The organism is Acinetobacter sp., assembly GCF_039596015.1.
GTDB lineage: Bacteria > Pseudomonadota > Gammaproteobacteria > Pseudomonadales > Moraxellaceae > Acinetobacter.
Genome location: NZ_JBCNKN010000004.1, coordinates 1 through 57,413, shown reverse-complemented (window position 1 = coordinate 57,413; position 57,413 = coordinate 1). Strand labels below are relative to the sequence as shown.

The window sequence follows — 57,413 nt, the reverse complement described above, 5'->3', positions numbered from 1 at the left end:
GGCTGAACGTAAGCGTGTCGCAACACCATTTAGCAGATCATCCCCTGCTTTATGCCCCAACGAATCATTAACTTTTTTAAACCGATCCAGATCAATAAATAAAACAGCCAATGCCTCATCTTCATGAATTGCTGTTTCAATCACCTGATCTATTGTTGCCTGTAATAATGCCCGATTCGGCAATTTGGTCAGCGTGTCATAAAAAGCCAGTTGACGGATATGTTGTCTTGTTTTTTCTCTTTCTATCGCCAATGCACAAAGATAGGTACATGCATTCACAAAATACTGATAAAAAGAAATCATGTTTTTGTCTGGAACTTGCCTGAAATAAAATGCAAAAGTCCCAATGACTTCCTTTGCTTTATTAAAAAAAGGGGTTGACCAGCATCCTTTATACCCCAGACTTAAAACTTGATTTCTTGTAGCAGAATCCTGCTCCCATAAAGGATCTGTTGCAATATCCTTAACAAAGACAGACTCTTTACGCCATGCTGCCGTCCCGCATGAGCCTACTTTAGGGCCAATCTCGAGACCATCAAGTCTGTGCGAATATGTCATCGGAAAACTTGGACTAGCCAGAGGATGCAAATAGCCTTGTCGATCAACTTCTAAAATTGTTGCAGCAATATCCGGGACAATTCTTTCAACTTCAAGGCAAATCAAATCTAGCGTAGCTGATAATGGTTTTTCCTGAACCATCGATTCTAAGGCTTTATATTGTAATGATTCATGAATTTTTGAGCGTGTAATATCCGTAAATGTCAAAACCCTGTACTGTAATTCTTTTTTATGATTAAAAATAAAATTAATAAAAATTTTCATCCAATAAAATTGTTTATCTTTGCTTATACAGATTTTATCTAATTCAATAGATTTTTGTTCACCCACAGGCCGTGGTAATTGAAAATTAACAATATCAGATGTTTCTTCGTGTGGTTTTAATATCTCTATTGCTTTTTTGCCATAAATTTCTTCATATTCCCAACCAAATAATCGACTAAATCCCCCATTTGCATAAATAACACCTCCATCTTTATTTGTAATCAGCATCGCAGTATCAATTGAATCTATTGCCAACTTTAATCGGTCTAAGTATTTCCCTTTTTTTATATCAATATTCCCCGTAACATCCGATAATATTTGAATATATTTTATTTTTTCTTTATTCTCATTTTTTAATGGCATCATATTAATTTCAAAATAATGAAGCTCACCTTTTATTGTAAATTGTTGGAATATACCTAAAAAGTTTTTAACTTGTCGAAAACTGTCTTCTAAAGAAACAGGATTATCGCCTAAAAAATGATTTGGAATAAATTCATGATAAGACTGTCCAATTGAAATTAAAGGAGATATTTTTTGTAGCATGGTTATATAATTAGAATTTGCCTGATATAAATAACCATTGCAATCAAATACAGCAATCGCCATATTTTGATCAAACAATTGTATTAATTCTTCAGTATCTATATCATACCTAAACATACCCAACCTCAATTACTATTTTTTTATTCATCTAATGTTTTATATTTTCAGTCATCTGTATTTTTTTAATTCCCCCTTTTTTTCAGATTTCTTAATCAATTTTTTAAATTAAACTCATAATGTGACTTATTTATCAAAGTTAAATTATAGCAGCACCTCAAAAAAATCAAGCTTTTATTGCTCTGTTTAGCCCAGCAATGATCAGCACTTTACAAGTACCTACAACGTGATAGCGTGTACGGATGCAACAAACTACAAAAACATTTCACCCATAGGTGCAATGCACCTTATAATAGTAATTTCTATTTTTATAATCATATAGTTATGTCGCTTATTATTGGTATTGACCCTGGTTCCAGACTCACAGGTTACGGTATTATTGAAAAACAAGGCAATACTTTAACTTTTGTAGATGCCGGAACAATTCGTACCGAAACGCAAGGAATGCCTGAACGCTTAAAACGTATTTTTGCAGGTGTTGAACGCATTGTGAAATTTCATGGCCCGACAGAAGCTGCGGTTGAGCAAGTCTTTATGGCACAAAACCCAGACTCCGCATTAAAGCTTGGTCAGGCCCGAGGTGCAGCAATTGCCGCTTTAGTGAATTTGGACTTACAAGTGGCTGAATATACAGCCCGTCAAATTAAGCAGTCCGTTGTTGGCTATGGCGCGGCCGACAAAGAACAAGTCCAAATGATGGTCATGAAGTTACTCAAATTACAGATCTGCCCGCAAGCCGATGCTGCGGATGCTTTAGCTGCCGCCATCTGCCACGCTCACGCTTCGGGTAGCATGAGTAAAATGGCGGTATTAAATGCACTTGGTGGCATGGCTCGTGGACGTAGTCGTTACAGCACACGTCGTCGTTAATCTTTTATTCATCAAGGTTTATCAGCTGATAAATCGCCTGTGGCATGTGTTGAGCCTGAACGCCACGCATGCCTTTTTCAGCCAGAATATCACCTGCCTGTGCATGTAAAGTTACAACTTCTGCAAGTGTAATCTCATCGTTTAACTGGGCTTTTAGTCCAGCCAACATACCAGAAAGCACATCCCCCATCCCACCAGTCCCCATTCCAGCATTCCCTTGTGTGCAAATAGAGAGCTTATCCGCTTCTAGAATTAAGCTTCCTGCACCTTTAAGCACCCAATTTCCAGCATATTTTTGCTGTAATTGCCGAATGGCTGCAATACGGTCCTGTTCAATTTCGGATGAAGTGATTCCCAACAGTTTTGCAGCTTCCCCAGCATGTGGCGTTAGATAAATATGTGAAGGTAATATTTTTGGATTTTGTGCCAAAAACCACAGTGCATCTGCATCCAGTACAACAGCAGATAGCGGGCTTTGTAATATCTCATCAACCCATTTTTGATAGGTCTTTTGCGCCCATTGGTCACGTCCAAGCCCCATACCAAAACTCACCGCATCCACTTGTGCCAATAATGCTTTTTGCTCCTGATCTGAAATTTGATTAATATCTCTGAGCATAATATTCGGTGCACGTGCCAATATTGCAATATGATGTTTTGCGTCACAGACGATAGTCACCTTTCCTGCACCCGTTGCAAAAGCAGCCTCAGCCGCCATAATAACGGCTCCCCCCATATTAGCATGACCACCAATAATCAAAACATGCCCATAATCCCCTTTATGCCCAAAGGCCTTTCGTTGTGGTAAATGAACTTTTTGAGGTGTTAAGTAAGCCAGAGGCGATAAGTTTTCATGTAAAGGAATGAGCGAAATGAGCCGTACATCACCTACATATTCTTTACCTTGCCCTGTAAACAAACCAGCCTTATACCCTAAACCTGTCAATGTCAGGTCTGCTTTCACGGCATAAGGTTGTGGCTGCCCTGTATTTGCATCTAAACCACTCGGAATATCAATACTTATTTTTAAGCCCGACTGATGGTTAAAATGATGAATCACACCTTGCCATGTTTCGTCTAACAAACGGTTTAAGCCAATACCAAAAAGCGCATCGATGTGACAGTCATATTTTTTTTGAAGATTAAGATGCGGATAAATTGGAATATTTTTTGTCTGTGCATATAAATATGCTTGTTTAAGTGATGCAGAGTCGCCCCCCTGCATTGCATAAATCTCAACGTTATAACCAAGCTGCATTAAATATGCGGCAAGATAATAACCATCGCCAGCGTTATTCCCCTGACCACACCAGACTGCAATATTGTGTTGTTTTTTCTGCCCCAAATACACATCAATTTGCTGTGCCATCGACCATGCCATTTGCTGCATTAAACCTAAAGCAGAATTCCCTTGTGCAAACCAATGTTGTTCCCATGCTTGGATCTGTTGGCTATGGTACACTTGTTGCATCTCTATTCCCTCATGTTTTTTATGTCGGCAACACCTCACACCTGCAAAATACCACTTCAGCAAAACGATCCACAAGCCCTAAAAATGTGGATCAAGGAACAGGCACTCAATTTGGGTTTTGCCGATTGCGTCATCGCACATCCAAATACTCAAGATAAAGAAATGCCACGTTTTCTAGCTTATCTAGAAAAAGGCTATCATGGTGATATGCATTATCTGGCCGAGAATCTGGATAAACGGGCTAATCCTGCCCTTTTGGTTCCTGGAACAAAAAGTATTATTTGTGTCCGTATGAATTATTTGGTTGAAACACCCAAACCTCGCCATGTCCCCGATGCACCTAACAGTGCCATTATTGCACGTTATGCACGTGGTCGTGATTATCATAAAGTTATGCGTGGACGTTTAAAAACACTGGCTCAGCGTATTCAAGATCAAGTTGGCGAATTTGAATCTCGCCCTTTTGCCGACTCTGCACCCATCTTTGAAAAATCGATTCATGAAAGTGCAGGTATGGGATGGACAGGAAAACACACCTTACTCATCCATAAAAAGTCAGGCTCTTTTTTCGTATTGGGTGAACTTTTTACCTCTTTAGAACTACCCGCAGATCCACCTGCAACAGCCCACTGTGGAAGTTGTTCGGCATGTATCGATATTTGCCCAACACAAGCAATTGTTGAACCTTATATGTTAGATGCTCGACGCTGTATTGCTTATTTAACAATTGAATATAAAGGGATTATCCCAGAAGAATTAAGACAAGGTATTGGCAACCGCGTGTTTGGTTGTGATGATTGCCAACTCATTTGCCCATGGAACAGTTTTGCCAAAGTCACCCCCATTGAAGACTTTCACCCACGACACAATTTAGACCAACTGAGTCTATTAGAACTCTGGCAATGGAATGAAACGACTTTTTTAGCATCGACTGAAGGAAGCCCTATTCGTCGCACAGGTTTTCAGAGCTTCAAACGCAATATTGCCATTGGTTTAGGAAATGCACCTTACTCATCAGACATTGTACAATCATTAAAAGATGGTAAAAATTGCCATGATGAGATCGTCAATGTGCATATTGATTGGGCAATTGAACAACAACTTAAAAAAGCATCTTCATGACAAGATCTTACATGGATCACTATTTTTAGCTTCTATTTTGCAAACAAGTTGGTATAAAGTTTTCATGCTGTTTAAAATCTTTGCAACGAAAACCCACAACTTTGCAAGTAACTCAACAATTTTATATTTAAAAGCTGATTTTAACCTTTTTTAAACAATCGACAGTATTTTGTAAAGTTTTGCCCTTTTGTTTTAAAAAAAAGCGTTTAATATCGTGATCATTAACTTGATGTACCATAGGGCAATTATGCACGTTAGAAACGACTGGACTCGTGAAGAAATCCAAAAGCTATATGAGCAACCTTTTCTAGATTTGGTATTTGAGGCTCAACGTGTTCATCGTGAGTATTTTCCTGCGAATACCATTCAAGTCAGCACTTTACTTTCGATTAAAACAGGTAAATGCCCTGAAGATTGTAAATATTGCTCTCAGTCTGCGCACTACGACTCTAAATTAGAAGCTGAAAAACGCATCGCTGTAGAAAAAGTGATTTCTGAAGCAAAAGAAGCAAAAGAAGCGGGTTCTTCACGTTTTTGTATGGGTGCTGCATGGCGTAACCCGCATGAACGCGACATGCCTTATGTTTTAGAAATGGTTAAAGAAGTCAAAGCATTGGGCATGGAAACATGCATGACTTTAGGTATGTTAAATCAATCACAAGCAGAACGCTTAAAGGATGCAGGGTTAGATTATTATAATCACAACCTTGACACATCTCGTGAATATTACAATAACATCATCAGCACGCGTACTTTTGATGACCGTTTAGACACACTTGATCATGTTCGTAATGCAGGCTTAAAAGTATGTAGTGGCGGTATTGTCGGTCTAGGCGAACAAAAACAAGACCGTATTGGCTTGTTACATGAACTTGCAACACTCCCGATTCACCCTGAATCTGTACCAATCAACATGCTTGTTCCAATTGAAGGTACGCCACTTGCTGATGTCGAAAAACTAGATGTCACAGAGTGGATTCGCACTATTGCTGTTGCACGTATCATTATGCCGAAAAGCTATATTCGTCTTTCAGCAGGCCGTGAATCAATGAGCGATTCAGATCAAGCCTTGGCATTTATGGCAGGTGCAAACTCACTGTTCTCTGGTGAAAAATTATTGACCACACCAAATGCAGGTGAAGGTAAAGACAAAGTATTGTTCAATAAATTAGGTTTAACTGCGGAAAAACCAAAGTTAACTGCAGCACAACTTTCTGTTGATGCAATGTCGTTAACTGCATAATTTTTTAAAAATGAGCTGGTGAAGCGAATTCACCATCTCTAAAAATTAAACCTGTGATTGTAATATGCAAAAAACAATCACAGGTTTTTTATTGGCCTGATTTTAAGAAGTGACCAAAATTCCATATTTTGCAGTTAAATATTGACCTTGCCTAAGAATATCAACACCTGCTGCATGAGTAACAGTCAGTTCTTGTGTGTGGACATCAAAATGAAATTCATCATAACAATCTTGATGTTGTAACAGCCAAGTAATTGTATCTTGGATGTTTTCATCTACGGTGTATTGTTCGGATTGGAAGTTTTTAGTCAAAGGTTTTTCTCTCAACGTTGTCTAATATCTATCTAGCCCTAAAATTAAGGAATAAAAAAGCCCGCAAAAGCGAGCTATTTTACAATTGAATATTAGTAGATTGCCATATGATTGCGATGAAACATAAATCTATATAGTTGAAATACATAGATAAATATTTAATAAATTAATTCCCAACCTCCTGATTAACCTCTCAAGGTATGTCGGCTAGAATTTTTGCTCGGATTATTAAGCCTCAATCAAATAACTTCCACAAGCCGTATTAATCAACACTTTCTCGCTTGCATCGCCATCCTCAAGGTTGTAAATAACCTCATTTGCTGAGTCTTGAATAACTACTAACCGACCTGCGTTTTCATGTAGCTCAATTAGGTCTGCAACTTCATCGGTTGTTAAAAGTGTTACTTGCATGAGTTGTCCCGTAGGATTTTGAAGGGACTCTTAATATATGTCAGAAACTTGGATAAGCGCTGACTTACTTTGCGCAATTCATAAGCAATCAAATGATTAAATTTGATCGTTTGGTTCTTTTTCGCTCGAAATTATGTTTGCACACTGCATTATCGCCCTCACTCATCTAAAAATATGAATAAAATCAATCTTCATTAGTAAAATCTTACTTACAAATAACGGAGAAGAATATGACCGCCATTGAACGCACCAAAGAAATGGACGCCCTTTGTGAGAGGGCTATTTTCTTAGTGAACAAATCAAGGGAAAACGAAAAGAATGCACAAGGCTGTGTTCTTTATATCGCAATCTTTTTAGTGGTGGGATTTTTCTTCTTTCCTTGCCTGATTATCGCAGCGGTAGCATTTGGTCTACGCTGTTGGGGATTGAAGCAAGTCGAAATTGCACAAGAAGAATTAAGAACGCTTGATCAGGTGCCTGGCATTACAGAGTACCTCAAAGCGTTCTATTCAAACTAAACCTCTTGACAGGTCAAGGAACGGGCAAGGAAACTTGCCCGTTTTTTATTGTCTGTTGTTTGAGTTTGTTTCTAATCTTGTCCGTAACCCCCGCTAAATGCTCACCATTTGCGTTTTAAGCCCGATTAAAAGGTTTAATGACCATTTCAATAGGTTTAAGTTAAAACGCGCTGTAAACCGCGTTAATTTGACTTGTAGGGATTGTGAAGTTTTTGATCTATAAGAACGCTCAAATTTGCTGCCGATTGATGAATGGTATCCACACAGCACTTTCGTTTTTTTCTAAGACTTCGGCTTTTTTGATCGGTTCGCACGATTGAAATTTTGCGGAGCTGAGGCGGAGCAAAATTGAAACTGCGGTTCTGATCTTGTTGATTGGTTTATCTTTGCGGTTGGTCGCTGGTGGTCGCATTGAATGAAAATTGTCGGAGCTGAGGCGGAGACAATTTGAATTGCGGTTGCTGTTGGTTGTTTTTACGTTCGGACTCGCTAACGCTCATCCTCTCGATTTAATCTTTAACTAAACAAGGTGTATAGGTATTTACTACAGTTAGTATTACTACAGTTAATAAGAAACACTTTAAAGCTCAGATAATGCAGATGGTAGCCCAAGCCACACCATGTCAGGCTTTGAGGGCTAATTTCATCCAGTCTGATTAAACCAACATTTGAGGTGGAATTTACGAAACTAAAAATTGCGTATGAAGTTACCTACGGATTTAGCGACAACCTCGTTTAGCTTCGCATGCGACTTAATATGATCAAGGTGGTTCCGCTTATTTCGGCTCTTGCTAATGATGCTAACCTCTTCGCCAAACAGTTTCACAAGCTTTCGGTATTCGTCCGTTTGGTCTGTTGTGGCGTCATCAGTTAGGTGTGTAAATTTCAATAACTTAAAAGCTTTATTGGTAAGGTATCTTAAATTGTTCGCATCATCGCCCCATTCAACAAGCATTTGTCCTCTGAGGTTAATTTCAATCCGTGTTCTGTGTTGATTTGGTGGCAGTGGTTTGTTTCTGTCCTGCACTTTGTTGTAAATTCTCAGATACGAATCGCCCTGTGTCTTGTGACCGATACCGATGGTGTAGCATTTTTGGGTATATTTCATGGCGGTTTCAGACTTCGCAGGCATAAACTGCCAATCATCACTTGTATAAACACGCAGATCTTTATTGTTAAAGCAACCGCCAACACGGATTGATTTAGCTAATGCAAGCATGAATGACTTTGCATTGATGTTCCAAAAATCAAGAGCAACTTCAAGCACAATAATTTTGAGTGAACTCGGCTGGTATTCACGACGTAGCAAATTTAAAATATTTTCGTACTCACTCCCCGTCGAAACATCATGTAAATCAATTGTGAATGTCCGCTTATTTCGTGATGACTGAACTACATAAGGGTTGTCATTAATGCCTTTAGCCTTCAAAAAATCTTTAATATCATTGTATGGCTTTCTTGGTCGCTTGAAGTTATAACTCTCACCGACAACGATTTCCAATCTCAGCCAGTCGATTACCGCTGTAATTTTCGGCTTCTTGATTTTAAAGTGTTGGTTCAAATCGGAGTTGTCGAACTCAGGTTTTAGCTCAAAACAATTGATGTCCGTTGTTTTGGCCTCTATTTTATTGGCTTCACGCAAACCTGTTTGTATAGTTGGACTATTGGCATACATGTCTAACAGAGCATGAACTTCCGACGTTGGAGTTTTCGATGTAATTTCTTTTGGCACTGGCTGGCTATCGTCATCGTTAATTTCAATATCTTCCCAAGTGACCGCCAGTGGTTCATTTTCATTGGGGAACTCACCTGCAATGGCATCCATTTCAGCAAGAAGCCACTCACGGTCTGCCAGCTCACGGGCGTTAAGGTATTGTGTATCTTCACAGGGGAACTCTTTCGCTATTGCGTCTAACTCAGCAAGAAATTGTTTGTATTCCATGTCTTACTCAACTGATTTTTTTGGCAAAATATGCTAAGATGACATCCAATTCGTTGGTCATCAGCTCAGTTTTTGCCGACTGTGTGAATGAATAAAGGGAAATGTTTGCGCATTTCCCTTTTTTGTTTGTGGTACGTGGGCGCACCTTTACTTTTTGCCTAACTGGAGCATAAGTTCGGCATGAACATCATCAAAATTCATTTTGAGCTGTCCTTCGGTCGCGATGTCGTAATGATCAATGATCATCCAAACTGCATTGTTAATGCCTATCTCGCTCTTGAGGTCTAAACCGTCTGAGTTTTCAATGATGTTTTCGACAAATGACGTAATGAGTTCAGGCATCACCTCAGATGAATCCCTGACAGTATTATCTTTCATGATTACTTCAACCATTACGCCACCCTCTTAGCTTGATTTTGATAATAACCTTGTGGCTTGAACATGCTCGCAAAGGCTTTTAAGCCGCCGCTAGTGTAGAACAGCTCGCCCTCGACCAAATGGCAACAAACTCGCACGCCATCTTGCCCCTTCCACCGCTGTGGATTCCATTTGAGATAGCCCCACCATTGTTGTTTGGTTTTTGGCAATTCCTGTGCCAACTCCTTTTCCAAAAAAGCCGCCGCTTCATTCATTGTGTAAACTTCCATTTTTGCCTTCCTTGCCATGACCGCTATCAATATGGTCAGTTATGTTTTTATGAATGCAGCATTCTTCCTAAACACCGCATCTATAACTATTGTGATCTACTCTAAAGCCCTAAACGCTTGGCTTGCGCCACTGCTTCAAGAATTTCATTTGCAAATACTTCCGCTTCTACGGTAGTCAGAGCAGATACGCGTAACGGGTGATTAATAATTAATTGCAACGACACTGCATTTGACTGCCCTCGCTCTGCGTTGTCGGCGATCAAATTCACCGATGCACCTTTCCAAACATATCCAAAGTTTTGCCCAAATGAGTTTTGGTTCTCTTGGTCAGCCAAACCGAAGCGAGCCGTCAAATCTACTATCCGTGACTGTTGGACTATTACGCGCTTCGCTTGAGCCTGCTCTTTGCGCTTGGCGATAAACGCTTCAAGATCAGACAAGCGGTACATGGCAATGTTGTGGATGGTGCGCTCGTATGGAATACGCTTTTCAGGTTTAACTCTTGGCTTGGAGTTGTCGTTTAAGAAAGTGTTCCACTGAACTGCCGTCTTTGACTTGTCCGCCTCATGGAGGCATTGCGCTGCTTGAGAGCGGGTAAGTAACTTTGTTTTTGTCATACCAATCCTTTGTGTGACCTTGTTTTCAAGCTAAAATTATACATCAACAAATAGGAAATAAAAACCACTATTGGAAAAAAAAGAAAAAGGGGCTAAAGCCCCATATTCAATTAGCACACGGCTAAGCCCCAAGTGTTTAGCTTGAGCAACTGCTTCAAGAATTTCATTTGAAATGCCTCAGGTAAAATCTTCCTCATTGCTTTGATTCAAGCCATGCAAATACTTCTTCGGTCTTCCATACTGTTGCGCCGTTTAATCGACGCGGTTGTGGGAATTTCCCACTTTTAACCCACGTCCATAGAGTTTTTTCTGTAATTGGCAACAAGCCAGTTCTAGCGGGTTTTTCTTTTAATTTTCTAATTTGACCTTTCATCTTCCCAGTCTTGTAAGTGTGGATTTTTTCAGGCGTGGCAGGTGCAGAAGTGATTGTTTTCGCACGAATGAAGGCAGGTAGGTTCATATTTTCCTCGGCAATTAAAGAGACCTAAATTCAACTTACAAACAGTATAGTGACCGCCTTTTTAGTTCTTAAAAAATATAGATAGTGAATGACTATATTTTAAACATTCACTATCTCACACTGCCAATCGCACAATTACGACACCGCTACTTTTTTAAAAGAGATAATATCAGGGTCATCAGCTCGGTTAATTCTATCCGCTAGCTCTGTCGCCGTTGGATTGTAGTACCCCATTAAAGTTTTTAAATCCTTATGTCCTGTTACTTTCGCCAAGTCCTGAATAGCTAGTTTTTTGGATAGACGGGTCGTTGCTTCATGCCGTGTATCATGGAAATTTAAATCCTCAATTCCCAACTCCCCTTTCACCACTTGCCAAAAATAAGAAGAAAGGACATTTGCTCTCGTTAAAGTACAAACTCGATCATCATGCAAGCCCCTCATTAACTCAAGCAAATCTCTTGCCTTGTTAGAAAGAGGCACTTTTCTCGCCATACCATTTTTTGTATCAGGCAATAAAACATACTCATCAAAAACATTTATCCATTTCATACCAACGATTTCCCCTGCCCTCATTGTTGTTTCGATTGCAAATAAGAAAGCCCAAGCTACTTGCTGTTTTTTGTTTACAGGCTGAAATGTTGGATAGTATGCAAATGCTTTTAAAATTTGATCGATCTCAGAATCCAAAATACGGCGTTCTCGATGTGGAGCTTGTGACGGCTTTGATATATCAGTTAGTGGAGAACTACCCATAATCCGCAATTCTTGCCGAGCATAACGAAATACTCCACCTAAAACACCCAAATCCCTTGCTACTGTTGATTCCGATACTTGTTTTAACCGCTCATTTCTAAATTCAATCATATCTAACTGCCCTAGCCCATTAATCGACTTCTGCATGAGCTTGGGAAATTTTTTAATGTAATTTTTAATCACGCAACTTTCTTGCTTCGCTCCTTTATGAGTAGGTGTCACCTCAACAAGATATTTATTGAGTAATTCCTCAAAAGTCATACTTTCAAGTTTTTTTTGCTTTTCTTCTTTTTTCTGTTGGTTTGGATTAATACCCTTAGAAAGCTGTACTTTGATTGCATCGCGCTGCAATCGAGCCTCTTTAATCGAAACGAATGGGTAGTTTCCAATAGTGGTAGTCCCCTTTTTCCCCGCAAGGGTAAATAACACCTTCCACACTTTTTTCCCTGTGGAAGAAGTAAATATATAAAGCATGTCACCATCAGAATGCTTTTGAAGCATTTCACTTGGCTTGATTGCGTCAATCTGTTGTTTCGTAAGCATATGTCACCCATAAAAACTTTTTTGAGAGGTTAAAGTTAAGTATGGTCAGAGGTTAAAATAATTTAACCACCCACTTAACCTCCCAATACATCGTGTTTCTAGGTTATTGCATGTTTCTCTAATAGGCAATAAAAAAGGCTCAATTCATTTAGAATCAAGCCTTTCTATGAACAACTTACACTAGATGTTATTGCATATTTTTACTAATAAATCGCCATATGATTGCGATGGATCATCTCTAAAGATCGAGCTTCACCAAGAACTTGATAGACCTTATCCGAAGCTAGACCTTTTACCAATTCAGCAGAACGTGAACTAAAGTTGACACGACCAACAGCAATACGCTGCCCATGTTGATCAACACATTCAACCACATCGCCACGTTCAAAATGCCCTTCTACAGCTTTCACACCCACAGGCAATAAACTACGATGTTTCAGCTTAATCGCATCAACTGCACCATCATCAATCACCAAACGGCCTGCGGTTTGTAAATGTGCCGCCAACCATTGTTGATGTGCGGTAATCCGGTCATTGTCGGTAACAAATAAAGTTCCCAACAATTCACCCGCCATTAAGCGAGACAATACATTTTCACTCTCACCACTGGCAATTAAGGTAGGACAACCTGATTTAGCAGCCAAACGAGCTGCTCGAACTTTGGTCACCATACCTCCACGACCAAAGACACCACCACCGCCTGCCATTTCAAACAGTTCATCATCTAATGCCCGGACAGTCGACAATAATTTCGCATCGGGGTTAGAACGTGGATCTGCGTCAAACATCCCTTGCTGATCGGTTAAAATAATCAGCAAATCGGCATGGACTTGCCCTGCAACCATCGCAGCCAAAGTATCGTTATCGCCAAAACGAATTTCATCTGTTGAAACAGTGTCATTTTCATTAATAACAGGAATGACACCCCATTCGATTAAATGCTGCAACGCATCACACGAGTTTAAATAACGACGGCGATCAGCCAAATCATCATGGGTTAACAAAACCTGAGCTGTTTTAATCTGATGTTGTTCCAGAACACTCGACCAAGTTTGTACCAGTCCCATTTGACCAATCGCAGCACATGCCTGAAGACTTGGTAAATCTGTGGGTCGTGCTGTTAATTTCATCCGAACCATGCCTTCAGCCACTGCACCCGATGAAACCAAAATGATTTCTCGGCCTTCCACATGTAGCTGAGCAATTTGACTTGCCCAATGTGAAATTGCATCAAGGTCTAAACCTTGACCATTTGCAGTGAGTAAAGCAGATCCGATTTTAACAACAATGCGTTTAAAGCTTTTTAGCTCGCGTCGCCCATTCACCACTTCTATCATCATGTCCTCAGTCGTACATTAACGTACGTATATTACTTCCACTTCGTCGTCTTCATCATCTTCATCTTCGTCATCAAGGTCACCCTCCCCTAGACGTTGTGCTCGACGCTGCGCACGGTACGCTTCTTTAGCAGCCAGTGTTTGTTCACGTGTTTCTGCTTCTAATTGATCGCGGAATGCTTTCATTTCTGCTGCATATTCAGGATCTTCAACTTCACGTTCACGCTGTTGTTCAATTTGATCCATCAAATAATACACAACTTCTTTAGTGCCTTCTTCAAGCAAACCAGATGTTCTAAAGACAGGACCTGTCCAATCAAGTTCTTTCAAAATATGCTGACACCATTCTTCACGAGAACTTTCATCAATTTGATCAAGTTTGTTTAAAACAAGAACAATTGGAAGTTTTGACAATGTCGGAGAGAATTTTGACAATTCACCTAAGATTGCTTTGGCGTTATGCACAGGGTCAGAACCATCAATCGGCTGAACATCCACGATATGTAATAGGATACGGGTACGTGCTAGATGTTTTAAGAAACGAATCCCAAGACCTGCACCTTCTGCCGCACCCTCAATCAGCCCTGGAATATCTGCCATGACAAATGAACGATGACGGTCTGCATCAACCACACCAAGGTTTGGTACCATTGTAGTAAATGGATAATCTGCAACTTTTGGTTTTGCTGCTGACACTGCACGAATAAAGGTTGATTTCCCTGCATTTGGCATACCAAGCAAACCGACATCTGCAAGGACTTTCAATTCTAGACGAATTTCACGAAACTCACCTTTAATCCCTGTAGTAAATTTACGTGGTGCGCGGTTAGTCGATGATTTAAAGTGAGTATTCCCCAAACCACCATCACCACCACCAGCAACCAACACACGTTGACCATCTGCAACCAAGTCGCCAATAATATCGCCTGATTCAGTATCTACAATTGTTGTTCCAACAGGAACTTTTAAAATTACGTCGGGCGCGCCACGACCAGCACAGTTTGCGCCTGCACCATTTTTTCCGCGTTCAGCGCGGAATTTACGGGTATATCGATAATCGACTAAGGTACTGGTGTCATCATCGGCTTGAATATATACACTACCACCACGACCACCATCACCACCATCTGGACCGCCAAAGGGTACAAATTTCTCACGGCGAAAACTGGCTACGCCATTGCCACCGTCGCCAGCCTCTACGGTAATGACTGCTTCATCAACAAAGCGCATCTGCCAATCCTCTGAATCTCTAAAACCGCCTATTCTGCCATATTTTAATAAATTTCTCGAATAGAAAAATCAGCGTATTCCATTTTATCGAAACAAGATGCTACTTTTTTCGCTGTAGAAGAATGTCATCGATATTTTCTTCAATCCAGTTCACTAAAATTTCTAACTTTTTTGCAGCCTGCTGCCCTATTTCGGTCAACTGATATTCAACACGTGGTGGCACTTCAGGATAGACCGTTCTGGTCATAAATCCGTCTTTTTCTAGCATCTTTAAGGTCTGGGTCAGCATTTTTTCACTCACACCATCAATATTCCTTTTCAATTCGCTAAAACGTTGCGTTCCGTGCCTTAAATGACTCAACACCAGCACAGACCATTTACTGGTTAGATGCTCCAATACCTCTCTTGACGGACACTGACTGAATAAGACTTGTCCTCTTGTTTTTTCACTAGACACCATTTTTAGCTTTCATCCCAAAACTTACCTTTCGGTAAGTACTTACTTTTTGTTAGTTTTGAAATTATGATGATATCACAAACTCAAAAAATGAGGTTTTTATGAAAATTGCAATTACGGGTGCAACTGGTGCACTTGGACAGCATGTTATTGCACATTTACAAAAACAGGCTCAGGATATTCAAATTATAGCGCTCGTTCGCAACATAGAAAAAGCTCAAACACTCTTTGAAGAACACATTGAAATTCGATATTTCAATTATGATGAACCAGATACGCTTACATCTGCACTCACAGAGGTAGATAAATTACTTTTAATTTCAGCCAATGAAGTTGGACGCAGAATACCCCAACATCAAGCTGTGATTCATGCTGCCCAACAGGCACATGTCCCATACATCGCTTATACCAGCCTACTTCATGCAGACCAATCATCACTCATTCTTGCCAAAGAACACAAAGCTACTGAACAACTGATTTATGAAAGTGGTTTACGCTATACCATTTTAAGAAATAATTGGTACAGTGAAAATTATCTTGGTAATTTACCCCATACAATTCAACAAGGCATTTTATATGGTGCTGCTCAAAATGGTCGCATCAGTGCTGCGTCACGTCAAGACTACGCACAGGCAGCCGCAAATGTTTTAATCAGCAACAACCATGACCAGCAGATTTATGAACTTGCAGGCTCAGAAAGTTTCAATCTCAGCGAACTTGCTGCAATCCTGAGTGAAATTTCAAAACAGCCCATTCACTATCAAAATCTTTCTGCCACAGAGTACACACAAGCACTCATCGCAGCGGGACTTCCTGCACCTGTTGTTGAAATTATTGTAGATGCAGACCAACAAGCTGCTCTTGGTGCGATGTACAGCCAATCTAAAGATTTAGAACACTTACTTGGTCAACCAACAACATCCATCCAAGCTCTAATCAAGAATGCACTCACTTAAGGTTCGTGGATATTTCACCCTAGACTGATCTCATGTTGGTTTATCGCGGCAAAACATATCTACCTTCTTCAATCAGATCATAAAAAATCCCAGCTCATTTCTAAACTGGGATTTTTTTTAAAACTTAAAAGATAACTTTTAAATTGAAACGTTTGGAACTTTTGGATACGCAACGCCACTCATTAACTCGGCAATACGCAATACCTGACAGCTATAACCAACTTCGTTGTCATACCAAACATACGCAGTTAAACGTGTACCTGATGCAATCGTTGCTTGAGCATCAAAAATACCTGCACTACGTGAACCAATAAAGTCAGATGACACAACTTCTGGCGAGTTAATATAACCAATTTGACCTTGAAGGCGTGAACCAATTGAAACCTGACGAATGTATTCATTCACTTCGTCACGATCAACATCTTTTGCCAAAGTTAAATTTAAAATTGCCAAAGATACGTTTGGTGTTGGTACACGAACAGAGTTACCTGTTAACTTATCTTTTAATACAGGCAATGCTTTAGCAACCGCTTTTGCTGCACCTGTTTCAGTGATAACCATGTTCAATGTTGCAGCACGACCACGACGATCCGCTTTATGATAGTTATCAATCAAGTTTTGGTCATTGGTGAATGAGTGAACTGTTTCTACATGACCATTCAATACTTCATATTTGTCATGCAAAACTTTTAACAATGGTGTGATTGCATTTGTTGTACAGCTTGCAGCAGAGATGATTTTATCTTCATCTAAAATGTCTGCTTGGTTTACACCAAACACCACATTTTTCATATCACCTTTACCCGGTGCTGTTAATACAACACGCGCTGCACCCGGGCATTTAAGATGTTGTGCCAAACCTTCTGAATCACGCCATTTGCCAGTGTTATCAATAACAAGTGCACTTTCAATACCATATTGAGTATAGTCAACTTCACTTGGGCTAGAGGCATAAATGACTTTGATGAAATTACCATTTGCAATGATGGCTTCATTTTCTTCATCAATAGAAATTGTACCCGCAAATGAACCATGAATTGAGTCACGACGCAATAATGAAGCACGTTTTGCTAAATCACCATCAGATGATTTACGCACAACGATTGCTTTTAAGCTCAAACCACGACCAATACCCGTTTGCTCAATAATCAAACGTGCCAAAATACGACCAATACGACCAAAACCATAAAGCACAACATCTTTTGGTTCTACATCGGCTTCACGACCTTCAATTGGCGCTACTGCATTTGCAACAAATGCATCAATGTCGCCACCTTTTTCTTTATATTCTACAGCTAGCTTACCTAGATCAACCTCAGCAGATCCAATGTTATCAAGCTTTGCAAGTGCTTCTAAAATAGGGAACGTATGAACAACTGACAATTCAACATCAACCACACGAGTACGGCGATGTGCTTTTAAGATTTGAATAACAGAACGATTAACTAATGCACGACCATAAACAGAAGTCACGATATTTTTTTCGCGATACAAACGGCCGATTAAAGCAATCATTTTTTCAGCGATTTCTTCGCGATTTTTCCAACGACCCTGATGTTCTGCATGTAGAGCGATAATAGTGTCTTTGCTCACAAGTACGTCCTCAAATTTAGTTATAGGGGTGTTTTATCCCACCGCAATTTTAAATGAATTTTGTTCAACTTAAAACAAAACCCACCCCACCATTATAATTGTTTCGTTATGATGTCATCATATACATAAATAAAGATAATACATTTATAAAAAAAATGTTTATTTAAATTATGAGGTTATATTACAACCATCTTTTTTATCGATCACTATTAACTCTAGCAGAGAATTTTTCCATATTCATAGCTAATGCACGCTTGGCACGATACTGCTTATACAGGTGTAATATTCCTTCCATAATCAATACAACAACAGCACACCAAATCGGAATATAGGTTAACCATTCTTCTCGGCGAATTGATTCCCCCAACATCAATGATGCCATCGCTAAAAGGATAGGTTCTAGATAGCTCAGCAATCCAAATAACACCATCGGTAAATAGCGACTTGCCAGAATATAACTGCCTAACCCGATTGCGCTTAAAATTCCCAACCCAATAATGACAAAAATTAAATGTGGCTGTTCGAAATAAGTCTGCCAAGGTTTCGACCATGTACTAATAAAATAAGCTGCTACAGGAAGAACCAATACATTATCCCACCAGAAACCACCCAAATGATCTGTTTTGATAAAACGGCGCATAAAGAAATATGCAGAGTACCCCAAAGCGACCAAAATCGTTTCCCACGCAACACTCCCCATCCGCCAAATTTCATGCCCCACACCAAGACATGCCAGCGCTACAGCAATTTTTTGAAAATTTGATATTTTTTCTTTATAAAATAGACTTCCCACCAATACTAAAACCAGTGGCAATAAAAAGTATCCCAAAGAAACCTGCATACCTCGCCCATTCATCGGTGCCCATAAGAACAACCAAAGTTGCACCCCCATTAAAAGGCTACTGAGCACCAACACAAGAAAAAAAGCAGGATTTTTCTTTAATCTAAAATAAACTTCACGAATAAGCTGAATATCTTTGGTTAGCCACATAAATAGTGTCAGAAATGGCAGCAATGAAATCATGCGCCAACCAAATACCTGTGTTCCATCAAAGTCTTGGAGTAAGGCACTATAAAAATACAGCAAACCAAAAATTGTAGATGCCAAAACAGAAAAAATCACGCCTTTAACCATCTACAACCCAACCTATCTAAAAATTTGATAAAAACGCACTATGTCTTCGGGCTATATTAACATCATTTTTCTGTATGTTTTGTGCGGATTAAATCTTGGGTTTGATACCCGATTTTTTGGGCATAACGGACATAATCATCATAAAGTGCTTCAGACATCGTTGGTTGTCGTGAAAGAATCCAAAGATATTTATGTTTAGGATCCCCCACCAAAGCCGTCTGATAATGATCATCTATTTTTAAGACCCAATAATCATCTCGTCCAACAGTTAACCATCTCACCACTTCGGGTAAAAAACTGATTTTAAACTTACTGTTGTGCGGTGGATTGACAATAAATGCCTCTCCCCTTATCGACTGCATTTGCCCTTGATCATCAATACAATCATTTTCAACTACGATTTGCCTATTGACGTTAATGGTGTAAATAACCTGTGTATTTTGTACACAGTCACTCAAAAAACCACTCGATTTATGTGCAATCTCATACCACACCCCCAAATAACGGTCTAATTCAAGAGAAGGAACTGCGGTAATGGTCTTTTTTTGGGCATAAGCATTCGGTAATAGTAAAAATATGCTCAATATCATCCATAAATTTTTTAATTTCCTGAACTGACTTGCCGTATTGTTATCATCCATAAATACAGTCATCCCACTTATTATAAAGTTATAAAGTGCCTTTTACATTTAACCTTAAACGTAAAAGGCAAAGGTTGACTGTTATGATTGTGTAAAACCTAAAACTTACATAACCAAATAAGATTTGAGTCGTACCATTTCATCACGAATTCGTGCAGCTTGCTCAAACTGCAATTCCTTCGATGCTTTGAGCATCTCTTTTTCAAGTTTTGCCAAATGTTTTGCCATTAATTTTGGATCAGCAACTAAATGTTGTTCATCCGCGGTTAAAGCCTGAATCTGCTCTTCAATTTTTAGTTCAATGTCGTCATCAGATAATATTTCGCCAGTATCAATTTCCTTGATTACCTGACGCACTGCGCTACGTGGAATAATGCCATGTTCTTCATTAAACTGAATTTGTTTCTCACGACGACGTTGTGTTTCATCCATCGCTTTACGCATAGAGTCTGTAATCGTGTCAGCATATAAAATTGCTTTGCCTTTTACATGACGCGCAGCACGACCAATAGTTTGAATCAATGAACGCTCTGAACGCAAAAAGCCTTCTTTATCAGCATCTAAAATAGCAACCAACGACACTTCTGGCATGTCTAAACCTTCACGTAACAGGTTAATCCCGACTAAAACGTCATGTATCCCTGTGCGTAATTCGTGGATGATTTTAACCCGCTCTACCGTATCAATATCCGAGTGTAAATATGCCACCTTAACGCCATATTCTTTTAAATAGGCGGTTAAATCTTCTGCCATCCGTTTTGTCAGTGTTGTCACCAAAACACGTTCATCAAGGTTTTTACGTAAGTTAATTTCAGACAGTACATCATCGACTTGCGTGAGCACTGGACGCACTTCTATTTCGGGATCAATCAAGCCCGTCGGACGCACCACTTGTTCAACAATCTGTTCAGATTTTTCCAGTTCATAACGTGCAGGTGTTGCACTGACAAATAAAGTCGTTGGAACAATTCTTTCCCATTCTTCAAATTTCATGGGGCGGTTATCCAATGCACTTGGCAATCGGAAACCATAATTCACCAAATTCTCTTTACGGGAACGGTCACCTTTATACATCGCCCCAATTTGTGGAACCGTAACATGTGATTCATCCAAAATCAGCAAGGCATCATCGGGAATATAATCAAACAAAGTCGGTGGTGCTTCACCTGCCTGACGACCTGAAAGATGGCGTGAGTAGTTTTCAATACCGTTGGTATAACCCAACTGTTGCATCATCTCCAGATCATAACGGGTACGTTGTTCAATACGCTGTGCTTCTAACAATTTGTCATGTTCTTTAAAGAATGCGATTTGATCTTTCAATTCTTCCTTAATCGTCCCAATCGCACGTTGTAAATGATCTTTCGGGGTTACGTAATGACTTTTTGGATAGATCGTTACGCGTGGTACTTTGCGCAGCATTTTTCCTGTCAGTGGATCAAACCAGCGAATTGAATCTACTTCGTCGTCAAATAATTCAATACGAATTGCTTCCTGATCAGATTCCGCAGGGAAAATATCAAAAATTTCACCACGAATTCGATAAGTACCCCGCACAAATTCCAGTTCATTTCGGCTATATTGCATCTCCACCAAGCGACGAATAATGTCGTCACGATTCACTCGGTCACCCTGCACAATATGCAACAGCATTTGCATGTAGGCATTAGGATCACCCAAACCATAAATTGCTGATACCGATGCTACAATAATCGCATCACGGCGTTCTAATAAGGAACGGGTTGCGGAAAGACGCATCTGGTCAATATGATCATTAATTGCCGCATCTTTTTCAATAAATGTATCCGAAGAAGGCACATAAGCTTCAGGTTGGTAATAGTCGTAATAACTAACAAAATACTCCACTGCGTTATTTGGGAAAAATGATTTAAATTCACCATATAACTGAGCAGCAAGGGTTTTGTTGTGTGCCATTACAATGGTTGGGCGCTGCAACTGCGCAATGACATTGGCCATAGTGTAGGTTTTACCTGAACCTGTCACCCCGAGCAATAACTGATTTTTTAATCCTTGTTGCACACCAGCCACCAGTTTTTCAATCGCTTGCGGCTGATCACCTGCGGGTTGATAATGCGTTTTCAAATCAAAAGGCTGGTTATTCACACGATTCTCTCGACGTTAAATTTGATACCAATATCAAAAAAGTTAAAAAATTAGATTTTGTATATAAATGCTGCTGTTTTACACATAATTCAAGTGTTTTTCGCTTGACCCAATTATAAATCAATAGCACCATGAGATTGAGCCCGCAGCGACTTATGCGTTTAAGATGTACCCAATGGCGTTGTGTTAGACACATTTATAGAATGGAATATTTTAAAAACAATGAACTATCAATACCATGATGAAAGCATTATCAAAAGTTTACCAGACGACACCGTTTTCGTTTTTGGCAGTAATTTAGCTGGAGAGCATACAGAAGGCGCAGCACGTATCGCACAACAGTTTTTTGGTGCATTTGCTGGCGTTGGTCGTGGCTGGTCTGGACAAAGTTACGCTATTCCAACCTTAAATGAGCATTTACAACAAATGCCATTGGCACAGATTAAACATTATATTGAAGATTTTAAAATCTATACGCAAAAACATCCCAATACGACATATTTTATTACCGCTTTAGGTTGTGGTCAGGCGGGTTATCAAACCTCCGAAATTGCTCCGCTTTTCCGTGATATTTCTTCTAACGTGATTTTTCCCGAATCATTCAAACCTTATATTGAAAAACATGCAGCCGCATTATTCCCTAACCTTGATGCAAAAATGGTACAGCAAATTTTCACACCTGAAATTATGTTAGCGGATGATTATGAACAGGCACTACAAGCCACCACTTTGTCTGCTGCTCAACGTCAGGTTGCCTTAAAAGTGTTAGAAGATAGACCTTATCCTGAAGATCGTTATGGTCGACGTCGAGATTTTGAAATTGAAGATATTCTCAAACAGGTCAATATTTTATTTCATTTAACCCCGCAAAGTGATGCTTGGTATCTTTTTGGTGGCAGTGTTTTAGCACTGATGGAGCTTTACGAGTTCAATGAACAGGACTTTATTGCACTCTGGGAAGGTAAAATAGAAATTAAACATCCCATCAAACGTAAACACCATCATTAATACTTAAATCTGCCGACCAGATAAATTCCAGTCATCGCGTCGGCTTATTTATTCCCTAGGTTTTCTTTTCTGCATATAATACGTCTCATTAATTTTAAATACTTTAGAATAATTTTCTCTGGGGCGTTGTATGAATATTTTAGACTCATCTATTTTTGATCTTGCACCTATCCCCATGTGGCTTGAGGATTTTAGTGAAGTAAAACAACTATTTGATCAATGGAAAGCCCAAGGCGTTACCGATTTAGTTACCTTCTTAAAACAAAAACCTGAGTCCCTCCTCCAATCTTCACAATGCATTAAAGTATTAAAAGTTAATCAAAAAACCTTAGACGTATTTCAAGCAAAAGACCAAGAACACCTGTGTAGCAATCTCGATTCAGTCTTTAAAGCAGAAATGTTGCAATCTCATATCTACGAACTTGCGGCACTTTGGGAAGGAAGAACCGAATTTACCAGCACCAATGTCAACTATACACTGACAGGAAAACGGCTGGATGTTCAGGTCAGAGCAACGGTTTTGCCTGGCCATGAGCATGATCTATCCCGTATCTTACTCACCACAGAAGATATCACTGCCTACCAAAATGCACGACGACTAGAAGAAAAAAATCGTCAACTTGCCCAGTCTATGTTTATTTATTCACCAACATCGTTATGGGTAGAAGACTTTAGCCGTGTCAAAGAACGAATCGACCAGTTAAAAGCGCTCGGCATTGACGACTTTCGTACTTTTTTAGATGTGCATCATGATTTTGTTCAACAATGTATTGACGATATCATCATTCTGGATGTAAATCAGGCGACTCTAGATTTATTTAAAGCTGCCAATAAAGATGTTTTATTGAAAAATGTACATAAGATTTTTACGCAGGAAATGAATAATACCTTTAGAGAACAATTAATGGAGCTCTGGAAAGGAAATATCCATCACCAACGTGAAGCCATCAATTATGCACTTGATGGCACTATTCGTAATGTCTTATTACAGTTTACGGTTTTCCCAGGTTATGAACACAACTGGAAAATCGTACAAGTTGCCCTAACAGACATTACTGCACGTAAAAAAGCCGAGAATTATCTTGAATATCTGGGTAAACACGATGTCTTGACCAAGTTATTTAACCGCGCCTTTTTTACCGAAGAAGTAAATCGCCTACAACGCAGCAAAATATCCCCGATTTCTTGTATCTTCCTTGACCTCAACGGCCTAAAAGAAATTAATGATGCACTTGGACATGATACTGGTGATGATATTTTGCGTCGTATTGGTGTGATTCTGAATCAAATTATTTTGGATACTCAATTTACCGCTTCTCGCGTTGGAGGCGATGAGTTTGTGATTTTAATGCCAGATGCAAATGAAAATGACGTTCAAGGGATACTGCATACCATCCATGAACTGGTCAACATCGATAATCAATTTTATTCTAGTCGTCCAATTAGCTTGTCCATTGGACATGCAACCAACATGCCTGATGAAAATTTAGAAGAACTTTTAAAACGTGCCGACCAAGCCATGTATGAAAATAAAAAACATTTTTATCAGCATAATCCCAAAACACAAAAATAAAAAAAACAGGCAATCGCCTGTTTTTTTTAACGTTTACCCATTGAACGACGCGTACCACGTGGTGGCATCCAAGTGCGATCCGCATACTGTTCTGGTTTAGGACGAACTTGGTTATGCATTGCATCGGTTGTGTCTTGTGCGTCTTTCTTTGGCAAAGAAAATGGGAGTTTGGCCTGAGCTTTACGAGTGTTCATACATTTAAATCTAAATTCAAACTAAGCCCTAGTTTAAGGCTTTTCTTGGTATTTGACGAGTTTTTTATCAACCACTCCATGTCGAACCTCGATAATCTTATTAAATTTGAGTAATTAATCTCGTTTCGAGGCATGAATATATTTATGTTTGTTTCATGATAACAATCTCTATTGCACTGCCATCTATTCAATTATTAAGCAACAAATATGAAAGTTCAAACACACAAACCCTTTCGATATCCGCTTCGGCAATTTATGTACCATACTTATTATCTGTACCACTTCACCCAAATTTAGCCTTCATTTAATATTCCAACATATTATTTACTATCTACTTTTTGCATATTGATGTGAATTTAATAACCGCTAAGGTCTTAATAAGGAAAATTAATGCATTATCATCTAGCATGTTTTCGTTTTTCCGTTAAGATAGAATAGTTTTGTTTTTTAATCCCACAAAGAAGGAATATTGCCGTGGACGTACGTCTGTCAGATCGCGTGAATGCCATCAAACCGTCCCCTACACTTGCCGTAACCAATAAAGCTGCTGAACTTAAAGCAGCAGGTAAAAACGTTATTGGTCTAGGTGCAGGCGAACCTGATTTCGACACCCCGCAACATATCAAAGATGCAGCGATTGAAGCTATTAACAATGGTTTCACCAAATATACTGCTGTTGATGGTACGCCAGGCCTTAAAAAAGCAATTATCGCAAAACTTAAACGTGATAATAATTTAGACTATCAAGCAAACCAGATTTTGGTTTCTTGTGGTGGGAAACAATCTTTCTTTAACTTGGCACTTGCTTTGTTAAACAAAGGTGATGAAGTGATTATTCCTGCACCGTACTGGGTAAGCTATCCAGATATGGTGATTATCGCTGAAGGCACACCTGTTATTGTAAAATGTGGTGAAGAACAACGCTTCAAAATCACACCTGAACAATTAGAAGCGGCAATTACTGAAAAAACACGTTTAGTTGTGTTAAACAGCCCTTCAAACCCAACAGGGATGATTTATACAAAAGCAGAACTAGAAGCTTTAGCTGAAGTTTTACGTCGTCACCCTCAAGTTTTTGTCGCATCAGACGACATGTATGAGCCAATTCGTTGGGATGATGAATTCTTTAACATCGCAACTGTCGCACCAGATTTATATGACCGTGTTATTGTATTAAATGGTGTGTCTAAAGCCTATGCGATGACAGGCTGGCGTATTGGTTATGCAGCAGGTCCTGCAAAATTGATTGGCGCAATGAAAAAAATCCAATCTCAATCAACTTCTAACCCAACATCTATTTCACAAGTTGCAGCAGAAGCAGCCCTAAATGGTTCGCAAGATGTTCTTAAACCAATGATTGAAGCATTTAAACGTCGTCACGACTTAGTTGTGAATGGTTTAAATGACATCAAAGGTATTTCTTGTTTACCTGCCGATGGCGCATTCTATGCCTACGCGAACATTCGTCCATTGATTCGTGCTAAAGGTTTAAAATCATGCACAGAATTTGCAGCATGGTTACTTGAAGAAACTGGCGTCGCTGTTGTACCTGGTGATGCTTTCGGCCTTGGCGGTTATATGCGTATTTCTTATGCAACTGCTGATGAAGTTTTAGTTGATGCGCTTGCTCGTATCAAGAAAGCAGCTGAATCTATTGATGGTGTAGAAGAAGCAATTGCATCAATTAAAGCTGAAAATGCAGCTTAAGCGATCCAAATAAAAAAAGCCCAGTTCACATTGATCTGGGCTTTTTTATGCTTAAAATTTTAAGAGTTATGCTTAGGTCGTTCTAATGCAATAAAACTTAAATAATATGCCAAAGTTTGAGTTAGTGTAACCGTTACGATTGCCTGCTCATGCGTCGACCAAGCTAAAGCAGTCGAATGCTTTTGCAATCCATTTGAAGAAATTGAAAATAAATAAAGCTCATTGCCAGATTGTATGCGCTGAACAGGTTGCCAAAAATTCTTCTCTTCTAAGTTCAGTACCCCAACATCACCATCTATCCATTTATGTGCAAACCATAACTGCAATAGATCGCCTATATACAACTTTTGTTCACTTACAAAGCCAAAATAAATCTGTGCCGTTTCTACGGTTTGATAATATTGAGATGGATCTTTAATAATTGATAAATAATGGGTTTGATACCAAGAGAAATTAGAAAAGATCTGTTGAATATTCAATGTCGGCATACAGTTCGACCTCCGATTTAGCCATTTTGTGCTGGCAATTTGGGTTAAATCCACACTTGAAATAGAAAACCTATTTCAAATCTTGTTATATAGTTATTCATTTAACCAATTTTATTTTTTAATCACAAGTATTTTTTTGAATTCACAACACTTTGCTTAAATATAAAACATCTAGTCACCAAAATAAAAAAATCAGCTTGACCGTTTTTAAAATCTCTTTATAATCGCTCTCAGATTCTCCAATAGCTCAGTCGGTAGAGCGACGGACTGTTAATCCGCAGGTCCCTGGTTCGAGCCCAGGTTGGAGAGCCAGAATTCAAAAACCTACTTTTTAAAAGTAGGTTTTTTTACGCCTAATACTTTTACCCTGCGTTCCTACTGATCATATTTGAATATTAAAAATACCTATAACAATTGTAAATATTCCCAAACGATTATTGTACGGCCACTTTTCCCCGTTATAAGAAACCATTGTAGTTAAACTGTATTATCATTCCAATCATATATTTTGTGAAAAATAACAGCTTATCGTAGCGAGATATACATATAATCTGAGGAAATTTAGCCTGTTATTGCTTTACAAAAATCTATCTTGTAAATACTTTATTTCCTTTTTTAGCTATGTTTATATATTTTTGATCCAAGTGATTGGATAAATTTAAATCAATAGGAATAATTAAATGAAAAAACTTTTAATCGCAGTGAGCCTTGTTACACCTATTATCCTTGCTGGTTGTAATAAAGCAAAAGCCCCTGAAACAGGTGCAACAACCGAACAACATTTAGATAAAGCAGCAGAACAAGCCGGACATGACATCAAAAATGCTGCAAGTGATGCTACAGCAAAAATTGATACCGCAACAAAAGACGCAACTGCAAAAATTAATGCTGCTGCTGACCATGCACAAACAGCAACGGCTGAAGCAACAGATAAAGCAACAGCGACAGCTCAAGATGCGACAGTAAAAACAGCTCAAGCTGTTGAAGACACAGCAAAAGATATTAAAGAAAAAGCTAAAAACTAAAATAAAAAAGCTCCTACTTATTAGGAGCTTTTTTTGTTACATTCAGCCTTACACCACAGTAGCAGGCACACCACTATGAAAACGGAACATATCATCTGGCGTTAAAATTAACTGTTTTTCAACTTCTCGAATATGTTCAATCCGTTGTTGAATGTCTTCTTCAGGATTTTTCATTTTAGCCGTATTTGCAACTTCTAGTGCCAATGCCAAGTAGTCCTCATAATGACGAGACTCCGACTTTAATAAATAACGGTAATACCGCCCTAATTCGTCATCTACCAATGGTGCAAGTGCATAAAATCGCTCACATGAACGGGCTTCTACAAATGCACCAATAATCAGTACATCTATCAAAGCTTCGGGTTCATAAGTACGCACTTCCTTACGTAATCCCCCTGCATAGCGCCCTGCACTGACCGCTTTCCATTCTTGACCACGCTTCGCCATAAATTCCAAAACTTGCTCGTAGTGCAACATTTCTTCGCGAACCAATTGGGCAAGCTTAACCTGTAAATCTGTGAAAAAACTGTAGCGAAACATCAGATTCATTGCTGTGCCTGCTGCTTTTTTTTCGCAGTTGGCATGGTCTTGCATCAATAATTCAAGATTATTAACAGCCTCATCTAACCATGCTTTGGGTGTTTCGCAACCTAAAAATGCAATCACAGGTTGCATTAATTCATCATACTGCGTATTTGACATTACTTACTCGCTGCATCAATTGCTGCTTTCATCTGTTGCACTGCCTGTGCAAGACCAACAAAGATACTATCTGCAATAATAGAATGACCAATGTTTAACTCATGAATCTGAGGGATCGCTGCAATTGGTGCAACATTCTGTAAATTTAACCCATGACCTGCATTCACAACCAAACCTTTTTCTGAGGCATAGCGTGTCGCATCAATAATTCGCTTTAATTCTTGTTGTTGCTTTTCCTCGGTTTCAGCATCTGCATAAGCACCTGTATGCAATTCAATCGTTGGTGCGCCACATGCAACAGCGGCATCAATTTGTGCAAAATCAGCATCAATAAATAATGACACATCACAACCAATGGCGATTAACGCCTGTGTCGCATTTTTTACTTTATCCAACTGTCCTGCAACATCCAAACCACCTTCAGTGGTCAGCTCTTGGCGACGTTCAGGAACAAAACATACGTGTTGTGGCTTAATTTCTTTGGCAAATGCAACCATTTCATCTGTTACAGCCATTTCCAAATTCATTCTTGTTTTAAGTGCTGGACGCATGCGACGTACATCATCATCCTGAATATGACGACGGTCTTCACGTAGGTGCAAGGTAATCCCTTCCGCACCCGATTCTTCACACAACAAAGCCGCCTGAACAGGGTCAGGATAATGTGTACCGCGTGCTTGTCTTAAAGTGGCAACATGGTCAATATTTACACCAAGTAAAACAGCCATAGCATTTTTCCTATTTAGTTCTGAATATGACGATGCTGAATCCATAATTGGCGGCTTTTTAATGGACGCTCTCCCAACAAGGATGTGATCATCTGTCGATAAAGTTTCGTTAGACATTGTAACTGTTGTGAATCAAATTCCCTACCTTGAATATGATTTTGCATGCTTAAAATTAGCTCACCTGTTAAAGCCGAGGCAGTCGCTTTTATTTCAGGCAAAAAACCTTCATTGATATGAAATTGATAATGTGTATTTGGGATGATTGGGCTTTGATGTGCATCCAAACCAAAATCGATGGGATATCCCAAATCCTGTAATAGCGCATGTTCAAATTGTCTGAGTATTTGCTTTAAGAACAAAGCCTGATCTGGCTGTTCGGCTAAATGCTGAAGATGTGTAAGACAAATGGCATATTGATGAAAGGTATGTGGTAAGTTTTCTTCTAATGGACATAGTCGCAAAATAATTTCATTTAGATAAAACCCACAAAAAAAGGCATCGCCATGAAAAAAAATAGGTTGTTGTTGTATTTCAAGTTTACTTAAATTTTTAAGCTCAGATTTTCCCGAAGCCTGAAGCTGAATTGGCTGAAACTGAGGCGGGGGCGTTTGACGCAATATGCCATCAACACGCCCATGCTCTTGGGTAAATAAATGCACAATATGACTTTTTTCACGGTATTTACGATGATGAATTAAATATCCATGTAAAACTTCATTGCGCATAAATGGTTATTTATCTTCTTTTTCTTTGTCGTCGTCGTCACCATCAGGTGTCACAGCGCGTACAACTGCTGCTGTGCCTTTTACCACGCCCTTTGTTGCTTCATATGCAACTTTTACAGGTAAGGTGACGATACTGGTAATACAACCCTGTAAACATAGTGCTGTGACCAACAAGATAAATATTTTACCCATAGCTATACTCTTAGATGTCGCTATAACCGAGACTCTTTAATGCTCGCTCATCATCAGACCAACCACCTTTGACTTTAACCCAAAGTGTTAGCATGATTTTTTGCTCAAACATTTTTTCCATATCTACACGAGCATCCATACCAATTTTTTTCAGTTTAGCGCCTTTTTCGCCAATCACAATTGCTTTTTGGCCCGGACGATCCACAAAAATGGTCGCATCAATGTAAGTACATGCAGGTTTTGGACGACCTGTTTTTTCATTGATTGTTGCATCTTCGGTTTTAAACGACTCAATTTGTACAGTCAAGTCATAAGGGAGTTCTTCACCCAACTGACGCATGATTTTTTCACGAATGATTTCACTTGCCAAGAAACGTTCTGAACGGTCTGTCACTTGATCAAATGAATATAACGGTTGTGAAAATGGTAAATATTTTTCAATCGTATCTCGAAGATGATCAAGATTTGCACCGCGTAATGCAGATACAGGAACAATCTCAGCAAAATTCATTAATTTTGTACGTTCTTGAATCAATGGCAGTAAAGATTTTTTATCTTCAAGCGTATCAATTTTATTGATCACCAAAATCACAGGCATTTCTGCATTTTGTAATTTTTCAAGAACCAAATCATCATTGGCAGTCCATTTATGACCATCGATCACAAATAAAACCAAGTTCACATCACGCAATGCTGAATGTGCTGCACGGTTCATCATCTTATTGATGGCGCGGACTTCTTTCTTATGCATCCCCGGAGTATCAACATACACAGCTTGTGATTTCTCACGAGAGTCAATACCAACAATTTTATGGCGTGTAGTTTGCGGTTTACGAGATGTAATCGAAAGTTTTTGTCCTAATAAGTGGTTCATCAATGTAGATTTACCGACGTTAGGACGTCCAACAATAGCAACAAATCCACTTTTAAAATCTGCGGGAATAATTGTGCCTTGTGACTTAAAGAATGAATCAATCAAATTTTGATCTTCAGGATTCACATTTTGATCATCGTTTTGATCAGATGACATCGTCATGCTGTTTTTTGCTCCAATAACTTCAATATTTCAGCAGCCGCTGCCTGCTCGGCAAAACGACGGCTGCTTCCTTCGCCTAGTGTTACTGGCAAATCTTCCACTTTACACACCACTTTAAAGTGTTGATTTGGCGCATCTCCCTGAATATCAGTAACTTCATAAATCGGCAGAGGTTTTTTGTGTGCTTGTAAAAACTCTTGCAAGCGTGACTTTGGATCTTTAAGTTGATCCGTGGGTTCGATATAACCTAAATAGGGTTTATACCAGTTTAAGACAATTTTCTTTAACTGCTCTAGGTCATTACAATCTAAATAAATAGCGCCAATAATGGCTTCAACCGTATCAGCAAGAATCGATTCGCGATGATGACCACCCGATTTCAATTCTCCCATACTTAGAATCATATACTGACTAAGTTTCAAATCGTTTGCAATTTTACCTAAACTTTCCTGCCGCACTAATGTTGCGCGCATACGCGTCAGCCTTCCCTCATTTTCCTGTGGGTAAGCATGGTACAAATAGTGCGCAATAATCATGCCCAGTAAAGAGTCCCCAAGGAACTCCAACCGTTCATAATTATATTTATGGCTCACTGAACGATGTGTTAAGGCAAGTTGCAACAATTCAGCTTGCTTAAACTGATAACCGATTTGTTGAGCTAAGCGTAAACTACTTAGCTTGGACTGTCCTTTGATCAAAACTTTTCTCGAAGCTTAGAATTAAATCAATATTCAGAAACAGATGTCTACGCACTTCATAGTGTTTTGCCACCTGTATCTGACCTTCATCATTTGACACCTTAGCAATGTCATTGAATTTTGTATTCTGGATGTTGTTCAGACTCAGTTGCTCATCCATTTTGGATGAGAACTGGGTTGGAGAAATAGAGGTATCATTGGTTTTTAACACCTCTATAATTTGTTTATTGATGATATAGTCATCCCAATAAACAGGCCATACTGCAACCACAATTTTTAATGCCGCGATCAGAGCAATAACACCGAATAAATACCCTAAATACGAAGCGCCACGTTGACGTTGTAACATTTTAGTTATTATCCAAGTTAAATTTTAATCAATTTTACCATCTCGGCTAAAACTTGGAAGATGCAATCCAGGTTCTTTATGCATCCAGATCAAAAATGCTCGTCCTGTCAGGTTCTCTTCGGGTACAAATCCCCAGAAACGACTGTCAGCACTTTCATCGCGGTTATCACCCATTGCAAAATAATGTCCGGCAGGAACTGTTACTTCCCATGCTTTACCATCACTTTGGACAAAGGTTTTATTCGCACCAGCAACAAAAGGTACAGCACTTGGCTGGTTAGCAGTCACTGCATAATTGTATTGCTCAATGAGCGGATCCCGACCTTGAAGGTGACGAACTAAATGCTTATGCGTACCTAGAGTTTCATAGGTATATTGTGGGGTAAAAGAAGATAATTTATCTTTTTCACGGTTAAACTGTGTTGGTGTTTCTGTAATCACTTTACCATTAATCGTTAATAAACCATTACGATAGCTAATATGATCGCCAGGCAAACCCACTACGCGTTTAATATAGCTAATATTTGGCTGTAATGGATAACGAAAAACGATGACATCGCCACGTTCAGGCTCACCAATAGAAATGACTTTTTTATTTAATAACGGTAAACGAATACCATAATTAAATTTATTCACCAAAATATAATCGCCTGTTTCTAAAGTTGGCACCATAGAATCGGACGGAATATTAAATGGCTCATATAAAAATGAACGTAATACCAATACAACAGCCAATACTGGCCAAAAGTCATAAGCCCATGTAATGATGAAATGTTCGTTACCACGCCCTTTTGTTTCGCGCTGCTTGAGTTTTAACTTATCAAGCAACCAAACTAAAAAGAAGATAATCGTTACGGGAACGAGGATTAAATTAAAATCAAAATCCATGGGCTTTTCCTAATCGGACTTACTTTTTATCAACTTGTAAAACAGCTAAGAAGGCTTCCTGAGGAATTTCTACACTCCCCACCTGTTTCATACGCTTTTTACCTTCTTTTTGTTTCGCAAGCAATTTTTTCTTACGAGATACGTCACCGCCATAACATTTTGCCAACACGTTTTTACGCATTGCTTTCACAGTTGAACGCGCAATAATTTGTGCGCCAATGGCCGCTTGAATCGCGACATCAAACATTTGACGTGGAATAAGCTCTTTCATTTTTTCAACCAGTGAGTTACCACGGTAGCGAGCATCGTTACGGTGGCAGATCATTGCCAGAGCATCAACCTTATCACCATTAATCAGAACATCAACTTTTACAAGGCTTGCACTTTCAAAACGAACAAAGTTGTAATCAAGTGAAGCAAAACCACGTGAACATGATTTTAAGCGGTCAAAGAAGTCCATTACGACTTCAGCCATTGGAATATCAAATGTAATTGAAACCTGATTACCCAAGAACTTCATGTCTTTTTGAACACCACGGCGCTCAATACACAATGTCATGACATTACCCAAATATTCTTGTGGAACAAGGATATGACATTCTGCAATCGGTTCACGTAAATCTTCAACTGTTGAACCATCTGGCATTTTAGATGGACTATCGATATAAATCGTTTCGCCTGCTTTGGTCACGGCTTCATAGATTACCGTTGGCGCAGAAGTAATTAGATCAAGGTCGTACTCACGTTCTAAACGTTCTTGTACGATTTCCATATGTAGCATTCCCAAGAAGCCACAACGGAAACCAAAACCAAGTGCATCTGAACTTTCAGGTTCGAAGAACAATGCCGAGTCGTTAATTTGTAATTTTTGTAACGCTTCACGGAAAGGTTCAAAATCACTTGAATCAATTGGGAAAAGACCCGCATAAACCTGTGGTTTAACCTTTTTAAATCCAGGTAATGAAGCAACATCTGGGGTATTCGACAGTGTAATAGTATCACCTACTGGCGCACCAAAAATGTCCTTAATCCCCGCAATCACAAAACCAACTTCGCCCGCTTCCAACATATCTGTTTCAGTATGTTTTGGATTAAAAATACCCACAGAAGTAACAGGATGAACTTGCCCTGTCGATTTTACCAACATTCTGTCGCCCTTGCGGATACGACCTTGCTTAATACGAACCAGTGAAACAACACCTAAATAGTTGTCAAACCATGAGTCAACAATTAATGCTTGTAATGGTGCGTCACGGTCACCTGTTGGGGCAGGAATAATATCAACTAATGTTTCTAAAACTTGCTCTACACCTAAACCTGTTTTTGCTGAACATGTTGGCGCATGGGTTGCTTCAATCCCAATAATTTCTTCAATTTCGTGAATAACACGCTCAGGTTCTGCTTGAGGTAAATCAATTTTATTTAAAATTGGTAAGACTTCCAGCCCCTGTTCAATTGCGGTATAACAGTTTGCAACAGATTGTGCTTCGACGCCTTGGGCAGCATCCACAACAAGTAACGCACCTTCACATGCAGCCAAAGAACGTGAAACTTCATAAGAAAAGTCGACGTGTCCTGGGGTATCAATAAAGTTAAGTTGATACTCCTGACCATTTGGATGTGTGTAATACAACGTCACTGACGCAGCTTTAATCGTAATACCACGTTCACGTTCAAGTTCCATTGAATCAAGAACCTGAGCTTGCATTTCACGTTCTTGAAGACCACCACACATTTGAATAAAGCGGTCTGCCAAAGTCGATTTACCGTGGTCAATGTGAGCAATGATACTGAAGTTGCGGATATTTTTTATATCAACGGATTTTTTAGCTTGCGCCATGAGCTACCTTAAAAAGTTAAAAACGCCATGTACCTACTTTAAACATGTACATAGCACAAACTGTTAACGAAATTGCGAGCGATTATAGCAGATGGATATTTTAAAGTATCCATTATTTCATTTTGAAGCAGAGAATCGCTGAAAAATTAAGTCATTTATCCTATCTCAAAGAAACAATCATCCTAAACAATCGAAGATCTTTCTTTAAAAAAAATAATGATTAAAGTTTATAAAAATCATACGGATTAATTTCTGCATCTATCGGTTGATAGGTTTGCAAAAATGTTGGTGACAGTCTTTTGGGACGCCCCGTTGCTATTTCAACACAAGCCCATTTGGTTTTACCGATAAAGATGACAGACTGATCTTTTTCCCGATAAAAAGCATATTCCCGAAAAGAATACATACTGTCGATTTTGGATAGCCATGTTCGTAAGATAATTTCATCATCTAACTGAGCCGCTTTTCGATATTGCACATGATGTTCCACTGCGACCATTGCATGTTTAAGCTGTTGAAATTCAGCTAAGCCCAATCCTAGTTGTTCTGAATGTTGCTGGGCAACTTGCTGCATCCATGCAATGTAGACGACATTATTCACATGTCCCAATACATCAATATGTTCTAGTTCCACTTTTATTTTAAAATCAAAAACCTGACTCAATTTACTCTCTCATTCCTAAATTAGGGGCTGTTGACCATCCATCTATGTTTGCAATGATAGATATTCGACATAAATTTCACAATTTCAGCCTTGCTTGCTCTATTTTAACGAATAAGGCAAACATGAATAGATAACCAATTTCTTCATGTATTTATACTCTATCTTTTTCCATATTACTCTAGTTTGAGCATCATGAATAATTTACTTATTTTTCATACTGTTCATCCCATATCTTTAGGCAGATTTCATTAATTTAATATTGTACTTTTCTTCAGAAATAGGCACGAGACTTCATCAAATTCAAGGTAAAAGTTCAACTTAGACCTTTCTACTTCTGCAAGATTTCTTGTTTTAATTTGTTTATAATTCTTAGAAATAGCTAAAAACTCGCTTCTTTATGCTTTTAATCAGTGCATGTCTTGCAGGTGAACCTGTCCGTTATGATGGCAAGTCTTGTCTCTATCCAGTCTTAAATCAACTTATTTCACAAGGCAAAGCAAAAGCGGTTTGCCCTGAACTTTTGGGTGGATTTTCAACGCCTCGCCTGCCCGCAGAAATACAAAATGGATCAGGTTATGATGTGATTCAAGGTCATGCAAAAGTGATCGATGCCTCTGGTACAGATGTCACCCAAATGTATCTTGATGGTGCTCAAAAAACCTTAAAAATGGCGCAGCAACTCAATGCACAATGTCTCGTCTTAAAAGAAAATAGCCCGTCTTGTGGTCATCAGTTCATCTATGATGGTCATTTTCGTCATACAAAACGAATTGGGGTTGGCGTGACGACGGCTTTATTACAACAGCATGGATTTGAAGTGATTTCAGAAAATGAACTTGAACAATGGTTTTTGCAGCATCATTTACTTTAGTTTTTAAGTCTTGCATCGTTTATTTTCTTGGGCCTAATCAGATATCAAGGTGTATACCGCTTATCAACACTTAGGCTATTTTATTTTTGTTATGAATAAAAATATACCCGTGCCTAAATCTCATAAAATTTGCCACAAAATAACATATTCCAAATTTATGCAGCTTAACCCTTATGTTAGACTGGATCTAGTTGTCTTTTATCTCATTACTATATATGTCAGAAAAAAATACAGAAACACACCCTTTACCGCCTTTTTTGCCCGAAAATGCCCGCCTGCTGATGCTAGGTAGCTTTCCACCACCACTCAACAAGTGGAAAATGAATTTTTTCTATCCTAATTTTCAAAATGATATGTGGCGAATTATGGGGTTAGTTTTTTTCAATAATAAAAATCAATTTCTCGATATCGAACAAAAGCAATTTAAATTAGCAGAAATTCAACAATTTCTCATTCAGCATGGCATTGCAATTTATGACACAGCCTATGAAGTCATTCGTCAAAAAGGCAATGCTTCGGATAAATTTCTAGACATTGTCACACCGACTAACTTATCAAACCTACTACAGCAAATCCCGTATTGTCATACCATTATGACCACTGGTGACAAAGCGACAGAAACCTTAATGTCGAATTTCCCTCAAGACAGTGACAAACCAAGTTTGAGTACACCATCCCAAGTGCTCTTTGAACAGCGTTTATTACATCTATATCGGTTGCCCTCTAGTTCTAGGGCTTATCCGCTCGCATTAGACAAAAAAGCAGAACTATATGCCAATTTTTTCAAAGCAATTGGTTTATTAAACTAACAACCCTTCTACAAGCTGTAAAAGGGTTGTTTTTAGAACAAATTCTTTAAAGGTAAACTTTCATTAAAAATGAAGGTTTCATCTTATTTCAGCAATAAAGATTACTTTAATGAACCGCTTGAATTTTATCTAGAAAAATTCTGGCACGTTCATGTCGTGAAGCTAAATTTCCGAAAAATTCAGATGTTGGACAGTCTTCTAGAATTTGCCCTTGATCCATAAAAATAACCCGATTTGATACTTTTCTGGCAAATCCCATTTCATGTGTAACACACATCATGGTCATGCCTTCCTGCGCTAATTGCACCATTACATCTAAAACTTCCCCGACCATTTCAGGGTCAAGTGCAGATGTCGGTTCATCAAATAACATGCAAATCGGGTCCATGCACAAACCACGGGCAATAGCAACACGTTGTTGTTGGCCACCAGACAGTTGCCCTGGAAATTTATCTTTATGTGCCAGCAAGCCCACACGTTCTAAATATTGAGTTGCCTTGGCACGAGCATCGGTTAAATTTCTTTTTAAGACTTTTACCTGTGCAATCGTTAAATTTTCCAGAACAGTCATATGAGGAAACAATTCGAAGTGCTGAAACACCATCCCAACTCGTGAACGAAATTTTGCTAAATCAGTTTTAGGATCATTAAGTGAAACATGATCAACTATAATTTCACCTTTTTGAAAAGGTTCAAGCGCATTGACGGTTTTAATCAATGTTGATTTTCCTGAACCTGAAGGGCCGCAGACAACAACGACATCACCCTTTTCAATTGATGTAGAACAATCTGTAAGTACTTGGAAATCACCATACCATTTTGAAATATGCTGTATATCGATCATCGGCATTTTGATATCCTTAATTTAACGAATAATGGCTATTTTTTGTTGTAATCGTTTGACTAATCGGGATAGACAAAACGAAATACAGAAATAAACAATGGCGACAATGAGATAGAACGTCGCTTTTGTTTCTGGACCATAAGTATTTGCCAAGCTATCTGCATTACCTAAAAAGTCTGGTGCGCCAATGACATACACCAATGAAACGTCCTGAAATAAAATAATGGTCTGGGTCAATAAAACAGGAATCATATTGCGAAATGCTTGCGGAAGCACTACATAACGCATGGATTGACCATAGGTAAATCCTAAGGCATAACCTGCAAATACCTGCCCTTTTGCAACGGATTGAATACCTGAACGGACAATTTCAGAAAAGAAAGCTGCTTCAAACACGGCAAAAGTAATGACACTTGAAAACAATGGCCCGTAGTAAGTATCCGACTGAAATTCAAAAACTTTTGGAAGTAAAAAGTAAAAGATAAAGATGACTTGAATCAGTGGAATTCCACGAAAACAGTCAACATAAAGCTTTGAAAAGTTACGTGCCAACGCATTATTGGATAAACGCATCATCGCCAAAGGCGTACCAATTAAGATACCGCCAATCATGGCAAGTACGGTCACAATTAAGGTAAATTGCAGCCCTTTTATCAGGGTTTGAACAACATCAGGATGTAATAGACTAAAATCCATATTATTTACCTCCTGAACCTAAGCCCGGTACACTCATCCGCTTTTCAATCCATGCCATTACACCTTTAATGGTATAAGTGATAATCAAATATACTGGCGTTGATAAAATCAGAATCACCACATCCTGTGATGTTTCTTCACGCATGGTTTTTGTATAAGCAAAGAAATTGAGAACGCTTAATGCATATAGCACTGCCGAGTTCTTAAAAATATTCATTGATTCAGATGTTAGTGTTGGCCATACAATCCGATATGCAACAGGTAAAATAACGTAACGATAGCTTTGAGCTGTGGTAAACCCCATTGCAGAAGCTGCAAACTTTTGACCACGCGGAACAGTCAAAATACCTGCACGAATATGTTCAGAAATACGTGCCGCAGTATATAAACCGAGCGCCATCACCCCAATAGTTGCTGGGTGTTGGTTTAATACCCCTTTCCACCAACCACCTGCAACAATTTCCCCACTTCCTGCACTTAAACTTTTTGGTAAAAATTCCGGGAAGACAAAAGCCCAGAAAAAGAGTTGAACAATTAATGGAATATTTCTAAAAATTTCAACATAGACATTACCGATTGTTGCCAATGGTTTATTTGGCAAGGTACGAATAACACCCAATACTGACCCGAGAAAAAAAGCAATGATAAATGACAATAGTGCGGTCCAAACCATGGTCACAACACCATTGCCTAACATTTGCAACCATGTTGGCGCTTCAGCAACAGGTGAGTAATTTGCACCACCAATATGCTGACAAATACTTTCTGCCCACTGTGCTTTATTCACACTATATTCATTTGAGGCTGAACAGAAAGACGTCCAATTTAATGAGCCAAGAGACATAAATGCTCCTTAAAAAAACAAAAATCTGATCACTCACCAAACGGTGAATGATCAGCGTCATCACAACAGCAGATTAAATGCCTGCGTCAGTTGGACGTGCTTTTAATTTTTTAAATGAAGAACTTGGCGCCATATTTAGGTTGGTATGTTTTGGAGGGATTGGCGATTCAAACCATTTTTTATAAAGATTATCCATTTGACCAGATTTCCACATGCCGACAACAACACGGTCTGCAACAGCTTTAAATTTGGTATCGCCTTTTGGTAGCATAATGCCGTATGGTTCAGAAGACAGTACAGGGCCAACAATTGCAAATGCTTTAGGATTTGAAGATTTTGCAATTAAACCTGCCAAAATATTGTCATCCATTACAAATGCTGCGGCACGGCCTGAGGCAAGCATTGCAAAAGAATCGGCATGGTCTTTACCATAAACGTTTTGTACGTTTACAGCCTGACCTTTTTCATTCATTTTAATGTATTTATCAGAAGTCGTGCCTTGGGTTGTCACTACAGCCTTGCCATTTAAATCTGCAATACTCTTAATATTTGAGCCTGCTTTAACGGCCATACGAACTTCTGTGGCATAATAGTTGGTTGAGAACGATACCTGTTGCTGACGTTGAATAGAGTTAGTTGTTGTTCCGCATTCCATATCAATATTACCCGAAAGTAATTCAGGAATACGTGTCGAAGAAGTCACTGCCTTATATTCGACTTTTAAGTGCGGCATTTTCAATTCTTTTTTAATTTCATTTGCAACATTGTTACAAATATCAATTGCATAGCCTACTGGCTTGCCTGCAACAACATAAGAAATTGGGTCTGAAGATTCACGATGCCCAATTACAATTTTGCCAGTGCTTTTAATTTTCGCAAGAGTATCAGCTGCCTGAACTTGACTTGCGCCCCCTATTGCACAAAACATAAATGCAGTCGCAAGTACAGATTTAGAAGAAAGTTTCATTATTCACTCCTGTGATTAATCATTGTTTTAGCCACTATTCCAGTATGGCTTTGTTGGCTAAAACAATTTGGTATTCAGCAAACACCATGCCAACTTTTTTAGTAATGTTTATTTGTTTTAATTACTAATATATAAACTTATAATCAATTTAATAAAAAGAGTGAACAAAAAAATGCAAACATTAGACTTTTGTCTAATTTAAAATCAATTTTTTAATACTTTATTTATATTAATGTTTATTTTTTTGTGTATTTAATCACGTTTTCATTCAATTTCACAAAAAAAGCGCACCGCTTTGATGCACTCTTTTTTTGTTATGTTCCATTTTGTAAATATTTAACCTAACGCAGCCAACGCTTGCTGAAAAACCTGATCCTCATTTTGTGTTGCATCTAAACGAATAATCCGCTCTGGATAACGCTCATATAAATATTGGTATCCTTCTCGAACACGTGTGAAAAAGTCCATTTTTTCTTGTTCAAAACGGTCTAAAGCGCCACGTTCACGTGCGCGCGCCATGCCTGTTTCTATCGGGGCATCTAACCAAAAAGTAATGTCGGGCAAGCGTGTAACGAAGTTCTGATTCAACATTTCCAGTTTCGCCTGATCCAGCCCTCGCCCTTTTACTTGATAGGCAAAACTCGCGTCACTAAAACGGTCGCTTAAAACAACTTTGTTTTGTGCCAAAGCGGGTAAAATTACCTGATTTAAATGTTGGCTCCGTGCGGCATACACCAGTAATAGCTCGGTATCAGCACACATTTTTTCGTCATGATCGACTGCCAATAACATTGCCCTGATTTTTTCAGCAAGTGGTGTACCACCTGGTTCACGCGTTAAAACGACATCTTTACCAGTTTCTAAAAAGTATGCATGTAACTTACGAATTAATGTACTTTTGCCTACACCTTCCGTGCCTTCAAAACTAATAAACATTATGGTGTCGCTCCACTTTTCTTTTCTCTTAATACCGCTAAATATTGCTGAACGGCACGATTATGCTCATCTAACGTAGCACTAAATTTATGCCCACCATTGCCTGTTGCAACAAAATAAACATTGTCTGATTGGTCTGGATGCATTGCAGCTTCTATGGCTTTTTTACCTGGTAAGGCAATCGGGGTTGGTGGTAGCCCTGCCATGGTATAGGTGTTATAGGCGGTTGGAGTTCGCAAGTCATCTTTGGTCAACTTACCCTGATATTTATCGCCCATACCATAAATCACCGTTGGGTCTGTCTGTAAGCGCATACCCGTTTGTAACCTGCGAATAAAGACTCCAGCAACCTGATTTAACTCGTCATCTAGACTGGTTTCTTTTTCAATAATTGAGGCCATGATCAAGGCTTGGTATTTATCTTTATAAGGTAAATTTGGCGCACGTTTTGCCCATGCAGCATCCAGATTTTCCATTTGGTGATGGTATAAATCGAGCAAGATTTTTTTATCTGACTCACCTTTGTTATAAAAATAAGTATTCGGTGCGAATAGCCCTTCTAAATGATTATAAGGAATACCAAGGGCCTGAACCATTTCTGACTCGGGTAAATTGACAACCGTTTTATCAACTAAAGGATCTTGTCTTAGTCGAGCCACAAGCTGCTTAAAAGTCGTACCCTCTATCACTAAAATACGGTTCATTTGTGCATTTTCAGCATTCGACATCATATCGAGAACTTGACGCACACTCATGCCACGTTTGATTTCATACACCCCAGCCTTGAGCGTGTCATGAATCATAAATTTTTGATAAATTTTGAGGAGAATTGGAAACTTAACTTTCTTTTCTTTTGCTAAGTTGTCAATAAAATGTGTGTAAGTCTCACCTGTATTAATCGAAACAAATTGCTTATCCCCTTGTACTGGATATTGTTTCCATAGACTCACTGAACCGATCCAAATTGCAATCACTAAACATACAACAAAACCTATTCCCCATTTCCATGTTTGAAATGTTGATTCTGGCTTTTTCTTTGCCGTTTTTTTCTTTACTGGTTGAGCCATAATGCGTCTATCTGATTAAGTTTAAGTTGCTTACATAACTGCTGAGCAGGTTCAGTCTCTAAAGTCCGTCCATTGAAATGCTTTACAATCTGCATGGGATGTAAGGCATTACAAAAAAACAGCGCATCTATTTGGGAAGACTGCGCTATTGTGATCGGTGCTTTATCACATTTAATGTGTAGTTGTTGCATACGTGACAGAATTTCCTCACGCATGATACCGTGAACACCATTATAACCAAGATCAGGCGTAATCCACCGATTATTCACATGCATAAAACAATTACTGCTTATCCCTTCAACAATTCGCCCCTCAATATCCACAACTAGTGCTTCTGTTAGCTGTTTTGTTAGCGCCTCTTGCTTCAACATAACTTGTTCTAACCGATTTAATGTTTTGATACCAACCAATGCTGGCATGGTTATTCCTATGCGCGAATCAAGAAATTCAACATTATCAATCCAGCTCAGTGAATTTTCTTCAATAGGTTTGCTTGGATAACAAAAGATCCAGATATCAGCAGGATGATCTGGAAATGCATATCCACGTTGTCCTTCACCACGGCTAATGACAATTTTCAATGAACCATGCTGGAACTGATTCTCTGAAAAAATCTGCCTTAATGTCGTTTCAATCCCAGATAAATCGCCTTGGAGTTGCAACTGTACACAGGCTTTTTCAAGACGTTTTAAATGTCTGTGCCAAAGTTGTACCTGACCGTCCACCACTTTTGCTGTGGTAAAACAACCATCTCCATAATGAAAGGCTCGATCTTGTAATGCTATAGCATTCTGAATTTTGGCATTTTTATAACAGTACATAAAAGTGAACCAAGCAATTGATTTTAGGACTTAGTTTAAAACCAATGATTTTTTTCTTTTTCTTTTTTATTCATATAAATTGCACTTTTTATTATTTTTTTAGATTTTAATCTGGTCGTATTCTTCTTTCATGAATGAACATCCTATAGATATGAAGGAAAAGAAAATGCAGTTAAATCAAATAAAAATCGGGCTTTTGGCCACTTTGCTTTCATTCTCATCAATTAGCTTTGCAGCAAAAGACTTCTTAAATGTGTCTTATGATCCAACACGCGAGCTATATGTTGATATTAATAAAGGTTTCGGTGCGTACTGGAAGCAAAAAACAGGTGAAACCATCAATTTCCGTCAGTCTCACGGCGGGTCAGGGAAACAGGCACGTGCCGTAATTGACGGTCTAGATGCCGATGTCGTGACGCTTGCACTTGCTGCGGATATTGATGTGATTGCCGACAAAGCAAAACTCTTGCCTGAAAACTGGCAGAAACAGTTCCCTCAAAATTCAACGCCCTACACCTCTACCATTGTGTTTTTAGTTCGTAAAGGTAACCCGAAACACATTAAGGACTGGAATGATCTGGTCAAACCTGGGGTAGAAATTATTACACCAAATCCGAAAACTTCTGGTGGTGCACGGTGGAACTATTTGGCGGCATGGGCTTGGGCAAAACATCAATCTGGCGGTAATGACAAAACAGCACGTGATTTCGTTGCCAAAATTTATCAACACACCAAAGTTCTAGATTCTGGTGCACGTGGTGCAACGACGACATTTGCTGAACGTGGTATCGGGGATGTGTTACTGGCATGGGAAAACGAAGCTTATTTGGCTGTGCGCGAACAACCAGGCAAATTTGAAATTGTGACGCCTTCTTTATCTATTTTGACCGAACCTCCTGTTGCCATTGTTGAAAAAAATGTTAAGAAAAAAGGGACTTTTTTCGAAGCCAAAGGTTATTTGAACTATCTGTATTCACCTGCTGGTCAAGAAATTATTGCCAAAAACTTCTATCGCCCACGCAATGCCGCAATTTTGAAAAAATATAGCAATGTCTTCAAACCGCTAAAACTTGTCACCATTGATAAAGAATTTGGCGGTTGGAGAAAAGTCCAAAAAGAACACTTTGACAATGGTGGTGTCTTCGACCAAATCGTTCAAAGTAACAACGCAAAAAAATAATGATTTGAAATTAGGATAGGAGCTCAGGATATGACACATCATTTGATTGTTCCCGGTGTTGGTGGTAGTGATTCCAATCATTGGCAATCATGGTTACAGCGTCGCCTAACGACAAGTTCACGTGTAGAACAACAGTGGGATCGACCTATTTTGGATGAATGGGTTTCTCAATGGGTGAATGCCGTGAAAAATATCCAAGCACCTATCGAAATTGTTGCGCATAGTTTTGGTTGTTTAACCAGTATCGCAGCCTTGGCAGCTCATCCAGAGCTTGCAGTAAAGGTTTCTAAATTGCTTTTGGTTGCTCCTGCGAACCCTGCACGTTTTGGGGAAGCAGGTTTTGTTCAGGACAGCAAAACCAATTATCAGCACCATTTTGAAACGCTGCATATTCAAGTTCCTAGCATTATGTTCATCAGTGAAAATGACCCGTGGCTAGAGTTTTACGATGCTCAAAACTGGGCAAAGCGTTGGAATGTACCAGTGATTAATTTAGGTCAGGTCGGACATATTAATGTCACTTCAGGGTTTGGCCCATTCCCAGAAATCCTGCCTTATCTGGCTGCAAGTTCACACTGTGCTGTTGCAACACGAATGTGTAGTGCTACACAGCCTTTATCTCAATAACCTGTATTTTTTATTCTTTTTTCTGTGATTCGATTCAAGATCACAACTGAGGTATTCCTATGTCGCAGCCCAAACGTGTACTTTCGGGATTTGGACTATCCTTAGGGTTTACGCTGCTCTATCTGTCTATTATTGTCTTAATTCCACTTTCTGCTGTGTTTATTAAATCGTTAGGGATTGGCTGGAGTGGTTTTCTCGACATTATGAGTTCGATGCGGATTTTAAAAGCCTTACAACTCAGTTTTACAACTGCATTACTAGCAGCGTTCATCAATGTATTTTTGGGTTTACTGATTGCATGGTGTCTGGTTCGTTACCAATTTCCGGGAAAACGCCTTGTTGATGCCCTGATTGATTTGCCTTTTGCTTTGCCGACAGCCGTTGCGGGGATTGCCCTAACTTCACTTTATGCCTCGACAGGCTGGATTGGGCAATATCTTGAACCATTGGGAATCAAAGTCGCTTATACCCCCATCGGGATTACCCTTGCGCTGATTTTTATTGGTCTACCTTTTGTTGTGCGTACAGTTCAACCTGTTTTAAGTGATTTAGAAACCGAACTTGAAGAAGCGGCTTCGGCTTTGGGTGCAAATCGTTGGCAAACCATTCGCTACGTTATTTTTCCAATTACCTTACCCGCCATTTTCACAGGATTTGCGCTTGCCTTTGCACGTGGTGTAGGTGAATACGGCTCGGTGATTTTCATTGCAGGGAATCAGCCTTTTAAAACCGAGATTGCCCCCCTCATGATCATCTCTCGTTTGGAAGAATATGATTATGCCGCAGCAACAACCATTGCCGTCATTATGTTAGTGATTTCATTTGTCATCTTATTTGGAATCAACCTATTGCAAACATGGGCAACACGTCGCACAGGAAGAGCCGTATCATGAATATCACATCACAAAGCGATTATGCCATTCAACTTCAGTCACGGGATGCCACACGTGAACCAACATGGGTTCGTTATTTACTGCTCGCATTGGCATTGATTCTTTTTTTATCTGTCTTGATTTTGCCTTTGGTTCTGGTTTTTGTAGAAGCTTTCCGTCAAGGCATACATGTTTATGCAAATGCCTTAATTGATCCAGATACGTTATCAGCCGTCAAACTGACCTTACTCACTGCCGCCATTGCCGTTCCTTTAAATGTGGTGTTTGGTGTTGCCGCAGCTTGGGCTGTTGCTAAATTTAATTTTAAAGGCAAATCCATTTTAACCACGCTCATCGACATGCCTTTTTCTGTTTCACCTGTGATTGCAGGTTTGATGCTGGTATTGATTTTTGGCACACAAGGCTGGTTAGGCGAATGGCTCTTAGACCATGACATTAAAATCCTTTATGCCCCACCCGCAATTATCATTGCAACTGTTTTTATAACCGTTCCTTTTGTTGCGCGTGAGCTCATTCCACTGATGCAAGCACAAGGTTCAGAAGAGGAAGAAGCAGCAATTTTGTTAGGTGCTTCGGGTTGGCAAACCTTTTGGAAAATCACCCTTCCCAATATTAAATGGGGTTTGCTCTACGGTGTCATTTTATGTAATGCCCGTGCAATGGGTGAGTTCGGTGCAGTTTCAGTGGTTTCAGGTCATATCCGCGGTGAAACCAATACCCTGCCATTACATGTCGAAATCTTATACAACGAATATAGCTATAGCGCAGCTTTTGCAGTCGCATCTCTACTTGCATTCCTCGCTATCATCACCTTAATCATTAAAACATGGGTTGAATTGCGTCAGGAAAAATTGAATGCGCAATTACAAAAATCGGAATAAATTCGGAGTAGCGTTATGAGCATTCAAGTTAAAAACATTGGGAAAAATTTCGGTTCATTCCACGCATTAAATAACATTAGTCTTGATTTTCCAGAAGGACAACTGGTGGCTTTACTTGGCCCTTCTGGTTGCGGCAAAACCACGCTTCTTCGGATTATTGCAGGTTTAGAAACGGCAGATTCTGGACAAGTGTTACTTGAAGGATCTGATGCAACCCATACACATGTTCGAGAACGTCAGGTCGGTTTTGTTTTCCAACACTATGCTTTATTTCGCCACATGTCTGTGTTTGATAATGTCGCATTTGGTTTACGGGTACGTCCAAAGGCAACTCGCCCATCAGAGGCAGAAATTAAACAGCGAGTACAGCAACTGCTAGAACTGGTTCAACTCGACTTTCTGGCAGATCGTTATCCTGCCCAACTGTCTGGTGGTCAAAGACAACGTATTGCACTTGCCCGTGCTTTGGCGGTTGAACCGCGTGTTTTACTACTTGATGAACCTTTTGGAGCTTTGGATGCCAAAGTACGTAAAGAACTGCGTCGCTGGTTACGTCGTTTGCATGATGAATTACACATCACCTCTATCTTTGTAACCCACGACCAAGAAGAAGCGCTAGAAGTTGCAGATCAGATTGTGGTGATGAACAAAGGAAATATCGAACAGATCGGCTCTCCAAGAGAGGTCTATGAACACCCTGCGACACCGTTTGTCTTTGACTTTTTAGGTCAGGCAAACCGCTTTGAAGGCGAAAACCAACAAGGGATGCTCGTTCTCGGTGATGATCGCATTCGCCTTGAAACCGACCAACCACAAGGGAATTTGATTGCATTTGCACGTCCTCATGAGTTACAAGTACATGCACATCCCAAAGAAAATGCAATTCAAGCAACATTCATTCGTGAACTGTGGATTGCAGGGAAAATCTATCTTGAACTTCAAGATCGCCAAGGAAAAATCATCGAAGTGATCTTAACGGCTGAACAGGCAAAAACTCAACACTTCCAACCCAATCAACATGTTTGGGTCAGTGCCAAGCAATTACATCTATTCGAGCATCCAGCGGCCTAACACTTGTTACGCCCAGTTTAAAAAGTATTAGGTTAGTGAAAGATTATGAATTTTCAGCAATTACGCATTATCAGAGAAACTGTTAGACAAAATTTTAATTTAACAGAAGCCTCTGCGGCACTTTATACCTCTCAATCTGGTGTAAGTAAGCATATTAAAGATCTTGAAGATGAACTTGGCGTTCAGTTATTTATCCGTAAAGGTAAGCGCCTACTTGGATTAACTGAACCGGGTCAGTCTTTATTAAGTATTGTTGAAAGAATGTTGGGCGATGCCGACAACATCAAACGCCTTGCAGATGACTTTAATAAAGTAGATGAAGGTAAACTCACAATTGCGACTACACATACACAAGCACGTTATGTACTGCCACCGATTGTGAACTTATTTAAAAAAGAATTTCCAAAAGTTCATTTGGTTCTACAACAAGCCAGCCCAAATGAAATTACCGAAATGTTGCTACGTGGTGAAGCCGATATCGGGATTGCAACAGAGTCTTTAACGACTGAAGAAAATCTGGCGAGTGTCCCATACTATACATGGCAACATAGTATTATTACCCCTTATGGACACCCACTCACTCAGCTTGAACACATCGCTTTAGAAGATTTAGCACAATACCCGATTATTACCTATCATGACGGGTTTACTGGGCGCTCTAAAATCGACCAAGCATTTGAAGAAATCAATACAGACGTCGATATTGTAATGTCTGCCTTAGATGCCGATGTCATTAAAACCTATGTTGAGCTTGATATGGGCATCGGCATTGTCAACGATGTTGCATACGACAAAGAACGCGACTACCGACTTCAACAAATCAAAACTGATTTATTTGGATTAAATACCACATGGATTGCTGTGCGTAAAGACCATTTACTTCGGGGCTATGGCTATGAATTTATTGCTTTATGTTCACCAGACGCAGATATTGCTGCCTTAAAAAAAGTCGCATATCCTGATGATTAATTCACACTAAAATTTTCAAAAACAAATGCTGCTAATCATATTTTTAGTGGCATTTGTTATCACTTTTTCTATTTTAGCTGTTTTACAAAACCTGTTTGCATAAGCCACCCCTGATCCTGTAATTTAGAATAATAAGGTAATGTAAATACAAGGAAATCGGCACACATGTCTGAATATCAAATACATGTCATCGATGTAAAAAATAACTTACAAAACTATATCTGGTTGCTCGAACACACAACCACCCATGACGTCGTTGTAATTGACCCAACCGAGTCACAACTGGTTTTTGACTATTGTCAGCAACATCAACTCAATATCTGCCAAGTCTGGCTTACACATTGGCATAAAGACCATATTGGCGGTGTCCCAGATTTACTTGCCAAATACCCTCACCTTCCGGTTTATGGCCCACGTGACGAATTAAGTAAAATTCCTTTTATTTCTCATCCCGTACATGATGAACAGACATTTTCTTTCCATGAACTAGAAATTGAAGTAATTGCCGTTCCTGGGCATACTTTAGGCCATATCATTTATTATACCGATTTTTTAGAAAGTGCATTTGTCGGCGATTGCTTATTTGCAATGGGCTGTGGGCGTGTTTTTGAAGGCACTTATCAACAAATGTTCCACTCACTCAACCGCATTGCGGCTTTGCCTGAGCATACAAAACTCTATTGTGCGCATGAATATAGTCTATCTAATGCCAAATTTGCGTTAAGCATTGAGCCTCATAATGTTGCACTACAAGAACGTGCTGAACATATCGAATATTTGCGTTACTTAGATAAAATTACCCTACCTACGACGATTGCTGAAGAATTAGAAACAAATCCTTTTTTAAGAGCAGAGTCACACGAGGAATTTGCCCGTATTCGTAAATTAAAAGATACTGCGTAAGCCATTTTTGGCAACCCGCCTATGCTTGCGATAACAGATACCTGTGAAATGAGACCTTCTCAAGCCATAAAAATTTCATACTATTACAGTTAAACTCTAAACATACGCCATCAAATTAAACGATTTGATGGTGTATGTTGATATCAAACCCAACATACAAGTCGGTGAAATATTTTTTTACACTCAAAATTGGATTTTAGCGAAATTTTCACAATTATTTTCAATTAGTCCCTTTCTCTTAAAATATTCACAAGTATTTGTTTTAAATAACTTTATTAAAATTTCACACTATATTTTTTATTCATTTTTTAGTCACATTTTACATTTAGAATACTTTTCTTAGTAAATATTAAAAATTATTCACTGAGTTCCCCTTTAAAAAATTACACCTCATCCTTATAAATAGATATAACGATTACTTGAAGGTGTGAGCCATGAAAAAAGTTGTTAAAGCAAAAAATCTTACGGCATTTCGTATTTGGTTAGAAAAATTGGGATACTCTGTCAAAAGTTTGGCAGACAATAAGGGGTTTACATTTAGTTTTAAAAAAGAATATGGCTTGGTTACATATGATTTATCAGGGAACGCTTTGGCAATGCAACTTGGTGAAGAATTTGAGGATCACTTAAAAGCTTAATACGCTTTTTATTCGATCATTGGACACCCCTGTATATTATTGATAATAATAAAAAACTTTCATTATCGTTATTTAGGCTCAGATCAGAAATGAGCCTTTTTTATTTAGATTTCTAAGCCATCTATGCGATGGGAAACTTCTGGTCACAATCAAAAACGCTGACCTGATTTTTCTAAGCCATCTATGCGATGGGAAACGCATGCCGAATAATTTCAATAATTCATTGAGTTTTCTAAGCCATCTATGCGATGGGAAACAAAAAGAATTGCGTAAGTACAATGGTTCTAATTTTCTAAGCCATCTATGCGATGGGAAACAAAATCTTTCGAATAAAGATTCCTGATCTTCAGTTTCTAAGCCATCTATGCGATGGGAAACTGCCAATCGCTGGTGATACAGAGCCTGCCGTTTTTCTAAGCCATCTATGCGATGGGAAACCTTGTAAAAGATCATCCAGTCATTCGGCTTTTTTTCTAAGCCATCTATGCGATGGGAAACAGTAAACAAATCACAATAAATAAAGTAACAACAAATGCTTAAGGTAAAAAATATTAAAAGACCAATACTTTTTGCTCAAAGAGTAAGTTATTGTTTTTATTAAACTATTAAAGAATAAAAAACTTTAGGGCCTTACCCCGATTCAATAAGGACAAAAATTACGTATTGCACCTTATTGGAATCAATTTATTATCATGAATGTCACAATGCTCTTACCGACAAAGCCTCTGGAATATTTAGTCTAATGTCATAATAATAGTTGCAACAGCGTTAAATGCACCTTCTGCAATATTTTCAGGTAATGTATTAGGGTCTTTCACAAGTCCTATTCTTAAGGTATCTGGACCACCTCGACCATTTCGAATTTGTGAATTAAAATAACCACTCACTTGATTACTAGGTGCTAAAAGTTTACCACTATCTCTATGGTAAAATTCCATTCCCAAATAAGGAATAAGATTACCCGTTCCAGCAGTCGAACCTCTTTTTACTTCTACAGCATTACCAGAAAAAGAACTCGGCGCTGCTGAAAGATAGAGTCTAATATTTGCATTATAATTCGTATCGATACTGCCATTATTATTTTTACATTGATAAGTTAATTCAACATCCTGTGCTCCTTCACTTGTAGCACCAGTACCAGGGCCCGAAATCCTAGAACGACGCACAGTACCCAAATCAACAACCATCAGTTGACCATCATTAATATCACAGGTTCCTGCTGGTAAAATAATGTCATTCGCTGCAATAAATTTCCAAATGAACGTATTCTCATCAATAGGAGTAGTGTCACTACCAATATATGCATATTTCAACATATGCATGGTCATTAATTCATCGCCTTTTTTAATAAATACACCATTAGTAGGTCTATCGCCCACTTTCATGACTAATTTCAAGGGTAAAGGAAATGATGCAGCATCGCCTCGGGGAAACTCTAGAACAAGTACATTTCCCGGTAAACTTTCGAAATAATTAACACCATTAATTTGTACACCAAATGCCACTGCTGGATTCAATGGTGTAGTAAAACTTGTCATAAATAACCAGTCTGTATATACTTCTGGAGCCTCGTTCTGACATACAATATAACTGTTAACATCAGCATATTCATTGACTATCCCAGTATTCCCACTGACTAAATCTGGGTCTAATGGTACTTCAAGAATCGTAAGGCTTCCTATTCCAACACCCTGACCTGATGTAATATCTGTACAAAAAAATGCATTTGCTTTTGTAATGCAACTTAATACAAAAATTAGAAACAGCAATTTCTTGATCATTTTATTACCCTAATAACAACTATTGATATTCAATAATTAGTGATGATGTAGCTGTAAATGCCCCTAAATGAATATCACTTAAAGTTAATGTATCTGACTTACGTGATACATGTGCAATAAAATCCAAGTTATTGATTCCACTTTTTAAATAAAATGAAGATTGGGGTTGATTAAAAGTGATGTAATTCCCTTTATCATCTTGTATTTTTATTCCCACACCACTCGCCTGACTTGTAGGATCTAAATTAAGAATCGTATTATTTTCACTCGTATTTGTGCTTGAAAACTGAACTTGAGTGGTTTCATTTGTTCCAGGTTCACAATCTAATTCTACTGAAAATTTTTCTAACCGATCATACTTAAATAAATCCTTATTTGTCAGCACACCAAAATCGACCACGATATCATTATTTACAAGCGTACAAGGCTCCGCCAAAATTAATCCTATGACTTGTATTTCTCCATTTGCCTGAGCATTAGGAACGAAAACAGCAAGGGTGTTAAACATTAAGAACAAAGTTGTCCCTAAATACTTTAATTTCAACTTTGTTGATATAGCCATTATTTTTATTGACCTCAAATACTATTTTATTTTTTGGCAAGACATTCTGTGACTTTGCATTCATACTTTAGTTCTTCTTTACCACCATAATCATTCACATAAATTAAAGTAGGAGAGTTTCCTAAAACCGTTGGACTTAATTTAACGGTTTTTTCACTAAATGGGCTGATCATAATCGCTTCAAAATTCTGAATTGATTTATTTTGAGAATTTTTAGCACCAATAATAGTGGTGTAATAAGCTGTTGGATTTTTAGCAACTAATTGATTATCTTTCTTAAGTAAAACTAATTCTGCTTGCCAAGGTTTATTCATAAGCTCATTTGACGTTATCATTAAATTCGATGGTCTATAAAATAATTTAATACGGCTTTGTAATGCAACTTGTAATACATTTGCCTTATCACTTTTCGGAGGAACTTCGCGTAAATTAAAGTAATAAATGGTTTCTCTATCTTGTGGTAATTTTTCAACTATTGGTAAAGCTTCTATTCTCACTTGACTCGCTTGATTTGGTTCTACCCGTTGAATCGGGGGAACAATAACAAATGGAGAATTAACTTTTACAGCCTGATCATTTTCCAGCCATGCCTGAGCCAAATAAGGTAAATCTTTATTTTTATTATATATCGTGACCGTTGTTGATTTCTGATCACCATTAAAAATTATGCGGGTTCTGTCTAATGTAATCGCTGCATTTACATATGCACTTGTACCGACTATTGTTGCTACAAGAATTGTTTTTAATGCCTGTTTAGAAAAAGTATGACAAACATTATTAATCATGCTGATCTCCTGTAATGTTACGAGTTTTACAAACGATGCTTTGGTTCGCTTGAAGTTCATTTGGTGAGTTAAAAGTAATCACACATTCACTATTTTTTGATAGTTTCGCTGTCATTGATTTTCCGTCATGTATACCGAATAGGTACGTTAGACCTTGATCATCAACCATTCCTGCAACCTTACCTTGTTCATTAAATACTTGCGTACCGAATGGAACATAACCACCTGTGTCTAATTTCAAAACAAGAAGTTGTTTCTGACCGGAAATAACACTCAGCTTTTTATAACCAATAGATCCTTTCGTAAGTGTGCTATATATAATCGAATCATTGACTTCAGCATTTTTTGGAATTTTATTTAAATCAACTTTAATTTGGTTTCGATAATAGCTATTCACATCGCCAATGACAGCTTTACCAAAGCGATTTGACGGTGTCGTTGGTCCATACACTTTCAATGGAATATTTTCAGCACCTTCTGTATCAACTAAAATTCTTGTGCTATCCATTGATGCAATTCTATGAAAATCTGTTCCTTCGGCTGTGACGGTCAGGCCACCTTGCATTGTCATTGCGACAGATGAATAACGATCTTGTTGATGGTTAGCACTCACACTAAATCTGGCACGGTCACTTCGATGATTGAGGTAAGCACTCACTGAACTATAGTCTTTATCATCATAAGCATAACTCATTTGATAATTTGTACGCTCATCAACAATATCACTATAAGAAACCCGATTACTTGTAGTATTTTTAGTTGTATCCAGACTATAACCAGCCCTAGCACCGTTATCTAATGGAATCGATAAGGATAAAAATGCGCCCCACTCTTTCTCTTCAAATCTATTTTGATAAGCATTAACTGAAACTGTTACGCCTTTTAATTCATGGAAATTAAAAATTTTATTTGCAGAAACATTATAATACTCACGATCTTTCGCACCATCCCAGAATGTCTGCTTACTTAAATTAAGATTTAGAGATATATTTTTGCTAGGGAAATGTTGATTTAAAGCAATGCGATACATTTCTTTATTTTGACCAATATAAGGTCTATTTTCCGAAATATTTAAGAAATCATTCATACTTAAGAAGTTTCTTTCAGAAAAACGATATCCTGCAAATTGAATCTGACTACCAAGTTGGTTAAATGTTTTAGAATAATTAATACGATATGACTGCCCTGAACGGTTTTCACCCAATGGAAGTTTCGCCATAGCATGCGTCACATCAAAAGCAATTGCGCCTAAAGCATGCAAATTACGCCCAGCACCCAATGCAACAGAATTATAGTCTTTCCCCAAAACACCACCACCAATTAAAGACCAATTGGTGGATATCCCCCATGAAAATTCACCCGTTGCAAATAAATCACCAGTAACCTCATGATCAAAATTTGTCGGACGGCCAATAGCAGCCTTATAGCGTACTTGGCCAGGTCTGGTCAAAAATGGTAAAGAAGTCGCTTCAACAGAAAATTCTTCTACCCGCCCATCTTGTTCTTCAACACGAACATTTAATGTACCTGTTAAGCCTTCATTTAAATCACGAATATTAAATGGACCAGGTGGAACCACAGATTGATAAATAACTCGTCCTAATTGACTAATCGTTACTAAAGCATTTGTTTGGGCTATGCCTGTAACTTCTGGTGCATAAGAGCGCAGATTAGGAGGTAACATATTAATATCTGATACTAAACTGGCACCTGTATAACGAAAACTATCAAATATATCTGTGATTAAATAATTCTCGCCTACCGTTAATTGTGATTTTAAGGATGGGATAGGACGATACATATAAAACCGATTCCAACGGAAATCGCTATTTTTTTGATTATAACCTGTAACAATATGACGATAATTTGCTTGCCATTCTGCGCGAATACGCCATGCACCCAAGTTATAGCCTAGCAAACCAAAAGTGTTGACATTTCCTGTATTATCATCAGCAGTATGATTCTGTTTAATCCAATTTGCAGAAATATTATAATCTAAAATAAATCCATTAATCCCTGTACTCCATAAAGAAGAAGGCACCCAATAACTGTTTTGATATTCTAAATATGATTGAGGAATACGGATACTTAAGCTATTTTGAGGTAAATTTGCTTGAACGAGCATTCCATCAACACTTGAAACAACTAAACATTGTTCTTTTATACCCGGAATAGACACCCACTCTAATTGCTTTTGGTTCTTCTTTAAAAAACCAAAACTTTTGACTATTTCAGGAGTCAAACAGGCCTCTGTCATAGAAGGATCATTTAATGATTCAAAAAAACGAATTTTTTCATCTTTTAGTGCATTATTGTTTAAAGAAATTGAAAAGTAATAATTACCAGGTGGGATATAACCAGGTTTAGAGAAATAATCAATTTGAAAATTATCTTTATCAGAAATATCTAACAAATCGGTATTAAAATGTAGGTTATTTAATTTATTCGTATTTTTATCTTTTTTATCAATTTCATTAACGGTTGCTTCCTCTTTAATAGCCAGACTTTTTTCTGACGTAGAAAAATCATCTTTGCTATTATCGTTTAATACAGCAAATGAATTCGATGCGATGAATATCGTACAAAAAATTAGTAAAATTCTTGTTAAAAATCCTTTATTTAACATAAGCTTACTATTAAAAACCCAATTTTTAAAATATTGATGTAATATAGTTACTAAATAAGGTTTAAGGAGATATAAGAAAGAGTAAAGTTTGTAATTCCTTGGAATTCACCTAAAGGAATGTCTGCTGCTGTCGTTGCAGTATCCTTTGTTTTCAAATATGCACTAAAGTTCATAGTGTTATAACCTGGTTGAAGCATACCATTTAGGTTTTGTGCTGTACCAAATTTAATCGCTTCATTATTTGCAGCACTTGAAATAATAATACCGACATTACCAGCTAAAGGATCTCCACCAAATCCTGTTACGCCTAATGCTGTAATACTATTACCAAGGTCAACAGTACTACCAGAGAAAGTAATACTTACTGCACCAGTTGCTAAATTAGGTTGTGTAGCTGTACCAAAATCACAGTCTTCTAATTCAATTGAAAATGGTTTTGGTGTTGATTCGCCTGATGCGGCTAAAGCTGAATTTGATATCTGACCGAGATAAACGACTTGATCTACAGATTCAGGTGCAATTGAACATGGTGCATTAACAATTTCACCTTTAAATGTAACTTTACCATGACCTTGGTCTGCTGCTTGAGTGGTCATAGCCAATGAAAGACCAAGTGCTGTAGCTAATGATGATGAAATAATTGTCTTATACATTAAAAAAACCTCGTTGTTTTTCTGTGTGGATTAAATATTAATGAGACTAAATATTAACAATAAATTTAATAAAAAATAGTATTAAAACTAAAAATATATAAAAAAGTAATTAAATAAAACACAATTTATGATTGCATCATGATATAAGGAGATTGTTACACAAAATTAATTAATGAAAGTTTTTCTTAGCCATATACTCTCTAAACGGGAGTGAATGAAAGCGTAAAATACCAACTTAAATATCATGACCAATCGTGAAAATTACATATAAAAATAGACAATAAAAATATTAAAATACAAATAGT

The 57,413-nt window shown here is 38.4% G+C and carries 60 protein-coding genes, 1 tRNA gene and 1 CRISPR repeat array (1 of these 62 running past the window's edge); of the genes, 20 read left to right on the top strand and 41 right to left on the bottom strand.

Annotation, left to right across the window (positions count from 1 at the left end; genetic code table 11):
* On the bottom strand, positions 1-1,497 hold the 5' portion of the coding sequence (locus ABDV70_RS05465; protein ID WP_343596064.1) for an EAL domain-containing protein. 1,098 nt of this gene lie to the left of the window's left edge; the window shows 1,497 of its 2,595 coding nt (coding positions 1-1,497); it begins with the start codon at positions 1,495-1,497; the stop codon falls past the left edge of the window.
* A 312-nt stretch (positions 1,498-1,809) separates the two neighbouring features.
* On the opposite strand from ABDV70_RS05465, the gene ruvC reads away from it, so the two are divergent.
* On the top strand, positions 1,810-2,355 hold the full coding sequence (ruvC, locus tag ABDV70_RS05460; RefSeq protein WP_343596063.1) for a crossover junction endodeoxyribonuclease RuvC: 546 nt from the start codon (positions 1,810-1,812) through the stop codon (positions 2,353-2,355).
* A gap of 4 nt (positions 2,356-2,359) precedes the next feature.
* Here ruvC and ABDV70_RS05455 read toward each other — a convergent pair whose 3' ends face one another.
* On the bottom strand, positions 2,360-3,826 hold the full coding sequence (locus tag ABDV70_RS05455) for an NAD(P)H-hydrate dehydratase (RefSeq protein ID WP_343596062.1): 1,467 nt from the start codon (positions 3,824-3,826) through the stop codon (positions 2,360-2,362).
* Between the two features lie 21 nt (positions 3,827-3,847).
* On the opposite strand from ABDV70_RS05455, the gene queG reads away from it, so the two are divergent.
* Together queG and bioB are read left to right on the top strand one after the other, a co-directional pair.
* Positions 3,848-4,948, top strand: coding sequence for a tRNA epoxyqueuosine(34) reductase QueG (gene queG / locus ABDV70_RS05450; protein ID WP_343596061.1), 1,101 nt, complete (start codon positions 3,848-3,850; stop codon positions 4,946-4,948).
* 247 nt (positions 4,949-5,195) lie between these two features.
* Positions 5,196-6,191, top strand: coding sequence for a biotin synthase BioB (gene bioB, locus ABDV70_RS05445; protein WP_343596060.1), 996 nt, complete (start codon positions 5,196-5,198; stop codon positions 6,189-6,191).
* A 102-nt stretch (positions 6,192-6,293) separates the two neighbouring features.
* Here bioB and ABDV70_RS05440 read toward each other — a convergent pair whose 3' ends face one another.
* Positions 6,294-6,503, bottom strand: a complete 210-nt coding sequence (locus tag ABDV70_RS05440) for a hypothetical protein (RefSeq protein WP_343596058.1) — start codon at positions 6,501-6,503, stop codon at positions 6,294-6,296.
* A 228-nt stretch (positions 6,504-6,731) separates the two neighbouring features.
* Positions 6,732-6,914, bottom strand: coding sequence for a hypothetical protein (locus ABDV70_RS05435; protein WP_343596056.1), 183 nt, complete (start codon positions 6,912-6,914; stop codon positions 6,732-6,734).
* Positions 6,915-7,144: 230 nt separating this feature from the next.
* Between ABDV70_RS05435 and ABDV70_RS05430 the strand changes: the two genes are divergently transcribed.
* Positions 7,145-7,432, top strand: a complete 288-nt coding sequence (locus ABDV70_RS05430; protein ID WP_343596055.1) for a hypothetical protein — start codon at positions 7,145-7,147, stop codon at positions 7,430-7,432.
* A gap of 688 nt (positions 7,433-8,120) precedes the next feature.
* Here ABDV70_RS05430 and ABDV70_RS05425 read toward each other — a convergent pair.
* From ABDV70_RS05425 to ABDV70_RS05385, 9 genes are all read right to left on the bottom strand, one after another.
* Complete coding sequence (locus ABDV70_RS05425; protein WP_343596053.1) at positions 8,121-9,374, bottom strand: hypothetical protein; 1,254 nt, start codon at positions 9,372-9,374, stop codon at positions 8,121-8,123.
* A 147-nt stretch (positions 9,375-9,521) separates the two neighbouring features.
* Entirely contained in the window at positions 9,522-9,752 is a 231-nt protein-coding gene (locus tag ABDV70_RS05420) for a hypothetical protein (RefSeq protein ID WP_343596052.1), read from the bottom strand.
* Positions 9,753-9,766: 14 nt separating this feature from the next.
* Positions 9,767-10,021: a hypothetical protein gene (locus tag ABDV70_RS05415; protein WP_343596050.1), complete on the bottom strand. Its 255-nt coding sequence runs from the start codon at positions 10,019-10,021 to the stop codon at positions 9,767-9,769.
* Between the two features lie 101 nt (positions 10,022-10,122).
* On the bottom strand, positions 10,123-10,638 hold the full coding sequence (locus ABDV70_RS05410; protein ID WP_343596049.1) for a hypothetical protein: 516 nt from the start codon (positions 10,636-10,638) through the stop codon (positions 10,123-10,125).
* A 193-nt stretch (positions 10,639-10,831) separates the two neighbouring features.
* Positions 10,832-11,098: an AlpA family phage regulatory protein gene (locus tag ABDV70_RS05405; protein ID WP_343596048.1), complete on the bottom strand. Its 267-nt coding sequence runs from the start codon at positions 11,096-11,098 to the stop codon at positions 10,832-10,834.
* Between the two features lie 135 nt (positions 11,099-11,233).
* Positions 11,234-12,394 carry a site-specific integrase gene (locus ABDV70_RS05400; protein WP_343596046.1) on the bottom strand — a complete coding sequence of 387 codons (1,161 nt, stop codon included), beginning with the start codon at positions 12,392-12,394 and terminating at the stop codon, positions 11,234-11,236.
* 203 nt (positions 12,395-12,597) lie between these two features.
* Entirely contained in the window at positions 12,598-13,731 is a 1,134-nt protein-coding gene (proB, locus tag ABDV70_RS05395; RefSeq protein WP_343596429.1) for a glutamate 5-kinase, read from the bottom strand.
* Positions 13,732-13,749: 18 nt separating this feature from the next.
* Positions 13,750-14,961, bottom strand: coding sequence for an Obg family GTPase CgtA (cgtA, locus tag ABDV70_RS05390; RefSeq protein WP_343596044.1), 1,212 nt, complete (start codon positions 14,959-14,961; stop codon positions 13,750-13,752).
* 100 nt (positions 14,962-15,061) lie between these two features.
* The gene (locus ABDV70_RS05385; RefSeq protein WP_343596042.1) at positions 15,062-15,421 is read right to left on the bottom strand and encodes a helix-turn-helix domain-containing protein; all 360 of its coding nucleotides are present in this window, start codon (positions 15,419-15,421) and stop codon (positions 15,062-15,064) included.
* A gap of 98 nt (positions 15,422-15,519) precedes the next feature.
* On the opposite strand from ABDV70_RS05385, the gene ABDV70_RS05380 reads away from it, so the two are divergent.
* Complete coding sequence (locus ABDV70_RS05380; RefSeq protein WP_343596040.1) at positions 15,520-16,374, top strand: SDR family oxidoreductase; 855 nt, start codon at positions 15,520-15,522, stop codon at positions 16,372-16,374.
* Between the two features lie 138 nt (positions 16,375-16,512).
* Here the strand turns inward: ABDV70_RS05380 and ABDV70_RS05375 are convergent, their stop codons facing one another.
* The 4 genes from ABDV70_RS05375 to uvrB form a co-directional block, all read right to left on the bottom strand.
* Entirely contained in the window at positions 16,513-17,967 is a 1,455-nt protein-coding gene (locus tag ABDV70_RS05375) for a glyceraldehyde-3-phosphate dehydrogenase (RefSeq protein WP_343596039.1), read from the bottom strand.
* Positions 17,968-18,163: 196 nt separating this feature from the next.
* Positions 18,164-19,102 carry an EamA family transporter RarD gene (rarD, locus tag ABDV70_RS05370; RefSeq protein ID WP_343596038.1) on the bottom strand — a complete coding sequence of 313 codons (939 nt, stop codon included), beginning with the start codon at positions 19,100-19,102 and terminating at the stop codon, positions 18,164-18,166.
* Positions 19,103-19,164: 62 nt separating this feature from the next.
* Positions 19,165-19,743: a lipocalin family protein gene (locus ABDV70_RS05365; RefSeq protein ID WP_343596037.1), complete on the bottom strand. Its 579-nt coding sequence runs from the start codon at positions 19,741-19,743 to the stop codon at positions 19,165-19,167.
* Positions 19,744-19,848: 105 nt separating this feature from the next.
* Positions 19,849-21,867 (bottom strand): excinuclease ABC subunit UvrB, encoded by a 2,019-nt coding sequence (gene uvrB / locus ABDV70_RS05360; protein ID WP_343596036.1) that lies wholly within the window; start codon positions 21,865-21,867, stop codon positions 19,849-19,851.
* Between the two features lie 222 nt (positions 21,868-22,089).
* Between uvrB and ABDV70_RS05355 the strand changes: the two genes are divergently transcribed.
* Both ABDV70_RS05355 and ABDV70_RS05350 read left to right on the top strand, forming a co-directional pair.
* Complete coding sequence (locus ABDV70_RS05355) at positions 22,090-22,875, top strand: hypothetical protein (protein WP_343596034.1); 786 nt, start codon at positions 22,090-22,092, stop codon at positions 22,873-22,875.
* A 130-nt stretch (positions 22,876-23,005) separates the two neighbouring features.
* A complete protein-coding gene (locus ABDV70_RS05350) occupies positions 23,006-24,448 on the top strand; it encodes a sensor domain-containing diguanylate cyclase (protein ID WP_343596033.1) in 1,443 nt (480 codons plus the stop codon).
* Between the two features lie 26 nt (positions 24,449-24,474).
* On the opposite strand, the gene ABDV70_RS05345 is transcribed toward ABDV70_RS05350, so the two are convergent.
* Positions 24,475-24,642: a hypothetical protein gene (locus ABDV70_RS05345; protein ID WP_343596032.1), complete on the bottom strand. Its 168-nt coding sequence runs from the start codon at positions 24,640-24,642 to the stop codon at positions 24,475-24,477.
* A gap of 474 nt (positions 24,643-25,116) precedes the next feature.
* Between ABDV70_RS05345 and ABDV70_RS05340 the strand changes: the two genes are divergently transcribed.
* Positions 25,117-26,349 (top strand): pyridoxal phosphate-dependent aminotransferase, encoded by a 1,233-nt coding sequence (locus tag ABDV70_RS05340; RefSeq protein ID WP_343596031.1) that lies wholly within the window; start codon positions 25,117-25,119, stop codon positions 26,347-26,349.
* Between the two features lie 59 nt (positions 26,350-26,408).
* Here ABDV70_RS05340 and ABDV70_RS05335 read toward each other — a convergent pair whose 3' ends face one another.
* On the bottom strand, positions 26,409-26,837 hold the full coding sequence (locus tag ABDV70_RS05335; RefSeq protein ID WP_343596029.1) for a hypothetical protein: 429 nt from the start codon (positions 26,835-26,837) through the stop codon (positions 26,409-26,411).
* A 236-nt stretch (positions 26,838-27,073) separates the two neighbouring features.
* Between ABDV70_RS05335 and ABDV70_RS05330 the strand changes: the two genes are divergently transcribed.
* Together ABDV70_RS05330 and ABDV70_RS05325 are read left to right on the top strand one after the other, a co-directional pair.
* Positions 27,074-27,149: transfer RNA gene (locus ABDV70_RS05330), tRNA-Asn, on the top strand.
* A gap of 368 nt (positions 27,150-27,517) precedes the next feature.
* A complete protein-coding gene (locus ABDV70_RS05325; RefSeq protein ID WP_343596028.1) occupies positions 27,518-27,862 on the top strand; it encodes a hypothetical protein in 345 nt (114 codons plus the stop codon).
* A 48-nt stretch (positions 27,863-27,910) separates the two neighbouring features.
* Here the strand turns inward: ABDV70_RS05325 and ABDV70_RS05320 are convergent, their stop codons facing one another.
* From ABDV70_RS05320 to ABDV70_RS05275, 10 genes are all read right to left on the bottom strand, one after another.
* Positions 27,911-28,564 carry a tRNA-(ms[2]io[6]A)-hydroxylase gene (locus ABDV70_RS05320; protein WP_343596026.1) on the bottom strand — a complete coding sequence of 218 codons (654 nt, stop codon included), beginning with the start codon at positions 28,562-28,564 and terminating at the stop codon, positions 27,911-27,913.
* Positions 28,564-29,292, bottom strand: coding sequence for a pyridoxine 5'-phosphate synthase (gene pdxJ / locus ABDV70_RS05315; RefSeq protein ID WP_343596024.1), 729 nt, complete (start codon positions 29,290-29,292; stop codon positions 28,564-28,566). Before pdxJ ends, ABDV70_RS05320 begins: the two co-directional genes overlap by 1 nt.
* A gap of 14 nt (positions 29,293-29,306) precedes the next feature.
* Entirely contained in the window at positions 29,307-30,017 is a 711-nt protein-coding gene (locus ABDV70_RS05310; RefSeq protein ID WP_343596022.1) for a DNA repair protein RecO C-terminal domain-containing protein, read from the bottom strand.
* 6 nt (positions 30,018-30,023) lie between these two features.
* Positions 30,024-30,209, bottom strand: a complete 186-nt coding sequence (locus ABDV70_RS05305) for an NF038104 family lipoprotein (protein WP_343596020.1) — start codon at positions 30,207-30,209, stop codon at positions 30,024-30,026.
* Between the two features lie 10 nt (positions 30,210-30,219).
* On the bottom strand, positions 30,220-31,239 hold the full coding sequence (gene era / locus ABDV70_RS05300; RefSeq protein ID WP_343596427.1) for a GTPase Era: 1,020 nt from the start codon (positions 31,237-31,239) through the stop codon (positions 30,220-30,222).
* 2 nt (positions 31,240-31,241) lie between these two features.
* Entirely contained in the window at positions 31,242-31,943 is a 702-nt protein-coding gene (gene rnc, locus ABDV70_RS05295) for a ribonuclease III (RefSeq protein ID WP_343596019.1), read from the bottom strand.
* Entirely contained in the window at positions 31,915-32,292 is a 378-nt protein-coding gene (locus tag ABDV70_RS05290; RefSeq protein ID WP_343596017.1) for a DUF4845 domain-containing protein, read from the bottom strand. The genes rnc and ABDV70_RS05290 overlap by 29 nt, the downstream gene beginning before the upstream one ends.
* Before the next feature lie 24 nt (positions 32,293-32,316).
* Complete coding sequence (lepB, locus tag ABDV70_RS05285) at positions 32,317-33,180, bottom strand: signal peptidase I (RefSeq protein WP_343596015.1); 864 nt, start codon at positions 33,178-33,180, stop codon at positions 32,317-32,319.
* Between the two features lie 19 nt (positions 33,181-33,199).
* Positions 33,200-35,020: a translation elongation factor 4 gene (lepA, locus tag ABDV70_RS05280; protein ID WP_343596013.1), complete on the bottom strand. Its 1,821-nt coding sequence runs from the start codon at positions 35,018-35,020 to the stop codon at positions 33,200-33,202.
* Positions 35,021-35,240: 220 nt separating this feature from the next.
* Positions 35,241-35,684, bottom strand: a complete 444-nt coding sequence (locus ABDV70_RS05275; RefSeq protein WP_343596012.1) for a thioesterase family protein — start codon at positions 35,682-35,684, stop codon at positions 35,241-35,243.
* Between the two features lie 397 nt (positions 35,685-36,081).
* On the opposite strand from ABDV70_RS05275, the gene ABDV70_RS05270 reads away from it, so the two are divergent.
* Both ABDV70_RS05270 and ABDV70_RS05265 read left to right on the top strand, forming a co-directional pair.
* Positions 36,082-36,555 (top strand): DUF523 domain-containing protein, encoded by a 474-nt coding sequence (locus ABDV70_RS05270; protein ID WP_343596011.1) that lies wholly within the window; start codon positions 36,082-36,084, stop codon positions 36,553-36,555.
* A gap of 215 nt (positions 36,556-36,770) precedes the next feature.
* Positions 36,771-37,364, top strand: a complete 594-nt coding sequence (locus tag ABDV70_RS05265) for a uracil-DNA glycosylase family protein (RefSeq protein WP_343596009.1) — start codon at positions 36,771-36,773, stop codon at positions 37,362-37,364.
* Positions 37,365-37,470: 106 nt separating this feature from the next.
* Here the strand turns inward: ABDV70_RS05265 and ABDV70_RS05260 are convergent, their stop codons facing one another.
* The 7 genes from ABDV70_RS05260 to pabC all read right to left on the bottom strand — a co-directional run bounded on the left by ABDV70_RS05260 (position 37,471) and on the right by pabC (position 43,539).
* The gene (locus ABDV70_RS05260) at positions 37,471-38,214 is read right to left on the bottom strand and encodes an amino acid ABC transporter ATP-binding protein (protein ID WP_343596007.1); all 744 of its coding nucleotides are present in this window, start codon (positions 38,212-38,214) and stop codon (positions 37,471-37,473) included.
* A 15-nt stretch (positions 38,215-38,229) separates the two neighbouring features.
* A complete protein-coding gene (locus ABDV70_RS05255; protein ID WP_343596005.1) occupies positions 38,230-38,904 on the bottom strand; it encodes an amino acid ABC transporter permease in 675 nt (224 codons plus the stop codon).
* 1 nt (position 38,905) lies between these two features.
* Entirely contained in the window at positions 38,906-39,748 is an 843-nt protein-coding gene (locus ABDV70_RS05250) for an amino acid ABC transporter permease (RefSeq protein WP_343596004.1), read from the bottom strand.
* A gap of 73 nt (positions 39,749-39,821) precedes the next feature.
* The gene (locus ABDV70_RS05245) at positions 39,822-40,715 is read right to left on the bottom strand and encodes an amino acid ABC transporter substrate-binding protein (protein WP_343596002.1); all 894 of its coding nucleotides are present in this window, start codon (positions 40,713-40,715) and stop codon (positions 39,822-39,824) included.
* A gap of 336 nt (positions 40,716-41,051) precedes the next feature.
* Positions 41,052-41,651, bottom strand: a complete 600-nt coding sequence (gene tmk / locus ABDV70_RS05240) for a dTMP kinase (protein ID WP_343596001.1) — start codon at positions 41,649-41,651, stop codon at positions 41,052-41,054.
* The gene (mltG, locus tag ABDV70_RS05235; RefSeq protein ID WP_343595999.1) at positions 41,651-42,718 is read right to left on the bottom strand and encodes an endolytic transglycosylase MltG; all 1,068 of its coding nucleotides are present in this window, start codon (positions 42,716-42,718) and stop codon (positions 41,651-41,653) included. Before mltG ends, tmk begins: the two co-directional genes overlap by 1 nt.
* Positions 42,703-43,539: an aminodeoxychorismate lyase gene (gene pabC, locus ABDV70_RS05230; RefSeq protein WP_343595997.1), complete on the bottom strand. Its 837-nt coding sequence runs from the start codon at positions 43,537-43,539 to the stop codon at positions 42,703-42,705. The genes mltG and pabC overlap by 16 nt, the downstream gene beginning before the upstream one ends.
* 166 nt (positions 43,540-43,705) lie before the next feature.
* Between pabC and ABDV70_RS05225 the strand changes: the two genes are divergently transcribed.
* The 8 genes from ABDV70_RS05225 (at position 43,706) to ABDV70_RS05190 (ending at position 50,701) form a co-directional block, all read left to right on the top strand.
* Complete coding sequence (locus tag ABDV70_RS05225) at positions 43,706-44,719, top strand: sulfate ABC transporter substrate-binding protein (protein WP_343595996.1); 1,014 nt, start codon at positions 43,706-43,708, stop codon at positions 44,717-44,719.
* 30 nt (positions 44,720-44,749) lie between these two features.
* Entirely contained in the window at positions 44,750-45,346 is a 597-nt protein-coding gene (locus ABDV70_RS05220; protein ID WP_343595995.1) for an alpha/beta hydrolase, read from the top strand.
* A 59-nt stretch (positions 45,347-45,405) separates the two neighbouring features.
* On the top strand, positions 45,406-46,239 hold the full coding sequence (cysT, locus tag ABDV70_RS05215) for a sulfate ABC transporter permease subunit CysT (RefSeq protein WP_343595993.1): 834 nt from the start codon (positions 45,406-45,408) through the stop codon (positions 46,237-46,239).
* Complete coding sequence (gene cysW, locus ABDV70_RS05210) at positions 46,236-47,120, top strand: sulfate ABC transporter permease subunit CysW (protein ID WP_343595991.1); 885 nt, start codon at positions 46,236-46,238, stop codon at positions 47,118-47,120. Before cysT ends, cysW begins: the two co-directional genes overlap by 4 nt.
* A gap of 15 nt (positions 47,121-47,135) precedes the next feature.
* Positions 47,136-48,191, top strand: coding sequence for a TOBE-like domain-containing protein (locus ABDV70_RS05205; RefSeq protein WP_343595989.1), 1,056 nt, complete (start codon positions 47,136-47,138; stop codon positions 48,189-48,191).
* Positions 48,192-48,236: 45 nt separating this feature from the next.
* Positions 48,237-49,160: a CysB family HTH-type transcriptional regulator gene (locus tag ABDV70_RS05200; RefSeq protein WP_343595987.1), complete on the top strand. Its 924-nt coding sequence runs from the start codon at positions 48,237-48,239 to the stop codon at positions 49,158-49,160.
* 165 nt (positions 49,161-49,325) lie between these two features.
* The gene (gene gloB / locus ABDV70_RS05195; protein WP_343595985.1) at positions 49,326-50,063 is read left to right on the top strand and encodes a hydroxyacylglutathione hydrolase; all 738 of its coding nucleotides are present in this window, start codon (positions 49,326-49,328) and stop codon (positions 50,061-50,063) included.
* A 434-nt stretch (positions 50,064-50,497) separates the two neighbouring features.
* Complete coding sequence (locus ABDV70_RS05190) at positions 50,498-50,701, top strand: hypothetical protein (protein ID WP_343595983.1); 204 nt, start codon at positions 50,498-50,500, stop codon at positions 50,699-50,701.
* Between the two features lie 109 nt (positions 50,702-50,810).
* Positions 50,811-51,199: direct repeats of the CRISPR family, unit length 28 nt; unit sequence TTTCTAAGCCATCTATGCGATGGGAAAC.
* A 236-nt stretch (positions 51,200-51,435) separates the two neighbouring features.
* Here the strand turns inward: ABDV70_RS05190 and ABDV70_RS05185 are convergent.
* The 5 genes from ABDV70_RS05185 to ABDV70_RS05165 are packed head-to-tail and all read right to left on the bottom strand — an operon-like array spanning position 51,436 to position 57,108.
* Positions 51,436-52,482 (bottom strand): fimbrial protein, encoded by a 1,047-nt coding sequence (locus ABDV70_RS05185; RefSeq protein WP_343595982.1) that lies wholly within the window; start codon positions 52,480-52,482, stop codon positions 51,436-51,438.
* A 19-nt stretch (positions 52,483-52,501) separates the two neighbouring features.
* Positions 52,502-53,044 carry a fimbrial protein gene (locus ABDV70_RS05180; protein WP_343595981.1) on the bottom strand — a complete coding sequence of 181 codons (543 nt, stop codon included), beginning with the start codon at positions 53,042-53,044 and terminating at the stop codon, positions 52,502-52,504.
* A gap of 26 nt (positions 53,045-53,070) precedes the next feature.
* On the bottom strand, positions 53,071-53,829 hold the full coding sequence (locus ABDV70_RS05175; protein ID WP_343595980.1) for a fimbria/pilus periplasmic chaperone: 759 nt from the start codon (positions 53,827-53,829) through the stop codon (positions 53,071-53,073).
* A complete protein-coding gene (locus tag ABDV70_RS05170) occupies positions 53,822-56,455 on the bottom strand; it encodes a fimbria/pilus outer membrane usher protein (protein WP_343595978.1) in 2,634 nt (877 codons plus the stop codon). Before ABDV70_RS05170 ends, ABDV70_RS05175 begins: the two co-directional genes overlap by 8 nt.
* Positions 56,456-56,505: 50 nt before the next feature.
* Positions 56,506-57,108 carry a fimbrial protein gene (locus ABDV70_RS05165; RefSeq protein WP_343595977.1) on the bottom strand — a complete coding sequence of 201 codons (603 nt, stop codon included), beginning with the start codon at positions 57,106-57,108 and terminating at the stop codon, positions 56,506-56,508.
* Between the last annotated feature and the right edge of the window lie 305 nt (positions 57,109-57,413).

What these genes read in the sequence shown, in the direction of transcription:
- ruvC (WP_343596063.1), top strand. Translation starts at nt 1,810, where the DNA reads ATGTCGCTTATTATTGGTATTGACCCTGGTTCCAGACTCACAGGTTAC.
- ABDV70_RS05455 (WP_343596062.1), bottom strand. Translation starts at nt 3,826, where the DNA reads ATGCAACAAGTGTACCATAGCCAACAGATCCAAGCATGGGAACAACAT.
- queG (WP_343596061.1), top strand. Translation starts at nt 3,848, where the DNA reads ATGTCGGCAACACCTCACACCTGCAAAATACCACTTCAGCAAAACGAT.
- bioB (WP_343596060.1), top strand. Translation starts at nt 5,196, where the DNA reads ATGCACGTTAGAAACGACTGGACTCGTGAAGAAATCCAAAAGCTATAT.
- ABDV70_RS05435 (WP_343596056.1), bottom strand. Translation starts at nt 6,914, where the DNA reads ATGCAAGTAACACTTTTAACAACCGATGAAGTTGCAGACCTAATTGAG.
- ABDV70_RS05430 (WP_343596055.1), top strand. Translation starts at nt 7,145, where the DNA reads ATGACCGCCATTGAACGCACCAAAGAAATGGACGCCCTTTGTGAGAGG.
- ABDV70_RS05425 (WP_343596053.1), bottom strand. Translation starts at nt 9,374, where the DNA reads ATGGAATACAAACAATTTCTTGCTGAGTTAGACGCAATAGCGAAAGAG.
- ABDV70_RS05420 (WP_343596052.1), bottom strand. Translation starts at nt 9,752, where the DNA reads ATGAAAGATAATACTGTCAGGGATTCATCTGAGGTGATGCCTGAACTC.
- ABDV70_RS05415 (WP_343596050.1), bottom strand. Translation starts at nt 10,021, where the DNA reads ATGGAAGTTTACACAATGAATGAAGCGGCGGCTTTTTTGGAAAAGGAG.
- ABDV70_RS05410 (WP_343596049.1), bottom strand. Translation starts at nt 10,638, where the DNA reads ATGACAAAAACAAAGTTACTTACCCGCTCTCAAGCAGCGCAATGCCTC.
- ABDV70_RS05405 (WP_343596048.1), bottom strand. Translation starts at nt 11,098, where the DNA reads ATGAACCTACCTGCCTTCATTCGTGCGAAAACAATCACTTCTGCACCT.
- ABDV70_RS05400 (WP_343596046.1), bottom strand. Translation starts at nt 12,394, where the DNA reads ATGCTTACGAAACAACAGATTGACGCAATCAAGCCAAGTGAAATGCTT.
- proB (WP_343596429.1), bottom strand. Translation starts at nt 13,731, where the DNA reads ATGATAGAAGTGGTGAATGGGCGACGCGAGCTAAAAAGCTTTAAACGC.
- cgtA (WP_343596044.1), bottom strand. Translation starts at nt 14,961, where the DNA reads ATGCGCTTTGTTGATGAAGCAGTCATTACCGTAGAGGCTGGCGACGGT.
- ABDV70_RS05385 (WP_343596042.1), bottom strand. Translation starts at nt 15,421, where the DNA reads ATGGTGTCTAGTGAAAAAACAAGAGGACAAGTCTTATTCAGTCAGTGT.
- ABDV70_RS05380 (WP_343596040.1), top strand. Translation starts at nt 15,520, where the DNA reads ATGAAAATTGCAATTACGGGTGCAACTGGTGCACTTGGACAGCATGTT.
- rarD (WP_343596038.1), bottom strand. Translation starts at nt 19,102, where the DNA reads ATGGTTAAAGGCGTGATTTTTTCTGTTTTGGCATCTACAATTTTTGGT.
- ABDV70_RS05365 (WP_343596037.1), bottom strand. Translation starts at nt 19,743, where the DNA reads ATGGATGATAACAATACGGCAAGTCAGTTCAGGAAATTAAAAAATTTA.
- ABDV70_RS05355 (WP_343596034.1), top strand. Translation starts at nt 22,090, where the DNA reads ATGAACTATCAATACCATGATGAAAGCATTATCAAAAGTTTACCAGAC.
- ABDV70_RS05350 (WP_343596033.1), top strand. Translation starts at nt 23,006, where the DNA reads ATGAATATTTTAGACTCATCTATTTTTGATCTTGCACCTATCCCCATG.
- ABDV70_RS05345 (WP_343596032.1), bottom strand. Translation starts at nt 24,642, where the DNA reads ATGAACACTCGTAAAGCTCAGGCCAAACTCCCATTTTCTTTGCCAAAG.
- ABDV70_RS05335 (WP_343596029.1), bottom strand. Translation starts at nt 26,837, where the DNA reads ATGCCGACATTGAATATTCAACAGATCTTTTCTAATTTCTCTTGGTAT.
- ABDV70_RS05325 (WP_343596028.1), top strand. Translation starts at nt 27,518, where the DNA reads ATGAAAAAACTTTTAATCGCAGTGAGCCTTGTTACACCTATTATCCTT.
- ABDV70_RS05320 (WP_343596026.1), bottom strand. Translation starts at nt 28,564, where the DNA reads ATGTCAAATACGCAGTATGATGAATTAATGCAACCTGTGATTGCATTT.
- pdxJ (WP_343596024.1), bottom strand. Translation starts at nt 29,292, where the DNA reads ATGGCTGTTTTACTTGGTGTAAATATTGACCATGTTGCCACTTTAAGA.
- ABDV70_RS05310 (WP_343596022.1), bottom strand. Translation starts at nt 30,017, where the DNA reads ATGCGCAATGAAGTTTTACATGGATATTTAATTCATCATCGTAAATAC.
- ABDV70_RS05305 (WP_343596020.1), bottom strand. Translation starts at nt 30,209, where the DNA reads ATGGGTAAAATATTTATCTTGTTGGTCACAGCACTATGTTTACAGGGT.
- era (WP_343596427.1), bottom strand. Translation starts at nt 31,239, where the DNA reads ATGTCATCTGATCAAAACGATGATCAAAATGTGAATCCTGAAGATCAA.
- ABDV70_RS05290 (WP_343596017.1), bottom strand. Translation starts at nt 32,292, where the DNA reads ATGTTACAACGTCAACGTGGCGCTTCGTATTTAGGGTATTTATTCGGT.
- lepB (WP_343596015.1), bottom strand. Translation starts at nt 33,180, where the DNA reads ATGGATTTTGATTTTAATTTAATCCTCGTTCCCGTAACGATTATCTTC.
- lepA (WP_343596013.1), bottom strand. Translation starts at nt 35,020, where the DNA reads ATGGCGCAAGCTAAAAAATCCGTTGATATAAAAAATATCCGCAACTTC.
- ABDV70_RS05270 (WP_343596011.1), top strand. Translation starts at nt 36,082, where the DNA reads ATGCTTTTAATCAGTGCATGTCTTGCAGGTGAACCTGTCCGTTATGAT.
- ABDV70_RS05265 (WP_343596009.1), top strand. Translation starts at nt 36,771, where the DNA reads ATGTCAGAAAAAAATACAGAAACACACCCTTTACCGCCTTTTTTGCCC.
- ABDV70_RS05260 (WP_343596007.1), bottom strand. Translation starts at nt 38,214, where the DNA reads ATGCCGATGATCGATATACAGCATATTTCAAAATGGTATGGTGATTTC.
- ABDV70_RS05255 (WP_343596005.1), bottom strand. Translation starts at nt 38,904, where the DNA reads ATGGATTTTAGTCTATTACATCCTGATGTTGTTCAAACCCTGATAAAA.
- ABDV70_RS05250 (WP_343596004.1), bottom strand. Translation starts at nt 39,748, where the DNA reads ATGTCTCTTGGCTCATTAAATTGGACGTCTTTCTGTTCAGCCTCAAAT.
- ABDV70_RS05245 (WP_343596002.1), bottom strand. Translation starts at nt 40,715, where the DNA reads ATGAAACTTTCTTCTAAATCTGTACTTGCGACTGCATTTATGTTTTGT.
- tmk (WP_343596001.1), bottom strand. Translation starts at nt 41,651, where the DNA reads ATGTTTATTAGTTTTGAAGGCACGGAAGGTGTAGGCAAAAGTACATTA.
- mltG (WP_343595999.1), bottom strand. Translation starts at nt 42,718, where the DNA reads ATGGCTCAACCAGTAAAGAAAAAAACGGCAAAGAAAAAGCCAGAATCA.
- pabC (WP_343595997.1), bottom strand. Translation starts at nt 43,539, where the DNA reads ATGTACTGTTATAAAAATGCCAAAATTCAGAATGCTATAGCATTACAA.
- ABDV70_RS05225 (WP_343595996.1), top strand. Translation starts at nt 43,706, where the DNA reads ATGCAGTTAAATCAAATAAAAATCGGGCTTTTGGCCACTTTGCTTTCA.
- ABDV70_RS05220 (WP_343595995.1), top strand. Translation starts at nt 44,750, where the DNA reads ATGACACATCATTTGATTGTTCCCGGTGTTGGTGGTAGTGATTCCAAT.
- cysT (WP_343595993.1), top strand. Translation starts at nt 45,406, where the DNA reads ATGTCGCAGCCCAAACGTGTACTTTCGGGATTTGGACTATCCTTAGGG.
- cysW (WP_343595991.1), top strand. Translation starts at nt 46,236, where the DNA reads ATGAATATCACATCACAAAGCGATTATGCCATTCAACTTCAGTCACGG.
- ABDV70_RS05205 (WP_343595989.1), top strand. Translation starts at nt 47,136, where the DNA reads ATGAGCATTCAAGTTAAAAACATTGGGAAAAATTTCGGTTCATTCCAC.
- ABDV70_RS05200 (WP_343595987.1), top strand. Translation starts at nt 48,237, where the DNA reads ATGAATTTTCAGCAATTACGCATTATCAGAGAAACTGTTAGACAAAAT.
- gloB (WP_343595985.1), top strand. Translation starts at nt 49,326, where the DNA reads ATGTCTGAATATCAAATACATGTCATCGATGTAAAAAATAACTTACAA.
- ABDV70_RS05190 (WP_343595983.1), top strand. Translation starts at nt 50,498, where the DNA reads ATGAAAAAAGTTGTTAAAGCAAAAAATCTTACGGCATTTCGTATTTGG.
- ABDV70_RS05185 (WP_343595982.1), bottom strand. Translation starts at nt 52,482, where the DNA reads ATGATCAAGAAATTGCTGTTTCTAATTTTTGTATTAAGTTGCATTACA.
- ABDV70_RS05180 (WP_343595981.1), bottom strand. Translation starts at nt 53,044, where the DNA reads ATGGCTATATCAACAAAGTTGAAATTAAAGTATTTAGGGACAACTTTG.
- ABDV70_RS05175 (WP_343595980.1), bottom strand. Translation starts at nt 53,829, where the DNA reads ATGATTAATAATGTTTGTCATACTTTTTCTAAACAGGCATTAAAAACA.
- ABDV70_RS05170 (WP_343595978.1), bottom strand. Translation starts at nt 56,455, where the DNA reads ATGTTAAATAAAGGATTTTTAACAAGAATTTTACTAATTTTTTGTACG.
- ABDV70_RS05165 (WP_343595977.1), bottom strand. Translation starts at nt 57,108, where the DNA reads ATGTATAAGACAATTATTTCATCATCATTAGCTACAGCACTTGGTCTT.